The organism is Nocardia nova NBRC 15556, from assembly GCF_001613005.1.
GTDB classification, from domain to species: domain Bacteria; phylum Actinomycetota; class Actinomycetes; order Mycobacteriales; family Mycobacteriaceae; genus Nocardia; species Nocardia nova.
In genome coordinates, this window is the sequence record NZ_BDBN01000030.1 from 55,628 (window position 1) to 113,298 (window position 57,671).

46 protein-coding genes (1 of these 46 cut by a window edge) are annotated in these 57,671 nt (G+C 69.8%); 24 read left to right on the forward strand and 22 right to left on the reverse strand.

Annotation, left to right across the window (positions count from 1 at the left end):
• Positions 1 to 52: 52 nt before the first annotated feature.
• Complete coding sequence (locus NN2_RS13285) at positions 53 to 391, reverse strand: hypothetical protein (protein ID WP_063013515.1); 339 nt, start codon at positions 389 to 391, stop codon at positions 53 to 55.
• A gap of 199 nt (positions 392 to 590) precedes the next feature.
• Between NN2_RS13285 and NN2_RS13290 the strand changes: the two genes are divergently transcribed.
• The 4 genes from NN2_RS13290 (at position 591) to NN2_RS13305 (ending at position 3,311) form a co-directional block, all read left to right on the forward strand.
• Positions 591 to 1,094, forward strand: a complete 504-nt coding sequence (locus NN2_RS13290; protein WP_169812403.1) for a hypothetical protein — start codon at positions 591 to 593, stop codon at positions 1,092 to 1,094.
• Positions 1,095 to 1,482: 388 nt separating this feature from the next.
• Positions 1,483 to 1,632 (forward strand): hypothetical protein, encoded by a 150-nt coding sequence (locus NN2_RS37140; protein ID WP_156511329.1) that lies wholly within the window; start codon positions 1,483 to 1,485, stop codon positions 1,630 to 1,632.
• Positions 1,633 to 1,945: 313 nt separating this feature from the next.
• Positions 1,946 to 2,554, forward strand: a complete 609-nt coding sequence (locus NN2_RS13300) for a DUF8020 domain-containing protein (protein ID WP_063013521.1) — start codon at positions 1,946 to 1,948, stop codon at positions 2,552 to 2,554.
• A gap of 19 nt (positions 2,555 to 2,573) precedes the next feature.
• On the forward strand, positions 2,574 to 3,311 hold the full coding sequence (locus NN2_RS13305; protein WP_063013523.1) for a cobalt-precorrin-6A reductase: 738 nt from the start codon (positions 2,574 to 2,576) through the stop codon (positions 3,309 to 3,311).
• A 71-nt stretch (positions 3,312 to 3,382) separates the two neighbouring features.
• Here the strand turns inward: NN2_RS13305 and NN2_RS13310 are convergent, their stop codons facing one another.
• From NN2_RS13310 to NN2_RS13335, 6 genes are all read right to left on the reverse strand, one after another.
• Positions 3,383 to 4,975: a precorrin-2 C(20)-methyltransferase gene (locus tag NN2_RS13310; protein ID WP_063013525.1), complete on the reverse strand. Its 1,593-nt coding sequence runs from the start codon at positions 4,973 to 4,975 to the stop codon at positions 3,383 to 3,385.
• Positions 4,972 to 5,607 (reverse strand): precorrin-8X methylmutase, encoded by a 636-nt coding sequence (locus tag NN2_RS13315; protein WP_063013527.1) that lies wholly within the window; start codon positions 5,605 to 5,607, stop codon positions 4,972 to 4,974. Before NN2_RS13315 ends, NN2_RS13310 begins: the two co-directional genes overlap by 4 nt.
• Before the next feature lie 90 nt (positions 5,608 to 5,697).
• Complete coding sequence (locus NN2_RS13320) at positions 5,698 to 6,270, reverse strand: hypothetical protein (RefSeq protein ID WP_036525464.1); 573 nt, start codon at positions 6,268 to 6,270, stop codon at positions 5,698 to 5,700.
• A 149-nt stretch (positions 6,271 to 6,419) separates the two neighbouring features.
• On the reverse strand, positions 6,420 to 7,613 hold the full coding sequence (gene cobG / locus NN2_RS13325; RefSeq protein WP_063013529.1) for a precorrin-3B synthase: 1,194 nt from the start codon (positions 7,611 to 7,613) through the stop codon (positions 6,420 to 6,422).
• Between the two features lie 72 nt (positions 7,614 to 7,685).
• A complete protein-coding gene (locus tag NN2_RS13330) occupies positions 7,686 to 8,015 on the reverse strand; it encodes a hypothetical protein (protein WP_146098566.1) in 330 nt (109 codons plus the stop codon).
• Positions 8,016 to 8,019: 4 nt separating this feature from the next.
• On the reverse strand, positions 8,020 to 8,247 hold the full coding sequence (locus NN2_RS13335) for a hypothetical protein (RefSeq protein WP_063013533.1): 228 nt from the start codon (positions 8,245 to 8,247) through the stop codon (positions 8,020 to 8,022).
• Positions 8,248 to 8,518: 271 nt separating this feature from the next.
• Between NN2_RS13335 and cobN the strand changes: the two genes are divergently transcribed.
• Positions 8,519 to 12,142: a cobaltochelatase subunit CobN gene (gene cobN, locus NN2_RS13340; RefSeq protein ID WP_063013535.1), complete on the forward strand. Its 3,624-nt coding sequence runs from the start codon at positions 8,519 to 8,521 to the stop codon at positions 12,140 to 12,142.
• Between the two features lie 94 nt (positions 12,143 to 12,236).
• Complete coding sequence (locus NN2_RS13345) at positions 12,237 to 12,626, forward strand: PPOX class F420-dependent oxidoreductase (RefSeq protein ID WP_063013537.1); 390 nt, start codon at positions 12,237 to 12,239, stop codon at positions 12,624 to 12,626.
• 30 nt (positions 12,627 to 12,656) lie between these two features.
• Here the strand turns inward: NN2_RS13345 and NN2_RS13350 are convergent, their stop codons facing one another.
• Positions 12,657 to 13,043 carry a PPOX class F420-dependent oxidoreductase gene (locus tag NN2_RS13350; protein WP_063013539.1) on the reverse strand — a complete coding sequence of 129 codons (387 nt, stop codon included), beginning with the start codon at positions 13,041 to 13,043 and terminating at the stop codon, positions 12,657 to 12,659.
• 112 nt (positions 13,044 to 13,155) lie between these two features.
• The gene (gene map / locus NN2_RS13355; protein WP_063013541.1) at positions 13,156 to 13,923 is read right to left on the reverse strand and encodes a type I methionyl aminopeptidase; all 768 of its coding nucleotides are present in this window, start codon (positions 13,921 to 13,923) and stop codon (positions 13,156 to 13,158) included.
• A 77-nt stretch (positions 13,924 to 14,000) separates the two neighbouring features.
• Here map and NN2_RS13360 point away from each other — a divergent pair, with 77 nt between their 5' ends.
• On the forward strand, positions 14,001 to 14,264 hold the full coding sequence (locus NN2_RS13360) for a helix-turn-helix domain-containing protein (protein WP_039778318.1): 264 nt from the start codon (positions 14,001 to 14,003) through the stop codon (positions 14,262 to 14,264).
• Between the two features lie 6 nt (positions 14,265 to 14,270).
• Here the strand turns inward: NN2_RS13360 and NN2_RS13365 are convergent, their stop codons facing one another.
• Positions 14,271 to 14,918 (reverse strand): TetR/AcrR family transcriptional regulator, encoded by a 648-nt coding sequence (locus NN2_RS13365; RefSeq protein ID WP_063013543.1) that lies wholly within the window; start codon positions 14,916 to 14,918, stop codon positions 14,271 to 14,273.
• Positions 14,919 to 15,015: 97 nt separating this feature from the next.
• Between NN2_RS13365 and NN2_RS37730 the strand changes: the two genes are divergently transcribed.
• Positions 15,016 to 15,519: a nitroreductase/quinone reductase family protein gene (locus NN2_RS37730; RefSeq protein WP_169812404.1), complete on the forward strand. Its 504-nt coding sequence runs from the start codon at positions 15,016 to 15,018 to the stop codon at positions 15,517 to 15,519.
• Positions 15,520 to 15,535: 16 nt separating this feature from the next.
• Here NN2_RS37730 and NN2_RS13375 read toward each other — a convergent pair whose 3' ends face one another.
• Both NN2_RS13375 and NN2_RS13380 read right to left on the reverse strand, forming a co-directional pair.
• Entirely contained in the window at positions 15,536 to 16,924 is a 1,389-nt protein-coding gene (locus NN2_RS13375; RefSeq protein WP_063013547.1) for a metallopeptidase TldD-related protein, read from the reverse strand.
• A 121-nt stretch (positions 16,925 to 17,045) separates the two neighbouring features.
• Complete coding sequence (locus tag NN2_RS13380) at positions 17,046 to 18,569, reverse strand: TldD/PmbA family protein (protein ID WP_082856967.1); 1,524 nt, start codon at positions 18,567 to 18,569, stop codon at positions 17,046 to 17,048.
• Positions 18,570 to 18,775: 206 nt separating this feature from the next.
• Between NN2_RS13380 and NN2_RS13385 the strand changes: the two genes are divergently transcribed.
• The gene (locus NN2_RS13385) at positions 18,776 to 19,429 is read left to right on the forward strand and encodes a TetR/AcrR family transcriptional regulator (RefSeq protein WP_081879689.1); all 654 of its coding nucleotides are present in this window, start codon (positions 18,776 to 18,778) and stop codon (positions 19,427 to 19,429) included.
• Positions 19,430 to 19,436: 7 nt separating this feature from the next.
• Here NN2_RS13385 and NN2_RS13390 read toward each other — a convergent pair whose 3' ends face one another.
• Positions 19,437 to 20,198 carry a sulfite exporter TauE/SafE family protein gene (locus tag NN2_RS13390; RefSeq protein ID WP_228816858.1) on the reverse strand — a complete coding sequence of 254 codons (762 nt, stop codon included), beginning with the start codon at positions 20,196 to 20,198 and terminating at the stop codon, positions 19,437 to 19,439.
• Between the two features lie 87 nt (positions 20,199 to 20,285).
• On the opposite strand from NN2_RS13390, the gene NN2_RS13395 reads away from it, so the two are divergent.
• The 8 genes from NN2_RS13395 to NN2_RS13430 all read left to right on the forward strand — a co-directional run bounded on the left by NN2_RS13395 (position 20,286) and on the right by NN2_RS13430 (position 42,009).
• A complete protein-coding gene (locus tag NN2_RS13395) occupies positions 20,286 to 21,506 on the forward strand; it encodes a sensor histidine kinase (protein WP_063013549.1) in 1,221 nt (406 codons plus the stop codon).
• Positions 21,507 to 21,537: 31 nt separating this feature from the next.
• Complete coding sequence (locus NN2_RS13400) at positions 21,538 to 22,197, forward strand: response regulator (RefSeq protein ID WP_036501594.1); 660 nt, start codon at positions 21,538 to 21,540, stop codon at positions 22,195 to 22,197.
• Positions 22,198 to 22,281: 84 nt separating this feature from the next.
• Positions 22,282 to 22,764, forward strand: a complete 483-nt coding sequence (locus NN2_RS13405; RefSeq protein ID WP_063013551.1) for an FxsA family protein — start codon at positions 22,282 to 22,284, stop codon at positions 22,762 to 22,764.
• Between the two features lie 50 nt (positions 22,765 to 22,814).
• Positions 22,815 to 24,410, forward strand: coding sequence for an amidohydrolase (locus NN2_RS13410; RefSeq protein ID WP_063013553.1), 1,596 nt, complete (start codon positions 22,815 to 22,817; stop codon positions 24,408 to 24,410).
• 107 nt (positions 24,411 to 24,517) lie between these two features.
• Positions 24,518 to 26,107, forward strand: a complete 1,590-nt coding sequence (gene lnt / locus NN2_RS13415) for an apolipoprotein N-acyltransferase (RefSeq protein WP_082856972.1) — start codon at positions 24,518 to 24,520, stop codon at positions 26,105 to 26,107.
• 370 nt (positions 26,108 to 26,477) lie between these two features.
• A complete protein-coding gene (locus NN2_RS13420) occupies positions 26,478 to 40,121 on the forward strand; it encodes a non-ribosomal peptide synthetase (RefSeq protein ID WP_082856968.1) in 13,644 nt (4,547 codons plus the stop codon).
• Positions 40,118 to 41,107, forward strand: a complete 990-nt coding sequence (locus NN2_RS13425; protein WP_063013557.1) for an ATP-binding cassette domain-containing protein — start codon at positions 40,118 to 40,120, stop codon at positions 41,105 to 41,107. The genes NN2_RS13420 and NN2_RS13425 overlap by 4 nt, the downstream gene beginning before the upstream one ends.
• A gap of 119 nt (positions 41,108 to 41,226) precedes the next feature.
• A complete protein-coding gene (locus NN2_RS13430; RefSeq protein ID WP_063013596.1) occupies positions 41,227 to 42,009 on the forward strand; it encodes an ABC transporter permease in 783 nt (260 codons plus the stop codon).
• A gap of 66 nt (positions 42,010 to 42,075) precedes the next feature.
• Here NN2_RS13430 and NN2_RS13435 read toward each other — a convergent pair whose 3' ends face one another.
• Positions 42,076 to 42,411 carry an RNA polymerase-binding protein RbpA gene (locus NN2_RS13435; RefSeq protein WP_030517018.1) on the reverse strand — a complete coding sequence of 112 codons (336 nt, stop codon included), beginning with the start codon at positions 42,409 to 42,411 and terminating at the stop codon, positions 42,076 to 42,078.
• Positions 42,412 to 42,616: 205 nt separating this feature from the next.
• Here NN2_RS13435 and NN2_RS38550 point away from each other — a divergent pair, with 205 nt between their 5' ends.
• The 3 genes from NN2_RS38550 (at position 42,617) to NN2_RS13450 (ending at position 46,522) form a co-directional block, all read left to right on the forward strand.
• On the forward strand, positions 42,617 to 42,943 hold the full coding sequence (locus tag NN2_RS38550) for a hypothetical protein (RefSeq protein WP_082856969.1): 327 nt from the start codon (positions 42,617 to 42,619) through the stop codon (positions 42,941 to 42,943).
• Between the two features lie 1,403 nt (positions 42,944 to 44,346).
• A complete protein-coding gene (locus tag NN2_RS13445; RefSeq protein WP_063013561.1) occupies positions 44,347 to 45,660 on the forward strand; it encodes a prenyltransferase/squalene oxidase repeat-containing protein in 1,314 nt (437 codons plus the stop codon).
• A gap of 4 nt (positions 45,661 to 45,664) precedes the next feature.
• Positions 45,665 to 46,522: a DMT family transporter gene (locus NN2_RS13450; RefSeq protein ID WP_063013563.1), complete on the forward strand. Its 858-nt coding sequence runs from the start codon at positions 45,665 to 45,667 to the stop codon at positions 46,520 to 46,522.
• Here NN2_RS13450 and NN2_RS13455 read toward each other — a convergent pair.
• Together NN2_RS13455 and NN2_RS13460 are read right to left on the reverse strand one after the other, a co-directional pair.
• Positions 46,461 to 47,159 (reverse strand): phosphoribosylanthranilate isomerase, encoded by a 699-nt coding sequence (locus NN2_RS13455; RefSeq protein WP_063013565.1) that lies wholly within the window; start codon positions 47,157 to 47,159, stop codon positions 46,461 to 46,463. The genes NN2_RS13450 and NN2_RS13455 overlap by 62 nt on opposite strands.
• A gap of 80 nt (positions 47,160 to 47,239) precedes the next feature.
• Positions 47,240 to 48,220, reverse strand: coding sequence for a glycosyltransferase family 9 protein (locus NN2_RS13460; protein WP_063013567.1), 981 nt, complete (start codon positions 48,218 to 48,220; stop codon positions 47,240 to 47,242).
• A 221-nt stretch (positions 48,221 to 48,441) separates the two neighbouring features.
• Here NN2_RS13460 and NN2_RS13465 point away from each other — a divergent pair, with 221 nt between their 5' ends.
• Positions 48,442 to 48,732 (forward strand): hypothetical protein, encoded by a 291-nt coding sequence (locus NN2_RS13465; protein WP_030517012.1) that lies wholly within the window; start codon positions 48,442 to 48,444, stop codon positions 48,730 to 48,732.
• Positions 48,733 to 48,924: 192 nt separating this feature from the next.
• Positions 48,925 to 49,275 carry a hypothetical protein gene (locus NN2_RS13470; RefSeq protein WP_030517011.1) on the forward strand — a complete coding sequence of 117 codons (351 nt, stop codon included), beginning with the start codon at positions 48,925 to 48,927 and terminating at the stop codon, positions 49,273 to 49,275.
• A 58-nt stretch (positions 49,276 to 49,333) separates the two neighbouring features.
• Here NN2_RS13470 and NN2_RS13475 read toward each other — a convergent pair whose 3' ends face one another.
• From NN2_RS13475 to NN2_RS13490, 4 genes are all read right to left on the reverse strand, one after another.
• Positions 49,334 to 50,554, reverse strand: a complete 1,221-nt coding sequence (locus tag NN2_RS13475) for a Dyp-type peroxidase (RefSeq protein ID WP_501193550.1) — start codon at positions 50,552 to 50,554, stop codon at positions 49,334 to 49,336.
• Positions 50,520 to 51,158 (reverse strand): copper chaperone PCu(A)C, encoded by a 639-nt coding sequence (locus NN2_RS13480; protein WP_082856970.1) that lies wholly within the window; start codon positions 51,156 to 51,158, stop codon positions 50,520 to 50,522. The genes NN2_RS13475 and NN2_RS13480 overlap by 35 nt, the downstream gene beginning before the upstream one ends.
• 673 nt (positions 51,159 to 51,831) lie before the next feature.
• On the reverse strand, positions 51,832 to 52,389 hold the full coding sequence (locus NN2_RS13485) for a hypothetical protein (protein WP_063910749.1): 558 nt from the start codon (positions 52,387 to 52,389) through the stop codon (positions 51,832 to 51,834).
• A gap of 111 nt (positions 52,390 to 52,500) precedes the next feature.
• Positions 52,501 to 53,010, reverse strand: a complete 510-nt coding sequence (locus tag NN2_RS13490) for a GtrA family protein (RefSeq protein ID WP_030517007.1) — start codon at positions 53,008 to 53,010, stop codon at positions 52,501 to 52,503.
• 101 nt (positions 53,011 to 53,111) lie between these two features.
• On the opposite strand from NN2_RS13490, the gene NN2_RS13495 reads away from it, so the two are divergent.
• Positions 53,112 to 53,912, forward strand: coding sequence for a helix-turn-helix domain-containing protein (locus tag NN2_RS13495; RefSeq protein ID WP_030517006.1), 801 nt, complete (start codon positions 53,112 to 53,114; stop codon positions 53,910 to 53,912).
• On the opposite strand, the gene NN2_RS13500 is transcribed toward NN2_RS13495, so the two are convergent.
• Both NN2_RS13500 and NN2_RS13505 read right to left on the reverse strand, forming a co-directional pair.
• The gene (locus tag NN2_RS13500) at positions 53,898 to 55,670 is read right to left on the reverse strand and encodes a hydroxysqualene dehydroxylase (protein WP_063013600.1); all 1,773 of its coding nucleotides are present in this window, start codon (positions 55,668 to 55,670) and stop codon (positions 53,898 to 53,900) included. The genes NN2_RS13495 and NN2_RS13500 overlap by 15 nt on opposite strands.
• Positions 55,671 to 55,794: 124 nt before the next feature.
• Positions 55,795 to 57,255: an NAD(P)/FAD-dependent oxidoreductase gene (locus NN2_RS13505; protein WP_082856974.1), complete on the reverse strand. Its 1,461-nt coding sequence runs from the start codon at positions 57,253 to 57,255 to the stop codon at positions 55,795 to 55,797.
• A gap of 235 nt (positions 57,256 to 57,490) precedes the next feature.
• On the opposite strand from NN2_RS13505, the gene NN2_RS13510 reads away from it, so the two are divergent.
• A protein-coding gene (locus NN2_RS13510) for a WS/DGAT/MGAT family O-acyltransferase (RefSeq protein WP_063013573.1) crosses the window boundary here: on the forward strand, positions 57,491 to 57,671 show its beginning. 1,172 nt of this gene lie beyond the right edge of the window; the window shows 181 of its 1,353 coding nt (coding positions 1–181); it begins with the start codon at positions 57,491 to 57,493; the stop codon falls past the right edge of the window.

The window sequence follows — 57,671 nt, forward strand, 5'->3', positions numbered from 1 at the left end:
CACTCTTCTGATCCGCAGTCAGCCGGGATTTACACCTTATCTCCGGCAGCGATCAGCCGTGCATGACCACCTCGAGGCGGGAAGCGTCGGGGAAGTGGGTACCGAGCGTGGTCAACTCGATCGCGATCCGCCCCGGGCCGGGGGCGAAGGATATCGAGTTGGTCTCGTTGTGGAACATGTGCCGGGACACGCTACCCGCCCCACCGCTGTCCAAATTGCGCCAGTTGACGACCGCGACCAGCGACGACCCGCATCCCGCGCTGCCGGTGCCGGCGATGTCGTCGGTTTGGTAGCCGATGGAGACCTGGTTGCTGTCATCGAAGATGTTGGCCTTGGCGTCGATGGTCGTCGCGCACGGGCCGCCATCGAACTGTGCAGTCAATGTCGGCATACCGGTGTGCGACTCGGCTGAGGCCGGCGTGGCCTGAAACAGAAGCGCGCTACCGACGGCAGCGAGGATGGAAACAAGGGAAGAAGCGTGCATGGTGTCCTCTCGCAGTTCAGGCCCTACACGCTATCGACACACGGGTTCAGGTTCCATCGACCGCACCATCCCGAGTCCACTTTGGCCGGTAGGCGCCGGCGCATCCGTGCAACTTGCGGGTCAGCCCGAAGATGCCCTCGGTGGGTGCGTCGGATTGGGTTACATCCCGAACCGACACTGTATGAATGGGTTTCAGCCAACTCCATACCCGACGGATCCGCGTAGTCCTCAGGTTGCAGGAGTTCTCGCGTGCATTCGAATCGAAGGCGGTCGTGTCCGCTACCTCGAAGCCGACCTCATCGACTGGCTGCGGCACCTGGAACAGCACGGCGGTAGCTACACCCGCACGTCGGCGCAGGTCCGCACGATCGATGAATGCCTGCAGGCGTTCGAGCGACAGTGGGCGGTGAACCGACGCAAGGGCACCGTGCGTCGCAACAGCAAGCACCGGGAGAAGGTGAAGCTGAAGCTCACCGACAAGATGAGCGCGACCTTCGAAATGTTCGCCTGCCAGGATGCGATCAAGCTGGAGACCGAACTTCCTACATCACCGATATCGAGTATCTGTCGCCGTCGGTGGCGTATCGCCATCACGTCATCCTCGGCATGATCTTCCGGGAGCAACCCTGCAAGGGCTGTTCGACGTGTGCCCGATGACCGGGGTGCCCGCGCGGACACCACCGCCGCGAACGGGCAGCGAGCGTTGACCGCGGACGAGTGCGCGGAACTGCCGATCATTCTCGGAGACGCCGGATCTCAGCCCCGCGGGCACGACCACGTTCTGCCCATCTCTCTGCTGCTGCTGGGTACCGGTGTGCGTTTTGGCGAGGGGCTGGCCGCACGGCGGTGCGATATGCCCGAGCTCGACGACCCCGCAGTGGAACGCGCGCGGTCTTTCATGTCTGTTGGACGATCGTGAAGCGGGACAACATGCCGCCGTTCCGGCAGGACGGCCGTAAGTGTGGTGCGCGCAGTGATTACTGCATTGTCATGCCGATATGGCTCAGGCGGAGATGAGAGTGCGGAAACGGGTGTGCAATCCGGCGAGCGAGGACGAGCATCTGTTCATGAGCGGCGACCGCATTGTCTACACCGCTCTCGCCCACTACGCGCTGGCTGTGATGCGGGAGGGCACCGCGCTGGATTGATTCTGCTGGGCCCCCTGCGTGACGCCGCGGCCACCGAGGTCGCCGGACGCAGCGGGGACAAGGCGAGGGCCTGTGCACAATTGGGCCATTCGGAAAGGTCGTCGACCGCAACGCATCACTACATCGACAAGCGCGGGTTCGAGCGCAAGGCCGTCGACAACTCCCAGTGGTTGGAGTACCTGAATCCCAAAAGTGACGGTAAAGTAACGAATCTGGCTCGATTCCCACAGTCGGCAGCCGCCTGACCTGCGGAAATGTTTCGAGTCAGCGCAATCCGATCGTTATGTCGGGTGATCGATCCGATGGGAAATAGATGAGATTCACCAATATTGTCGGTACCTCGCTGATCGCTATCGCGGCGACGAGCATCGCCTACGGTACCGCTTACGCCGAGCCCGGCGCGCCCGCGCCGGCTCCGAGCCAGGTGCAGACCCAGCAGAGCCCGGCCGTGCAAGGCACGGACCAGGGTGTCGGCTACACCACCGAACTCGCCGATATGGGCAACAAGATCGTCACCACGGTGACGGGTGGCAAGTTCGCCCTCACCTCGGACAAGTCGGCGGTCACCCTGACCAACGACAAGGGTGCCGTGGTGATGAGCTATCCGCTTTCGGCCAAGGGCCCCAACGGCACCTCCGTCGCCGCCGCGGTGAACGAGGACGGCACCAGCCTGACGCTGACCCCCCAGGGGCAGCCGATCTCGTCGGTGAAGAACATCTCCGGTCAGGACTGGTTCTTCTCCGAGTTGCAGCACGCCTCGCTGGGTGCCGCGGTGGGCGCGGTGATCGGCTTCCTGGTCGGCCTGCTGTTCATCGGCATCGGCTCGATCCCGGGTGCGGTGCTGGGTGGTGTGATCGGCCTGCTGGTCGCGGGTGGTCAGCCGCTGATCGACTCCGCCTTCGCCTACTTCAGCGGCAACTGACACCGGAAGTGCTGCGACACTGAAGGTTCTGATTCTCGGCGGCACCCGGGAAGCCCGGCAGCTGGCCGAAATCGTCTCCGGCGAGCGAGGATTCGACATCGTCTCCTCGCTCGCCGGACGTGTGCGTGAACCGGTCCTGCCCGCCGGTGCGGTGCGCATCGGCGGCTTCGGTGGCGTCGAGGGGCTGCGGAACTGGCTGGCGGACAACGCGATCGAGGCGGTCGTCGATGCCACTCATCCCTTCGCGGGCACCATCTCCGCGCATGCGGCCGCCGCCGCACGAGCGGGTGGGGTGCCGATCGTGCACCTGCGCCGGCCGGGCTGGTCCGAACAACCCGGTGACCGGTGGTCGCGGGTGCCGGATCTGGCGGGCGCCGCCCGCGCCGCGGCCGACTTCGACCGCGTCTTCCTCACCATCGGCCGCCAGGGCGTGGCCGCATTCGCCGAGCTCGATGAGCCGTGGTTTCTCATCCGCGCCATCGACCCGCCCACCGGACCCGTTCCGCCGCATCATCTTCTGCTTCTCGCCCGCGGCCCGTTCACCGTGGCGGAGGAAATCGATCTGCTGCGCGAGCACCGCATCTCCGCGATGGTGACCAAGGACAGCGGCGGCGACCTCACCGCCGCCAAGCTGACTGCCGCACGAACGTGCGGCATTCCGGTCGTAGTCGTCGACCGGCCGCCCGTGCCCGCCGGTGTCGAGTGCGCGGAATCCGTTGCGGCGGCCTGGGACTGGTTGAACGCGCTGCGAGGCTGAGGCTCGCGCCACCACGCGCTGTCCGGCCCGCGCCGTACCGTAGCAGCGAGACCACGCCGACCCGTGTGGCCTTACCGGTCGGCCGCGACCCTCGCCGTGTTGTCCTGCGCGGCCTGCCCGTACCGCCTCGAGGTGAATACCCGCGTTCCGTGCGGGGTTTCGACCGTGGCGGTGGTGGACGCGCCGATGATGAGCAGCGTGCGCATATCGACCTCGTCCGGATTCAGCTCGGCGAGGGTCGTCACATGCACCGATTCGGCCGGCCCGCCCACATCGCGCCCCAGAACCACCGGGGTGTCCGGGCCGCGATGCTCGAGGACGAGTTCACGCAGGACGCCCACCTGCCATCGCCGCTGAGTGGAGGCAGGGTTGTAGATCGCGATCGCCATATCGGCCGCGGCGACCGCCGAAATCCGTTGTGCCACGGTCTCCCACGGCTTGAGACGGTCCGAGAGCGAGATCATCGCGAAGTCGTGGCCGAGCGGCGCGCCGATGCGGGCGGCCACGGCGCTGGCCGCGGTGACCCCGGGCAGCACCCGAACCGGCACATCGCGCCACTGCGGATCGGCCGATTCCTCGACCACCGCCGCGGCCATCGCGAACACCCCGGGATCGCCGGAGGACACCACCACCACGCGCGCCCCGGATTTCGCGAGATCCAATGCCATGGCCGCGCGTTCGGATTCGACCCGGTTGTCGCTGAGATGGCGGCGCTGCCCGGGGCGGACCGGCACCCGATTCACGTAGGTGGTGTAGCCGACGATATCGGTCGCCGCCGCGAGGGCGCGGGTGACCTCGGGCGTGGTCCATTGCGCGGAGCCGGGGCCCAGTCCCACGACGACGACCTCGCCGACCTCGTGAACGTCCGATCCGTCCGAATCACCGTGAGCCGCAGCGGGTTCGGTCGTGGTGAACGGTATCTCGGTGGTCGGTGCGGGCCCGGGCACCACGGTGATCGCGAAGTACGGCACATCGGCGTCGGAGACGTCGGCGGCGCGCAGGATCCGCTGCCGTCCGGTGCTGGCTCGTTCCACGTAGTAGGCGTCATCGAGCCGCCCGGCCTTCGACAGCGCTTGCCGCACAGCGGGATAGGTGCGGCCGAGCTTCATGATCGCCGCGGCGTCGGCGTCGGCGAGGCGTTCGGCCAGCTGATCCGGCGGCATGGTCCCGGGCAGCACCGTCAGCACCTGCTCACCCTCAACCAGGGGTGTGCCGAGCGCGGCCGAGGCGGCACTGACCGAGGTGATGCCCGGGATGATCTCCGCGGGGAACCGGTCGGCCAGGCGCCGGTGCATATGCATGTACGAGCTGTAGAACAGCGGATCGCCGGCCGCCAGGAGCGCCACGGTGCGGCCCGCGGCGAGATGTCCGGCCAGCAGCTCGGCGGCACGTTCGTAGAACTCGTCGATCGCGCCCTGATAGCCGCCCGGATGGTCGGTGGTCTCGGTGGTCACCGGATAGATTAGATGTTCCTCCAGTTGTCCCGGCCGCATGTACGGCGCCGCGATCGAGCGGGAGATGCTGCGACCGTGGCGGGCGCTGTGGAAGGCGATGACGTCGGCGGATTCGATGACGCGAGCCGCCTTCACCGTCACCAGCTCCGGATCCCCGGGTCCGAGCCCCACGCCCCACAACTTCCCGGGAGCCACGTCCTGAGCACTCATTCCTGCTCGCTCGCGATCGCGTTCAGGGCGGCGGCGGTGATGGCGCTGCCGCCGCGCCGGCCGTGCACGGTGAGGTATTCGATGTCGCCGTATTCGGCCAGGGCCTGTTTGGATTCGGCGGCGCCGACGAAGCCCACCGGAATGCCGAGCACCGCCGCGGGGCGGGGTGCGCCGGCGTCGAGCATGTCCAGCAGATGGAACAGCGCGGTCGGGGCATTGCCGATCGCGACCACGGCGCCGTCGAGGCGATCACGCCACAATTCCAGTGCCGCAGCCGATCTCGTATTGCCCATCTCCCGAGCCAGCTGCGGTACCCGCGGATCGGCGAGCAGGCACAGCACCTCGTTGTCGGCCGGCAGCCGTTTGCGGGTGACGCCGGAGGCGACCATGGTGGCATCGCACAGGATCGGCGCGCCGCGGCGCAGCGCGGCGCGGGCCGCCGCCACGACCTGCGGGGTGTGCGAGATATCGGTGGTCAGATCGACCTGTCCGCACGCGTGGATCATGCGCACCACCACCTGCGCGACATCGGCCGGGAACCGCGCCAGATCGGCTTCGGCCCGGATCGTCGCGAACGAGCGCCGATAGATCTCGGCCCCGTCGGTGAGGTAGCTGGTACGCACATCGGACATGGGCATCACCCTAGCGGTGAGAATCCGCGCCCCGAGCGGCAGCGTGGGCGAGGAGCCGCCCGGCCCGCGACATCGAGCCGCCCCGCGACATCAGAACGGCAACCGCGCCCGCCACGGCGATTCGGCCGGATCGTGCAGGGGATTGGCGAAGACGAGATAGCGGAACAGGGCCAGCGCCCCGGTGAGCAGCAGCACCGCGAGCGGGACCTCGGCGAGCACGGCCGTCGCGATCGACACCCGGATGTCGTCGGGACCGGCGGTGGTCGTGTCGAACCAGGCGTCGGCGAGCAGCAGCACCCCGGTGCCGGAGGCCGGCAGGATCACCAGCGCCCGCCGCCGCCAGCCGAGGTAGGCGGTGGTCGCCATCATCACGACCAGCAGGATGTCGAAGCCGATCCACACCAGCGCCCAATGATTCGCGTCGTAGTCCTGCGGCAGTGTGAACCCGAGGTAGACCAGCCACGGGATCATCGCGACCGAACCGCCGACCATCAGCGACAGCCGTAGTCCGCGGGCCACGCGCACCCGGCGCGGATGCGGCCGCACCCGGTCGGGCCGCAGCCGCGCGACCAGTTCGAGCCGCTGGGGGAGCGAGAGCTGTGCGATCTGCGCATCGGAGAGCAGGCCGGCGGTGGACGGCGACTGATCCGCGGACGAGTCCATCGATCCAGTGTGCGCGAAGTACGGCGTTGTCGGGACGTGCCGGCAGGAGCCGTCGGCCACGACCATCCGATCGGCGGCGCTACGGAATGGGAGAGCGTCGCGGCGAGGTGCCTCAGCGAGTCGCGCCCGGCGGTGAGATGGTAGCGAAGTCAGTCGTCCGCGCGAGGTCCGATGATGCGATAGCCGCCGGATTCGGCGACCACCTCGGTCACCGGCCCGGCCGGACGCCCGCATTGCCGATCGCAGCCGGACCAATGCTGCCGGCCGGCGACGACCACCTGATCGGCCGCGACGCCCGACAGGTCCGGCGCCGGGGCGCCGACCGGGAGCACGCGGCCGGACATGACGGCCTCGGCCGCGTCGGCCCGCACGTCCGTCAGTGATTTCGCGCAGCCAGGTCGCCCGGCGCACGCCGTCACCGCGAGCCACGGTGAGTTCGCGTCGAAGATCAGGCCCATCGGCGCGAGCACCCGCACCACCTGTTCGGCCGTCCACTCGTCCATATCGGCCAGGACGAGGCTGCGCCAGGGGGTGATCAGAATCGGATGTTCCACCGCCGCAACGAATTCCGCGGTCCGGGCGGGCAGGGCGCCCAGCGGCACCCCCGCCCCGAGCGCGACCCGGTCGTCGGCCTGGGTGAGCCATCCGATCGGAATATCCTGGCGGGCAACGAGATCCATCGGTTCAGCGGTCGGTTCCAGAGCCAATTCGGCCAGGATCCGGGCCGGGCCGTCGGCGACCTCGCGTAGCCGCCACTGCTCGCCGCGCATCCGCTGGAAACCGTGGGCCGCCGCCAGCATCGTGTCCACCGCCCGGTCGGCGCCGATCCGCGCGCCCGAATCGCGCCCGGCCAGGACCAGCGCGAACTCGGCCTCGTCGGTGGCGTGCACGCCGATATCGCCGCCGAGACCGCTGATGTCGCCGCGGCCGTCGTCGAGGGTGAACAGCACGCGCCCGGGCAGTGCGGCCAATTCCGGCGCCTGCCGCAGCTCCGCATCGAGTCGCGCGGCCAGCGGATGCACATCGCTCCAGCCGCCCACCCGGCCCGACAGCGGCGAGGCCACGATGTTGCGCACCCGCTCGTGGGTGGGCGCGGGCAGCAGCTCGGCCTGTTCGAGCCGCTCGGCCAGGGCCGCCGCATCGTGCATCTGCCGCAATTGCACATTGCCGCGGGAGGTTAGTTCGATACTGCCGTTGCCGAGCTCGTCGGCCGCCGCGGCCAGCACCCGCAGTTGATCGGGGGTGATCGCGCCGCCGGGCAGCCGGATCCGGGCCAGCGGACCGTCGGCGGCCTGATGCAGGCGCAGGACACCGGGGCAGGAGTCGGGGGCGGAGCGCGTCATGATGCCACCAGCCTACGAGCCGGGCGCGCGGCGAACGCGGGCGAGGCCGGGGCGCGTCCGCGGTTCACGGTGTCAGTGACCGCGCCTCAGGTGCAGGCGGCGTCGCGGATCGTGCGACGTGCGGGACGGTTCGAGCGGGGCGGCCGGCCAGGAGGGATCGAAGAGCAGGCTGGGGCCTGCGTGGTGGGCGACCCGGTCGTGGTGGGCGGTCGCGCCGAACAGGCTCATCCCGCCGAGGAAGGCGGCGGCGCAGATCGCGCCGGAGACGAGAGCCCAGCCGCGATGGCCGCTCGCGGCCGCGGTGAGTCCCATCGCCAGGCTGCCGAATCCGATCAGAACGCAGAAGTAGCTGGTCCAGGCGACCATACGGTTGCGCCGCACCCAAGGCGGGGTGGCGGGCATCGGCTCACCGGTCCTTCGGGCTGCTCTCGTCCCGGGCGCGGATCACGGCCTGCCACAGCTGGTCGTCGACGTAACTGTCCGACAACAGATGTGGTGTGTCGTGGCGTTCGACGTGGTCGCGGCGGACCGTGGACTCGAAGACCAGCAGCCCGAAGATCGCGACCGCCGCACAGGCGCCCGCGGCGACGAGCAACAGCCCGCCGTGACCCCCGGCCGCAGCGGCCAAAGCCATTGCCAGCAATGCAACAGCAACCATCATGCATGTAATTCCCGACCAGGCGGCAAAGCGGTTCCGCCTGCTCCATCCCGGTGAGTTCGGCATATTCACAGCGTACGCCGCGGGATCGGATCGGGAAATACCGGTCACAGCAGTGCGATAGCATCCGGGGGCTCGCCGATACGAGGAAAGCCGGTGCAATTCCGGTGCGGTCGCGCCACTGTGACAGTCAGACCCTCCGGGCGGGCGGCCGTATCCGCTATGGGCGCGTCACCCGAGGAGAACCGTGATTCTGCTGCTGTCCACGTCCGACACCGATCTGCTGTCCGCGCGCGCGAGCGGCGCCGACTATCGGCTCGCCAACCCGGCCCGGCTGCTGGTCGAGGATCTGCCGGGACTGCTCGAGGGCGCCGATCTGGTCGTGGTGCGCATCCTGGGCGGTCGCCGCGCCTGGGAGGAAGGGCTGGACGCGGTCCGCGCCGCGGGGATCCCGCTGGTGGCCCTGGGCGGCGAAATGGCGCCCGATGCCGAACTGATGGAGTGCTCGACGGTCCCGGGTGGCGTGGCCGCGGACGCGCACAACTATCTGGCCGCGGGCGGGCCCGGCAATTTGCGGCAGCTGCACAACTTCCTGTCCGACACCGTGCTCCTGACCGGTCACGGATTCGAGCCGCCGGTCCAGCTGCCCTCCTGGGGTGAGCTCGACCGCGCGCCGAAGGAGTTGTCCGGCAACGATTCCCGGCTCGCCGACGCGCCGACGGTGGCTGTGTTGTACTACCGCGCCCAGCACCTGGCCGGCAATACCGCCTACGTGGAGGCGCTGTGCCGAGCGCTGGAACAGGCCGGCGCCCGCCCGCTGCCGCTGTACTGCGCGTCGCTGCGCAACGCCGAACCGGATCTGCTCGACACGCTGCGCCGCGCGGACGCGCTGGTGGTGACCGTGCTGGCCGCGGGCGGCACCAAACCCGCGACCGCGGCCGCCGGCGGTGACGACGAGGCCTGGGATATCGGCGCGCTCGCCGACCTGGATGTGCCGATCCTGCAGGGGCTGTGCCTGACCAGCGGCCGGGACCAGTGGGCGGACAACGACGACGGACTCTCGCCGCTGGATGTCGCCACCCAGGTCGCGGTGCCGGAATTCGACGGTCGGATCATCACGGTGCCGTTCTCGTTCAAGGAGTTCGACGCCGACGGTCTGTCGACCTATGTGCCCGATGCGGAGCGGGCGGCGCGGGTCGCGGGCATCGCGGTGCGCCACGCGCGGCTGCGGCATCTGCCCGTGGCGCAGCGCCGGATCGCGCTGATGCTGTCGGCGTATCCGACCAAGCACGCCCGCATCGGCAATGCCGTCGGGCTGGACACCCCCGCCAGCGCGATCCGGCTGCTGACCGAGATGCGCACGGCCGGTTACGATCTCGGCGCGCCGGGCGAGGTTCCGGGGCTCGAGGAGCGCGACGGCGATGCGCTCATCCACGCGTTGATCGCCGCCGGTGGTCAGGATCCGGACTGGTTGAGCGCGGAACAGTTGGAGGGCAATCCGATTCGCATCGGCGCCCGGCAGTACTCGGCCTGGTTCGCCACCCTGCCCGAGAGATTGCGCACCGCGGTCGTCGAGGCCTGGGGGCCGCCGCCGGGCGAACTGTTCGTCGACCGCTCCGCCGATCCGGACGGCGAAATCGTCATCGCCGCACTGCGTTTCGGCAATATCGTGCTGCTGGTGCAGCCGCCGCGCGGCTTCGGCGAGAATCCGGTCGCGATCTACCACGATCCGGATCTGCCGCCCAGCCACCACTATCTGGCGGTGTACCGGTGGTTGTCCGCGGCGGCCGGCGAGGGCGGATTCGGCGCCGACGCGATGGTGCATCTGGGCAAACACGGCAATCTGGAATGGCTGCCCGGCAAGACACTGGGGATGTCGGCGGCCTGCGGCACCGACGCCGCCCTCGGCGATCTGCCGCTGATCTATCCGTTCCTGGTAAACGATCCCGGTGAGGGCACCCAGGCCAAGCGCCGCGCCCACGCCACGCTGGTCGACCACCTCATTCCCCCTATGGCCCGCGCGGAGACCTACGGCGATATCGCTCGCCTGGAACAGTTGCTCGACGAGCACGCCAACATCTCGGCGCTGGATCCGGCCAAGCTGCCCGCGATTCGCCAGCAGATCTGGACCCTGATGCGGGCCGCGAAGATGGACCACGACCTGGGGCTCGAGGAGCGACCGGACGAGGACACCTTCGACGACATGCTGCTGCACGTCGACGGCTGGCTGTGCGAGATCAAGGATGTGCAGATTCGCGACGGCCTGCACATCCTTGGGCAGGCCCCGGCCGGCGAGGGCGAACTGGATCTGGTGCTGGCCATGTTGCGCGCCCGCCAGCTCTGGGGTGGGGAAGTCGCGGTGCCGGGGCTGCGCGAGGCGCTGGGGCTCGACGAATCCGGGGAAGAATCGCGCGAGCGCGTCGATGTCGTCGAGCAGCGCGCACGGACGCTGCTGGCCGCACTGCAGGCCGCGGAGTGGTCGCCGGCGGCGGTGGAGGAGCTGGTGGCTCGCCACGAACCCGCCGCTCCGGACACCCTTGCGGCCGTATTGCGCTTCGCCGCAACCGAAGTCGTGCCCCGATTGCGGCAGACCGGAGTCGAGATCGAGCGGATCCTGCACGCCCTGGACGGTGGATTCATCCCGGCCGGGCCGAGTGGTTCGCCGCTGCGCGGTCTGATCAACGTGCTGCCGACCGGGCGGAACTTCTATTCCGTGGATCCGAAGGCGGTGCCGTCGCGGCTGGCCTGGGAGACCGGCCAGGCGATGGCGGATTCGCTGCTCGAGCGCTACCGCTCCGATCACGGCGACTACCCGCGATCGGTCGGGCTCTCGGTGTGGGGCACCTCGGCCATGCGGACCGCCGGTGACGATATCGCCGAGGTGTTCGCGCTGCTGGGGGTGCGGCCGGTGTGGGACGAGGCGAGCCGCCGGGTCACTCGCCTGGAGGTGGTCGACCTGGCCGAGCTGGGCCGCCCGCGCATCGACGTCACCGTGCGAATCTCCGGATTCTTCCGCGACGCGTTCCCGCACGTGCTGGCGCTGCTCGACGACGCGGTCCGGCTGGTCGCCGAGCTGGACGAACCGGCGGAATCGAATTACGTTCGCGCGCACACCGATTCTGATCTGGCCGAGCACGGTGACCGGCGCCGTGCCACCACCCGGATCTTCGGATCCAAACCCGGTACCTACGGCGCGGGTCTGCTGCAGTTGATCGACTCCAAGAGCTGGCGCACCGACGACGATCTGGCCCAGGTGTACACCACCTGGGGCGGCTACGCCTACGGCCGTGGCCTGGACGGCGCGCCGGCCGCCGACGATATGCGCGCGGCCTACCGGCGCATCGCGGTCGCGGCCAAGAACACCGACACCCGTGAGCACGACATCGCCGATTCCGACGACTACTTCCAGTACCACGGGGGCATGGTCGCCGCCGTCCGGGCGCTGACCGGCAAGAATCCCGAGGCCTACATCGGCGATTCGACGCGTCCCGACGCGGTGCGCACCCGCACCCTCTCCGAGGAGACCACCCGGGTGTTCCGCTCCCGCGTGGTCAATCCTCGCTGGCTCGAGGCGATGCGCCGGCACGGCTACAAGGGTGCGTTCGAGATGGCCGCGACGGTCGACTACCTGTTCGGTTACGACGCCACCACCAATGTCGTCGCCGACTGGATGTACGAAAAGCTCTCGGAGAGCTACGTTTTCGACGATGTGAACCGCAAGTTCATGACCGAGTCCAATCCGTGGGCACTGCACGGCATCGCCGAACGCCTGCTCGAGGCGGCCGAACGCAAACTGTGGGAGGCCCCGCAGCCGGAAACACTGGACCGGCTGCGGCAGATCTACCTCGAAACCGAGGGCGAACTCGAGTAGTGCGACCCGGTGCGGCCGCTACGTCGGCGGGCGCACCGGATCCTGCGCCGCGCGGCGGATGTGCGGGCGCGGGTTCGGCCCCTACCGTGGGGATATGACCTGGAACGAACTCGCACAGCAGAAGTACGTCCTGCTCACCACCTACAAGAAGGACGGCACGCCGGTCGGGGCCCCGGTCTGGGTGGCTCCCGACGGCGACCGGCTGGTGGTCTGGACCAATCCGAAGAGCTGGAAGGTGAAACGGCTGCACCGCAACGCCGCGGTGACGGTCCAGGCCTGCGACGCCCGCGGCCGCACGTCCGGATCGCCGGTGAGCGCCGGGACGGCGCGCGTCCTCGATGGCGACGGGACCGAACGGGTCCGCGATCTCATCGCCCACAAATACGGCGTGATCGGCACCCTGCTGATCCGCGGCCACAAGTTGATCTTCGGCAAGGATCGCTCGGTCGGGCTGGCGATCACCGCCCAACCGGCGGGGCAGTGACCACCGCCGATCGAGTGAGATCGTCTCGGATCAGGCTGGGGCAGCGGCGATTTCGATGCCGATCGTGCCCTTGCGGCCGCGCCGCAGCACGCTGCCGGTGACGATCAGCCAACCCATGAGCGAATACTTGCGCTTGATCAGCTGCCGGGTCCGGTCGCTGCCCTCCTCGTCGAGCACCCGGGCGGTGCCGCGCACGATCTCCCCGTGCGGCTTACCCGACACGCTGCAGGGCTGCAAGGTGACGTCCGGATTGCGCCGCACCCGCTTGACCTTCCAGGCCGCGGTCTCGGTCCAGACGTACAACTTCGCATCGTCGAGCGCCGCCCACACCGGGGTCGCGACCGGTGTGCCGTCCTTCTTGTAGGTGGTGAGCAGAACGTAGTTCGCGGTACCGGCGGGGCCGAAAGGATTGTCCACGACTGCCGAGCCTAATCGGTCGAGCCCGGAGGCGGCGGCGGAGCGTCACCGACCTTCGTTCCCCGATCCTGCTCCGAACGACATTGCCTGATCGGCATGGCCCAGGGGTGAATCATGCCGTGTGGGTGAGGATTCGGGGGCCCGCGTCGGTGATGGCGACGGTGTGTTCGGAATGTGCGGTGCGCGAGCCGTCGGCGGAACGGATCGTCCATCCGTCCGGATCGGTGATGATGCGATCGGTGGTGCGGGCGAACCAGGGCTCGATCGCGATGGTGAGGCCGGGGACGAGCCGCATGCCGCGCCCGGCGCGACCGGCGTTGGGAACGTGCGGATCCTCGTGCATGGTGCGGCCGAGTCCGTGGCCGCCGAATTCGGTGTTGACGGGGTAGCCGTGCCGCCGCGCGACGCCCGCGATGGCCGCGGAGATGTCGCCGAGCCGCCCTCCCGGCCGGGCGACCTCGACGGCGGCGGCCAAGGCCTCCTCGGTCGCGGCCACCAGCCGGGCGTCCTCGGGATCGGCGGTGCCGACGATGGTGCTGACCGCGGCGTCGGCGACCCAGCCGTCGACCGAGACCGCCAGATCCATGGTCAGCACATCACCGTCGCGCAACCGGTAGTCGTAGGGCAGTCCGTGCAGAACCGCGTCGTTGACCGACAGGCAGACGGTGTTGCGGAACGGGCCGCGCCCGAACGAAGGCGCGTAGTCCCAATAGCACGACACCGCCCCTCGTTCCCGGATGCGCTGCCGCACATACTTTTCCAGATCGAGCAGATTCATCCCGACCTCGGCTTTTTCCCGCAGCTCCGCGAGCACCTCGGCGACGAAGCGTCCGGCCACGCCCATCCGCTCGATCTCGGCGGCTGTCTTCAGTTCGACCACGAAACCTCCCTGGTATCGGTATTTATATACCGACTCTAACCGTAGCGGTATTTGAATACCAGCTCTATGCTGGGGGCATGGTTCGACTTCCGCTGACCCCGGCCCAGGTAGAGGCCGGTCGCCGCCTGGGCGCGCATCTGCGTGCGGTCCGGGGCGATCGGGACCCCGCGGAGATCGCCCGCGCGGCCGGCATCTCACCGGAAACGCTGCGCAAGATCGAATCCGGCCGGCTGCCCAGCCCGGCATTCGGCACCGTCGTCGGACTCTCCGGGGCGCTCGGAATTCCGCTGCAGGAGTTGGCCGAGGTGTGGCAGTCCGCCCGCCTCAGCGCCTCGGCCTGACCGTAACTAGGAGTTTTCCGCGCGGAACAGGGGAAGGGGCGCGTCGGCTATCGCCTCCGGGGAGGGGAGTGTGGCCCGTGCCTCCGGCGGGCTCATTCGCGACTGGAGTGCTCGCTGGTGGGCTGCGCCCACGAGCAGTAATGCGGCGGTGCGTGGTTCGGTGACGATGTGGTGGCGGGCCGACAGGTGTCCGATCACCACGTCCAGGGCGCGGTGCGGGCCCAGATCGAAGTCGCGGCTGCGTTCCGAGTACACCGCGCGCAATTCGGCGTCGGAGTCGATCGCCGCCATGACCGGTAGCGCGGCACGGAAGAAGTCCTCCAGCACGGTCACCAGGTGCACGAGATCGCTTCGCAGATCGGCGGATTCGGCCGTGTCCGCGGAATGGGACGAATCGGCGAGCATATCCTTCAGCGGCCGCAGGTGATGCTGGATCACAGCTTGGAGCAGGCCGGTGCGATCGCCGAAGTGATAGAAAATGCTCGACTCGGCGACGCCCGCGCGAGTGGCGACTTCCTTGGTGGTGAGCCGGGCGACCCCGGAACCGGTGAGGACGTCCTGTGCGGCCACGATGACAGCCTCCCGCACTCCGCTGCGCGGCCGCCCGCGGGTGCGTGCGGGCGGTTCGGTGTTCTGGGCGTGCTGGCGCGGCACCGCGTGTTCCTTCCGATCGGTTCGTGCCCTTGCAGTATGCCGCAACCCGTCGTATTTTCTGAGTAGGCACTCGAAAATACTGATCGGAGCTGTCGACATGTCCACTCCCAGCACACCCCCATCAGCCGGAACCGCCCGCGAATCGGCGGGCCGGGGCCGGTTGCGCATGCAGACGGCGGTCGACGCCGGCATGCGCGCCCTGTTGCGGTCGCCGCTGCATCGCCTGCTCAGCGCGAAATTGATGATCGTCACCGTGGTCGGGCGCAAAACCGGCCGCGTCTACGCGAATCCGGTCGGCTACGCCGAATCCGACGGCGCACTGCTGGTCGGCACCGCGGCGGGCTGGCGGCGCAATCTGCGGCCGGGCGAACCGGTGCGGATCACCTGGCGCGGCCGGGAGCGGCTCGCGGACTGGGAGGTGATCTCCGGTGAAGAGGAGATCGCCGAGCCCTACCGCATCATCCTCACCCAGAATCCGACGCACGGCCGCTTCGCCGGTATCAGCCTCGATGCCGACGGCAACGTCGACCGGGAACAGCTGCGCGCCGCCCTCGGCCGCGGCACGGTCGTCGTGCGGCTGCGGCCGCGATCGATGCGCTGAGTGCGGGTGACCGCGCTCAGGTGGCCTGGCTGACCGAGGACATGTGGAAGTCGGGGATCCGCATCGGCGGCATGGCCGTGCGGGTGAACCAGTCCTTCCATTCGCGCGGCAGCGTGATCTCGGTGGCGCCGACCTCGGTAGCGCGGCGCAGCAGATCCAGCGGGCTCTCGTTGAAGCGGAAGTTGTTGACCGCGGCGGTGACCGCGCCGTCCTCCACCAGGTACACGCCGTCGCGAGTCAGGCCGGTCTGCAACAGCGTGGCCGGATCGACCTCGCGGATGTACCACAGACAGGTCAGCAACAGGCCACGCTCGGTGGTGGCGATCATCTGCTCGAGAGTGGTGTCCGTCCCGCCGCTCAGCAGCAGATTCTCACCGGCCACCGTGACCGGAGCGTTGTACTGCGCGGCCACTGCGCGCGGATAGATCAGCGACTCGATCACTCCCTCGCGCAGCCAGTCCACGCGACCGGCCGAGAGACCGTTGTCGAAGATCGAGGAGGTCTCCGATGAGGCGGCGGTCGCGACGAACGGCCGGTACTCCAAACCCGCGGCAGTCGGATCCGAGTACAACGTCAGCGGCAGGTCGGTGAGCCGCTCCCCGATGCGGGTGCCGCCGGCCCGGGCGAATGCGGTGTGCCCCTCGTGGGCGCCGCGTCCGTCCATCGACCACAGCATCGGAATCAGCAGGTCGGCGACCGCCGAGGGCGGCAGCAGGGTGGGATAGCGACCGGCCGGCAGCTCGACCCGGCGGGCACACCAGTCCAGGCGCCGGCTCAGCTCGGCCAGCAGTGCGGTGACGCCGATATCGGTGAAGTCGGCGGTCGGCGCGCCCACCCAGGCGCTCGCGGGATCGCCGTCCCCGCCGCGTTTGCCGTTGATCTCGATGGATCCGGTGGGCTCGGTCCACCGGCGGCGGATGCCGGTGGAGGTGCCCAGCCAGGTGGTGTGCAGCTGATGATGGGCGAAACCGTAGAGCCGGTCGGCGCCGGCGAACCCGACCGCGAGCTCACCGGCGAGTCCGGTGAATACCTCGATGCCGGTCTCGCGCACGGGGCCCGCCCACTCCGAATCCAGGTGTGCGCCCGCGGTTTCCGGGTCCAGCAGCGGCATGGCGTCCGCAGCGGGCTCGGCCGTGCGAGCCGCCTCTTCGGCGCTGCGCACCACGGCCTCGATCTCGGCCGGATCCACGCTCGTGGAACCGGCACTGCCCACCCGCGCCGAGCGTGGGCCCTCGCGCAGGACCGACACCACCGCCCAGGATCGTGACACCGACGACCCGTTGGTGGTCATGGAATTGCCGGCCCAGCGCAGCGAGGCCTCGGACGCGTCGGTGACGATGACGATCGTCTCGTCCGCGCGCGCGACGGCCAGCGCCCGCTCCACGACCTCCGCGCCGTGCATCATCGTCACCGACCGGCCTCCCGCGTTGTGTGCCAATTCCGAATCGTGGCCATTACCCCGCCTCCTGTGTGGCGGGACACCCGCACCCGGTCGGCGCGGCGAGTGGCTGCTGCGCGAGGGTTACTCACCCCGCCTCCTGGCGGGTGTTGAGGATGTTCACCCCGCGCACCAGCACCGACGGACATCCGTGCGATACCGCCGCGACCTGGCCGGGCTGGGCCTTACCGCAGTTGAACGCCCCGCCGAGGACCCAGGTCGACGGGCCGCCGACGGCTTCCATCGCGCCCCAGAAGTCGGTGGTGGTGGCCTGGTAGGCGACGTCGCGCAGCTGACCGGCCAACTCCCCGTTGCGAATCCGGAAGAAGCGCTGCCCGGTGAACTGGAAGTTGTAGCGCTGCATGTCGATCGACCAGGACCGGTCGCCGACGATGTAGATCCCGTCCTCGACCCGCGAGATCAGCTCGGCGGTGCTGGTATCGGACTCCGGATCGGGCTGCAGGGACACGTTGGCCATGCGCTGGATGGGCACATGATGGGCGGAATCGGCGTAGGAGCACCCGTTGGACCGGGGCACCCCGAGACGAGGCGCGAAGACCCGGTCGAGCTGATAGCCGACCAGGATGCCGTCGCGCACCAGATCCCAGCGCTGCCCGGCCACCCCCTCGTCGTCGTAGCCGACCGTCGCGAGGCCGTACTCCTGAGTCCGATCGCCGGTGACGTGCATGATCGGGGTGCCGTAGCGCAGCGTCCCGAGCTTGTCGGGAGTGGCGAAGGAGGTTCCGGCGTAGGCCGATTCGTAGCCGATCGCGCGATCGTATTCGGTGGCGTGGCCGATGGATTCGTGAATCGTCAGCCACAGATTGGTCGGGTCGATCACCAGGTCGGTGGGGCCCGGCGTCACCGACGGCGCGGCGACCTTCTCGGCCAGCCACTGCGGCATCCGTGCCAGTTCCTCGTTCCAGTCCCAGACGCCGTCGGCGCCGGTGACGTACTCCCAGCCGCGCCCGGCCGGGGCGGCGAGGGTCCGCATGGTCTCGAAACCACCCGTCGCGGCGTCGACGGTGATCGCCTCGAGTTGCGGATGCAGTCGCACCCGCTGCTGGGTGATCGTGGAACCCGCGGTGTCGGCGTAGTAGGTCTGCTCCTTGACCTGCAGCACCGATGCCGTCACGTGATCGATGCCCGCGGCCGAGGACAGGCGCTGCGAATAGTCCTGCAGCAGCGCGACCTTCTCCGGCGTGGGCACGGTGAACGGGTCCACCTGGTAGGGCGAGACCCAGGTCGCGTCGCGATAGACCGGTTCGCCGGCGAGTTCGACCCGCTCGCGGTTGAGCGCCCGCAGCGTCGCCGCGACGGTGACCGCGCGCTGGGCCACCGCCACGGCGGTCGCGGGTGTCAGTTCGCAGTGCGAGGCGAAACCCCAGGTGCCGTCGACGATCACGCGGACCGCGAAGCCCAGGTCGTCGGCATTGTCGATGGATTCGACGCGGCCGTCGCGCAACCGGATCGATTGCGTCAGCAGCCGATGCACCCGCAGATCGGCGTACTCGGCGCCGGCCGCGCGCGCCGCCGTCAACGCCGCATCGGTCAGGGCGGCCAGCGGCAGCGCGCGGAACTGGTCGTCCACGGCCGCAGATGCGATGCTCACCCGGCCTACGCTAATTGCTGAACGCCGGCTGGGCCACCGGATCGGCCGACGGGTGCGGCGAAACACTCTGGGACCCAACGCGACACGCCGTGCATGATTGCAGGCGATGCAAACATGCACGAAATGCGGTGTGGCACGGACTGAAACGCGCGCGAAACGCGCAGCCTGCCGCAGGTTGCGGCGCCGATGGCGTACTGTCTGCCCGCGTGCCGCCATCCGCACTCCGTGACCGTAAGCGGGAACGCACCCGCCGCGCCCTCCTCGAGGCTGCCGCCGATCTGTTCGAATCCCGCGGCTACGAGGCGACCACCGTCGCCGATATCGCCGCGACCGCCGAGGTGGGTACGAGGACGTTCTTCAACTACTTCGAGAGCAAAGAGGAACTGCTCTTCCCCGAGCCCGATGAACGCGTCACCGCGGCGGTGGCCGCGATCGCGAGCCGTCGTGCCGACGAACGACCCGTCGAGGTGCTGCTGCGCGCGCTGCGGGCCGCCGGGGACAATCCCGGTGATCACCTCGGCGACGATCTGGCGGCCCGCATCGCCGTGTTGCGGGCCCAGGTCTCGCGCACCGTGCCCGCCGTCAGCGGCCGGGCCGCGCACGCCCAGCTGGCCGCGCAGCAGGAGATCGCGCGGCGGCTGCGCGACGCCTTCCCCGACGAATTGGACGAGGTCGGCGCGGCCGCGCTGGTCGGCGCCGTCGTCGGGGCGGTGTCGGGTGCGCTGACCGTGCTGTTCTCCGGCCGCCACGCGATCGAGGACGGGGAACGGCTGCATCGCACCATCCGCGAGACCACCTCGCGGGTGCTGGCGCCCTGGCTCTCGGCCGGCCGGCATCTGACCGCGGAGGCGCGCTGCTGAGCGCCGCTCAGCCGAACTGCTGCCAGCCCAGGCGCACCACCATCGCGGTCACCACGATCAGCAGCACCGCGCGCACGAACCCGGCCCCGCGCGCGATCGCCATCCGCGAACCCACCACGGAGCCCGCGATATTCGCCACCGCCATGCCCAGGCCCACCGACCAGATGATGTGCCCGGTGGCGGCGAGCAGGATCAGCGCGCCGAGATTGGATCCGCAGTTGATCACCTTCGCCATGGCCGCGGCGCGCACGAACTCGGTACCGAGCAGGGTGGCGAAGGAGATGATCAGGAAGGTGCCGGTACCGGGGCCGACCAGCCCGTCGTAGCCGCCGATCAGCCCGGCCGACAGGCCCACCACCAGGATCGTGCGGCGCCGGGTCGGCGGGTGGGTCGCCATCGTCACCCCGATCGAGGGCCGCGTCGCCACCACGATCGCGACACCGATCAGCACCGTCATCACGATCGGGATGAAATAGCGCCGGTCGATCAGGGCCACCGCGGCCGAACCGGCGGCCGCCGCGCACGCCGCGATCGCCGCACCCGACAGCATGAGCGGCCATCGCATCGGCACCCGGCGCGCGAAAGTCAGCGCTGCGGCACTGGTTCCGGCGAATGCGGCGATCTTGTTCGTGCCCAGCGCGGTCTGCGGGGGCAGCGTCGGCGCCACCAGTAGCAGTGTCGGCAGAATGATCAATCCGCCACCGCCCACCACCGCGTCCACCCATCCTGCGGCCGTGGCCGCGGGCAGCAGCACCGCCCACTCGGCCATACCCACGGCGGCGACCCAATCAGAGTCGGCGACGTGCGGCAAATCGTGGCGCGCGGTGTCGAGGTGGCGGCCACCTAGGCTGAGCGAGTGCGCCGATTCAGTCTGTGGCTCCGTGGCAAACCCATGGTCGCCGATTCCATCCTCGCGGCCGCACTGGTGCTGTTGGATCTGCTCACGCTCGGCGGCAAGGATCATGCGATCGTCTATCTGATCCTCGGGCTGCTGGTTCCGGTGCCGGTGATCTGGCGGCGCAGCTATCCGCGGGCCAGTGCGGTCGCCCTGCTGGTGCTGTCGATCACCACCAGCGCGGTGAGCGTGGTCCTGCACGAGGATCTGCAGCCGCCGGCGCTGCTGGCGGTCGGCGTCGCGCTCTACACCCTCGTCGCGTACGTGGGCCGGCGCGAGGGTTTGCTGTATCTGGTCGGCCTCGCCGTGGACGGAGCGTTCTCGCTGGCCGTGGTCGACCAGTCGGTGCCGATCGTCATCGGCTTCCTGATCATGTTCTACGCGCTGTGCTGGACCCTCGCGGAATTCCTCGGCGCCCGCCACGCCTACGACGCCGAGGTCGCGGCCCGCCTCGCCGTCGCCGACTACGACCGTGAACGCAGCGCCCACGACGCGGTCTCGGCCGAACGCACCCGCATCGCCCGCGAACTCCACGATGTGGTCGCCCACGCGGTCAGCGTCATCATCGTGCAGGCCGACGGGGCGAAATACGCGCTGCGCCGCGACCCCGAGGTCGCCGAACAGGCGCTGGCCACCATCGCCGGCACAGGCCGCGAGGCGCTGCGGGAACTGCGCCGCACGGTGGAACTGCTGCGCACCGAGCACGCCCCGGAGCAGCTGCCGCAACACGGCACCGCCGGACTGGCGAAGGTGGTGGAGATGATGCGCAGCGCCGGGCTGGCCGTGGAACTGGAACTCACCGGGGAACTCGACGATGTCGCCCCCGAGGTGAGCCTCGGCATGCACCGCATCGTGCAGGAATCGCTGACCAACACCTTCCGCCACGCCGGCCCCGACCCGCAGGCCTGGGTGCGGGTGCGGCGGCGCGACGCGGACGTGCTGGTCGAGGTGCTCGACCGCGGCGACGCCGGGCCGTCCGCGACCGGGTTCACCGTGGCCACGCAGGCTCCCGTCGTGGACGACACCGCGCTGCGCAACGGCATCGCCGGCAGCGGACTGGGACTGGTCGGGATGCGGGAGCGGATCGCGGTACTCGGCGGCACCCTCGCGGTGGGACGACGTCCCGAGGGCGGCTGGCGCGTCTGCGCCACCATTCCCCTGCAGCGTGAACTACCCGACTGACCGGGCGAGGAGTCCCGGTTAGATTGGTGCGGTGCCGATCACCGTACTCGTCGTCGACGATCAGGAACTCATGCGTGCCGGACTCAAGATGGTGCTGGGCGCGCACCCGGACGTCGACGTCGTCGCCGAGGCCGACAACGGCGCGACCGCCGTGCGCCTGGCCGGTGAACTGGCCCCCGACGTGGTGCTGATGGATGTGCGGATGCCGGTGGTCGACGGCGTCGCCGCCACCGCTCAGATCCTCGAATCCGGGTGTGGCAGCCGGGTTCTGGTGATGACCACCTTCGATCTCGACGAACACGCACTCGGCGCCCTGCGGGCCGGCGCCAGTGGTTTCCTGCTCAAGGACACCCCGCCCGAGGATCTGATCTCCGCCATCCGCAGCGTCGCGGCCGGTGACGCCGTGGTCTCGCCGAAGGTGACCAAACGGCTGCTGAACCGGCTGATCGCCGCCGACCCCGCCCGCGTGCGCGACCCATCGGTGCTCGACGTGCTCACCGCGCGCGAACGCGAGGTGCTCGAACAGATCGCCGCCGGGCGCTCCAACGCCGAGATCGCCGCCGAGCTGTATCTCTCGGAAGCCACGGTCAAGACTCACGTCGGCCGGGTGCTGACCAAACTGGGACTGCGCGACCGGGTGCAGGCGGTCGTGCTGGCCTATGAAACCGGGCTGGTCACGCCCGGTACCTGACCGGGTGAGCGACGATATGCCCGAATCGGGAGAAAAACGGGGTCGTCGCGCGTTGGGCAGGGTAGATCGTGGAAAGGATCGCCGATGCCCGCCCTGTTGTTCGCCCTCTATCTCGTCGTCGAGATCGCGGCGCTGGTCGTGGTCGGCCACCTCATCGGTGCCGTGCCGACCATTCTGCTGCTCATCGCCGGGTCCGCGCTCGGGCTGATCCTGGTGCGTTCCCAGGGCCGCCGGGTCTTCCAGCAGTTCCGTCGTGCCCGCCGCGGCGAGATCGCCCCGGGAACCGCCGTCGCCGACGGCGCGCTGGTCGGGGTGGGCGCGCTGCTGATGTTCGTTCCCGGCCTGGTCACCTCGGTATTCGGACTGCTACTGCTTCTTCCCACCCGCGCGCTGCTGCGACCGCTGGTCTCGGCCGCGGCGCTGCGGCGCATCGACCGGCTGACCATGGCCACCGGCTATCGCGGCGTGGTGGTGGAACCCTCTGGAGAGGTCGTGGACGGTGTGGTCGTCGAGCAGTACTACGACGACGGTCAGGGTCACGCGCGGCGCATGATCGACCCCCGCTGACCGGCCCGCACTGATCGCGGGCCGCCGGCCGTGCGGCACACTGGTCACCCGTGAGTACCCAGTTGCTGGTCGGCGGCCGAATCTACAGTTCCAGTTCCCCCGATGCCACCACGATGGCAATCACCGACGGCACCGTGGTCTGGCTGGGCGCCGAACGCCCCGGCCGCGCTTTGCACCCCGACGCCGAAATCGTCGATCTGGACGGCGCTTTCGTCGCCCCGGCCTTCGTCGATCCGCACGTGCACGTCACCGCGCTCGGCCTGCAACTGACGGGTTTGGACCTGTCCCAGGCGAATTCGCTGGCACAGTGCCTGGATCTGGTACGCGAGTACGCTGCCACCCATACCGGAACGATCATCGGCGACGGCTGGGACGAAACCCGCTGGCCCGAGGGCCGCCCGCCCACCGTCGATGAGATCGATGCCGCCGCCGGGCCCGGCCGTCCGGCCTATCTGGCCCGCGTGGACGCCCATTCCGCGGTCGCCTCGACCGCGCTGCTCGACACGGTGAGCGGCGTTCGCGCGGCCGCGGGTTACACCGCCGGCGCACCGCTTCGCGCCGACGCGCATCACCTCGTTCGCGAGGCCGCACTCGACGGTCTCGACCGCGCTCAGCGCGACCGGGCTCGGGCCGCCGCACTCGATTACGCGGCCGCGCACGGTGTGGTCGCCGTCCACGAATGTGCGGGCCCCCAGATCGCAGGACGCACCGACGTGCGCGAGTTGCTGGAATTCGAGCACGGTGTGCAGGTGCGCGCGTACTGGGGTGAGGCCGTCACCTCGGCCGACGAGGCGCGGGCGCTGCTCGGCGAACTCGGTGTACACGGGCTGGCCGGCGACCTGTTCGTCGACGGCTCGTTCGGTTCCCACACCGCCTGGCTGCGCGAACCCTATGCCGACCGCGACACCACCGGTGTCTCCTACCTCGACGCCGCGGCGATCGCCGCCCATGTCCGGGCCTGCACCGAGGCCGGGATTCAAGCCGGATTCCACGCCATCGGCGACGCCGCCATCGATGCGGTGGTCGAGGGCTTCGCCCGGGTCGCCGGCGAACTCGGCGCACCGGCGGTGGCCACCCGCGGCCACCGGCTCGAACATGCCGAACTGCTCGATGCCGGCCAGATCGCGAAACTGGCCGAATTCGGCGTGATCGCCAGCGTGCAACCGGGATTCGACGCCGCGTGGGGTGGCGCCGAGGGGATGTACGCCACCCGGCTGGGCGCCGAACGCGCCGCGGCCACCAACCCGTTCGCGGCGATGGCCGCCGCCGGTATCTCGCTGGCGATCAGCTCCGATGCCCCGGTGACGGCGCTGAACCCGTGGGAGGCCATCCGCGCGGCCGCGAACCACCGCACCCCGGGGCACCACATCTCCCCGCGCGCCGCCTTCGCCGCCGCCACCCGCGGCGCATGGCGGGCCGGCGGTGTGCGCGACGGTGTCGCCGGAACCCTGGTTCCGGGCGCTCCCGCCAACTATGCGGTGTGGGACGCCGCGGAACTCGTCGTCGCCGCGGCATCGGACACGGTCCAGCGCTGGTCCACCGATCCGCGCTCCCGCGTCCCCGGCCTTCCGTCCTTGGAAGAGGGCGCCGAACTCCCGCGCTGCCTGCGGACCGTCCGCGACGGAGTGACGATCTATACAGCCTGAGGAAACAACGCGACGGAGACCGACCGCGCTTTCCGCGAAAGTGTCGCCGCCGCCGCGGAGCCCCGGCCGGCGGGAACCGCGCGCTATCCCAGTAGGCTGGCGCGGTGCTGGGCGTGACGTGGCGGGTATGGGGGAAGATCGGGGCCGCTGTCGTCGCCGGGCTGTTGGTGTTCGCGAGCTTTCCGCCGCGTACCTGCTGGTATCTCGCGCCGATCGGGATCGCGATCCTCACCCTGACGGTGCGGGACGCGGCGAGGTTGCGCGGCGGCTTCGGCTACGGACTGCTGGCGGGGCTCGCGTTCTTCCTGCCGTTGCTGCCGTGGACCGGCATCTACGTCGGCCCGATGCCGTGGCTGGCGCTCTCGACAGCATGCGCGGTGTATGTCGGCTTGTTCGGGCTGCTGTCGCGGCTGGTGTGCCCCCTGCCGGGCTGGCCGGTATGGGTCGCGCTGATGTGGACTCTCACCGAATGGGGACGCTCCAGCTTTCCGTTCGGCGGATTTCCGTGGGGCCGACTCGCTTTCGGGCAGGCCGACGGCTGGTACCTGCCGCTGGCCTGGCTCGGTGGCGCGCCGGTGGTGAGCTTCGCGGTGGCCCTGACCGGAAGCGTTCTGGCGGCGCTTCTGCTTCGGTTGCGCCCGCAGGCACACCAACCGCGTGCGGTCGTAATTATCACTCTCGCAACGGTTGTGGCTATTATCCCGATTACCGGAGTGATCCTCCGGACCGCGCTGCCCGCCCCGGACGACGGAGACCGGTCGATCACGGTCGCCGCTATCCAGGGCAGCGTGCCGCGGCTGGGCCTGGACTTCAACGCCCAGCGCCGGGCCGTGCTGGACAATCACATTCGCCGTACCGAGGAGCTGGCCCGCGCGGTCGCCGCCGGGACCGCCGCCCAGCCGGACGTGGTGATCTGGCCGGAGAATTCCTCCGATATCGACCCGCTGCGCAATTCCGACGCCTACGACGAGATCACCGCCGCCTCCCGCGACATCCACGCCCCGATCCTGGTGGGCGCCGTACTCGTCAACGACGACCGCACCACCACCAATTCGGTGATCGTGTGGGACGCCGACGGGCCGGGGGAGCGCCACGACAAGAAGATCATCCAGCCTTTCGGCGAATACCTGCCCTATCGCGGCTTCTTCCGACACTTCTCCGACTACGCCGACCGCGCCGGCTACTTCGTCCCGGGCCACGGCGACGGGGTCGTGCACGCCCGCCCGGCCGGCGGTGGGCCGATGGTCGCGATCGGCGTGGCGACCTGCTACGAGGTCGCCTTCGACCGGGCGTTCGAGGATTCACTGCGCGCCGGCGCGCAGTTGCTCACCGTGCCGACGAACAACGCCACCTTCGGCGACAGCGATATGACCTATCAGCAGTTGGCCATGTCGCGGGTGCGGGCCGTCGAACACGGCCGGGCGCTCGTGGTCGCCGCGACCACCGGTGTCAGCGCGGTCGTCACCGCCGACGGCGTGGTGCGCCAGCACACCGAGAAATTCGTGCCCGCCGCACTCGAGGCGACGTTGCCGTTGCGCAGCGCAACGACACCCGCGACCGCGATGGGACCCCTTCCGGAGCGGATGTTGTGTATCCTTGCTGCGGCCGTCGCACTGGTCGCGGCTACTCGGTGGCGAACGACGCGTTCGACTCGTCGTGCCGATGAGGACGTCACCGGCGATCCGGCATTCGATTGACGGCCGCCGCAGCTGTTGCGGACAATCACACATCGCGGGTACCCGCGAATCGGCATTTCTCACAACCTCGATTCCGTGGGCCGTCCGATCGCATTCGCCGGCTGGTTGCGTCACCGGAAACGGCGCGCCGTCGCTCCTGCCGTTGACGGGCACGCTGAGCTGCTAGGCCGTTGTTTGCGGTGAAATAGCTGTCCAATTGCTTTATCTGCCTGTGGTGTTCGCGGCCGAAGATCACGACATCGTTACCAGTCCGGCCGCAATAGGGCTCCGAATCATAGGGCGTGGATCACGTCCTCCCGCTGGCGCGCGCTTTTCCGCTCGCGGACGGGGACCGGGGAGTTGCGTATACAGCGGCAGAACGGAGTGATTGATGGGTTCATTGGCCACCGATCGTGTCGACCAATGTGCTTCCGGCGAATTTTCAGCACAACCCTTCGCTCTGTCACCGGCGCAAACCGCCCTGTGGTACGCGCAGCGGATTCGACCCGATGTGCCACTGACCATCGCGCAATACGTGGAAATTCACGGTGATCTCGACGTGGGCCGGCTGCTCTACTCCATCGAGCGGTTCGGCGCGGAATCCCAGGTGGGCCAGCTGCGCGTCGTGGAAATCGACGGCGTGCCGCAGCAGGTGGTGGATTCGGCGCATCGGCCCGGGTGGGCCCGGATAGACCTGCGCCAGGAACCCGATCCGCGCGCGGCGGCGCTGCGGTGGATGAACGAGCACGCCAGCAGCCCGATCGATATCGAACACGAGCCGTTGACCATCAACGTCGTCCTGCGCCTCGGTGACCAGGACTACATCTGGTACTGCCGCGCTCACCACATCGTCATCGACGGCTACGGCGCCATGAACGCGCTCACCCGTACCGCCGAGATCTACACCGCACTGGAGAAACACACCGAGCCGTCGGTCTCGCGGGCCGCTTCGCTGGCCGAGATCTACGCCGGGGAGTCGCAGTACCGGGAGTCGAGCCGCTACCGCGCCGACCGGGAGTACTGGCGGGAGCAGCTCGCAGGGGTGGGCGAGCCGCTGACCCTGTCGTCATCGGGGATCGCCTCGTCCACGCCGGATCCCGGCCGGCGCATCGCCGCGGCGGTGCTCGACGCCGAGACCGAAGCCGAACTCGATACCGCCGCAACCACTTTCGCTACGCAGAACTCCGCGCTGGTGGTCGCGGCGCTGGCCGGGTACGTGCGCGCGGTGACCGGCACCTCCGATGTGGTGCTGAGCCTGCCGATGTCGGCGCGGACCACGGTCGCGCTGCGCCGCTCCGCGGGTGTCGTGTCGAACGTGGTGCCCATCCGGGTGCGATTCGATGCCGGCACCACGGTTTCCGACGTGGTCAAGGCCACCGAACTGCAGATCACCGGCGCCCTGCGGCACCAGCGTTACCGCCACGACGACATCAGACGCGACTGCGGTTATTCACGCGATGCCCGCGGCTTCTTCGGGCCGATGGTCAACATCATGCTGTTCCACAGCGAACTGAACTTCGGCAGCTTCGTCGGCTCGTTGAACGTGCTGTCGACCGGACCGGTCGAGGATCTGTCGATCAACCTCTACAACGGCGAGGGCGGGCGCATCCACGTCGATTTCGAGGCCAACCCGCAGCTCTACGGCACGGCCGAACTGGCGCGCCACCACGAGCGGTTCCTCGGCTACCTGAACCGCTTTGTGACCGCCGATCCGGCCGATCCGGTCGCGGCGGTACCGGTGATCACCGACGCCGAACGCGACGAGGTGCTGCGGCAGTGGAACGCGACCGCGGTACCGGAGCGGCCGGGCACGCTCGCCGACCTGTTCGGCACGCAGGCGCGGGCGACGCCGGATGCGATCGCAGTCGAATTCGACGGCGACACACTGACTTACGAACAGCTACGGCAGCGTGCGGACCGGCTGGCCCGCATGCTGATCGCCCGCGGTGCCGGACCCGACACGGTTGTGGGCCTGGCCATGCGACGCAGCCTCGACCTGGTGGTCGGCATGTACGCGATCGTGCGTGCGGGGGCGGCCTATCTGCCGATCGATCCCGATCATCCGGCCGAGCGCACCGCGCACATCCTCGAACAGGCCGCGCCGCTGTGCGTGCTGACCGCGGCCCGGGACGAGGTGGACTTCCCCGCATCGGTCGCGGTGATCGACGTTCAGGAACTCGGCACCGACGAGTCCGGCGCCGAACCGCCGATCACCGACGCCGACCGGCGCGCACCGCTGCGCCGCGACCACCTGGCCTACGTGATCTTCACCTCCGGCTCGACCGGTAAACCCAAGGGCGTCGGCATCACCCACGCCGCCATCGTGAACCGCCTGGCGTGGATGCAGCACCGGTATCCACTCGACGACAGCGACACCGTCCTGCAGAAGACTCCCGCGACCTTCGATGTGTCGGTGTGGGAGTTCTTCTGGCCGTTGCAGATCGGCGCGCGGCTGGTGATCGCCGCGCCGGACGGCCACCGCGATCCCGCCTATCTCGCGCGGATCATCGCCGAAAAGAACGTGACCACAGCCCATTTCGTGCCGTCGATGTTGTCGGTCTTCGTCACCGATACCGATGTGCGCGGCTGCGGCGGACTGCGCCGGGTGTTCTGCAGCGGTGAGGCATTGCCGGCCGCGACCGTCCGCGATTTCCACGCCGCGGTTCCCGGTGCGCGACGGTCCGGATCGGCGGCATCGGCCGGTGGGGCGCAGCTGCACAACCTGTACGGGCCCACCGAGGCGGCCGTCGACGTCACCTACTGGGCGTGCGCGCCGGAGAACGACGTCATCCCGATCGGCGCGCCGGTGTGGAACACCCAGGTCTACGTCCTCGACGAGACCTTGCGGCCGGTCGCGCCCGGCGTGGTCGGCGAACTGTACCTGGCCGGCGTGCAGCTGGCCCGCGGCTATCTGGGCCGCCCCGGCCTGACCGCGGATCGCTTCGTGGCCAATCCATTCACCCCCGGCACGCGCATGTATCGCACCGGCGACCTGGTGCGCTGGCGGATGGATCCGATCCCGCCCGCCGCCGGTGCCGACCGGTTGCCCGCGGCCCTGGAATATCTGGGACGCAGTGACTTTCAGGTGAAGATCCGCGGGCAGCGGATCGAGCTGGGCGAGGTCGAGGCGGCGCTGCTGGCCGATGAGCGGATCGCCCGCGCGGTCTGCGTCGCCCACACCACCCCGGCCGGTGACGAACTGGTCGGCTACGTGGTGGCCGCACCGGGACACACCGTCGACAGCACCGCGCTGATCGCCGACCTGCGCGGCGTCCTGCCCGGGTACATGGTGCCGACGGTGGTCGTCGTGCTGGACGAATTGCCGTTGAGCGCCAACGGAAAGATCGACCGCAAGGCGCTGCCCGCACCGGAGGCGCCCGCGCGCCGCGGTGGCGACGGCATCGTCGAACCGCGCACGGCCACCGAACGTCAACTGGCCGCCCTCGTCACCGAGGTCCTCGGCGGTGCGAGCCTCGGCGTCGAGGACAGCTTCTTCGACCTCGGCGGCAATTCGCTGTCGGCCGCCCGGGCCGTGGCCCGGATCAACGCCGCCTTCGGTTCCGGACTGACCATCCGGGATCTGTTCGAGTCGCCGACGGTCGCCCAGCTCGCCGAACGGATCGGCGCGCACGGCGTCGACCGGTCCTCCCCGAAACTGGTGGCCGGCCCACGGCCGCAACGCATTCCGCTCTCGCTCGCTCAGCAGCGGCTGTGGATCCTCAACCGCTTCGCCGAACACGCCGGCGCCTACAACATGCCGCTGGCCGTCGAGCTGAGCGGACCGCTCGAGGTCGAGGTGCTGCGCGCCGCGTTGCTCGATGTGCTCGACCGGCACGAGAGCCTGCGCACCACCTTCCCCGATTCGCCGACCGGCCCGGTCCAGGTGATCCACCCGGCCGCCGAGATCCCGCTGAACCTCGAGCCTATCGACACCACCGGTGCCGACGCGCTGGCCCTGGCCACCGAATACGCCGGATACGGCTTCGATCTGCGCAGTCAGGCGCCGATCCGGGTGGCGCTGTATGCGACCGGGCCCGACGAACACATCTTCCTGGTGGTCCTGCACCACATCTGCGGTGACGGCTGGTCGGTGGCGCCGCTGGCCCGCGATCTGATGGGTGCGGTCGCCGCGCGGACCACGGGGCAGGCACCGCAGTGGGCGCCGCTGCCGGTGCAGTACGCCGATTTCGCCCTGTGGCAGCGCGAACTGCTGGGGGACGAGACCGACCCCACCAGCGCGCTGGCGCGGCAGTTGGCCTACTGGCGCACCGCCCTGGCCGACCTCCCCGATCAGCTGGACCTTCCGCTCGATCGCCCGCGCCCGCGTCAGCGCGACACCGCCGGTGGCCGAGTCGAATTCACGATTCCGGCCGAAACCCGCCGCGCGGTGGCCGCGGTGGCGGCCGAGCGCGGCGTCAGCACGTTCATGATCATGCATGCCGCCCTGGCGAGCCTGCTCTCACGCCTGTGCGGCACCGCCGATATCGCCATCGGCACTCCGATCGCGGGCCGCTCCGATCCGGCGCTCGACGACCTGGTCGGCATGTTCGTCAACACCCTGGTGCTGCGCACCGAGGTGGACCCCGCCACCGGATTCGATCGCATGCTCGACCGCGTCCGTGAAACCGACCTCGACGCCTTCGCCAACGCCGATGTGCCGTTCGAGCGGCTGGTCGAGGTCGTCAACCCGTCTCGCGACGCGGGCAGGCATCCGCTGTTCCAGGTGATGCTCTCCTACGAGAACAACCCCGAACTGCGGGTCGACCTGCCCGGTCTCAGCGCGCGGGTGCTGCCGATGGATGTCGGCGTCGCGAAATTCGATCTGCAACTGATCGTCCACGACAGCGATGCCGCCGACGCCGAGGACGGCCCGCTGACCGCCGAATTCGGTTATGCCGCTGACGTTTTCGACCACTCCACGGTCGAGTCGGTGGCGCGGCGTTTCGTCCGGCTGCTCGATGCCGCGGTCGGCGCGCCGGAGACCCCGGTCGGTGATCTGCCGATTCTCGACGCGCGGGAGGTCGGCAAACTGGTGCCGATCGCGGGCGCGCCCGGTGTGCCGCCGCTGAGCCTGGCGCGGCTGCTGCACGAAACCGCGGAACGGGTCCCGGAGCTGGTGGCGGTCCGATACCGGGGCCGCGACACCACCTACCGGGAGCTCGACGAGGCCTCCAACCGGCTGGCCCGGGTGCTGATCGAACACGGTGCCGGCCCCGAGGTGGTGGTCGCGATCGCGCTGCCGCGCAGCCTGGCCTCGATCACCGCGATCTGGGCGGTCGCCAAGACCGGTGCCGCCTATGTGCCGGTCGACCCCGGCTACCCCGCCGAACGCATCGAGCACATGCTCGCCGATTCCGGTGCGATGCTCGGCGTGACCGACGCCCGCAGCCACGCCGCCATGCCGAAGCGGCCGATGCACCGCGGGCGCCACCGCAAACAGGGCGCCGACTGGCTGCTGATGGATTCGGGCGTCCTCACCGACGCCCTCGCGCGGGTCTCGTCCGCGCCGATCACCAACCGGGATCGTCCACTGCCGCTGCGTATTTCGCATCCGGCGTATCTGATCTACACCTCCGGCTCGACCGGCCGGCCCAAGGCGGTCGTGGTCACCCACGGTGGTATCGCCTCGCTGGCGCACGAGCAGATGCACCTGTTCCGGGTCAGCGACACGGCGCGCACGCTGCACTTCTCCTCGCCCTCGTTCGACGCCTCGGTGCTCGAACTGCTGCTGGGCTTCGCCGCGGGCGCCACCATCGTGGTCGCGCCGGCCGGACTCTACGGTGGCGCCGAGCTCGCGCGGCTGCTGCGCGACGAGCGGATCACCCACGCGTTCATCACCCCGGCCGCGCTGGCGACCGTATCCCCGGACGGCCTCGACGATCTCGAGGCCGTCATCGTCGGCGGTGACGCATGCCCCGAGGATCTGGTCCGCACCTGGACCGCCGGGCGGCGCATGCACAACATGTACGGCCCCTCCGAGGCCACCGTCGCCGCCACCGCCAGCGATCCGATGGTCGCGGGCCGTCCGGTCCCCATCGGCAAGCCGGTGCGTGGGATGCGATTGTTCATCCTGGACAACCGGTTGCGTCCGGTTCCGCCCGGCGTCGCGGGGGAGTTGTACATCTCCGGGCCCGGCCTGGCGCGCGGCTATCTGGGCCGCCACGGCCTGACCGCCGCCCGGTTCCCGGCGAATCCGCACGGTCGCCGCGGCGAGCGCATGTATCGCACCGGCGATCTGGTGACGACCGACGGCAACGGTGTGCTGCGCTTCCTGGGCCGCGCCGACGATCAGGTGAAGATCCGCGGCTTCCGCATCGAACTACGCGAAATCGACCATGTGCTGCGCGCGCATCCGGGTGTGCGGTTCGCGATGACCGTCGTGCACACCGGTGAGCACGGTGCCGCCCGGCTGGCCTCCTATCTGGCCGCCGACACCGAGATCGATCCGGCCGAGGTGCTCGAGACCGCGCGCCGCCACCTGCCCGCCTATATGGTTCCCGCGGCGATCACGGTGCTGGACCGGGTGCCGGTGACTCCGGCGGGCAAGGTCGACCGTAAGGCGCTGCCCGCGCCGGTCTTCACCTCCGCCGGACCGTCCCGTGCGCCGGAGTCGGAACTGGAACAGCGGGTCGCGCAGGTCTTCGCCACGGTGCTCGGCCACGCCGTACCGGGCGCCGAGGACAGCTTCTTCGACGCCGGCGGCAACTCGCTGCTGGCCACGCGGCTCACCGCCGCACTGCACACCGAATTCGGCGTCGAACTGCCGGTGCGGGCCGTTTTCGAAACGCCCACCGTGGCCGGTGTCGCGGCGCACCTGGAACACGCGCCGCGCACGAACCGGGTCGCGCTGACGCGGTACGACCCGCGCCCCGGCCGGATTCCGCTGTCGCTGCCGCAGCAGCGGATGTGGTTCCTGAACCGCTACGCGCCCGAATCCAGCGCCTACAACATCGCTTTCGCGTTGCGCATCGACGGCGATCCGGATCTGCCCGCCCTGCGTGCCGCGGTGGCCGATCTGGTCGACCGGCACGAGGTGCTGCGCACGATCTTCCCCGAGGATCAGGCGGGTCCGTACCAGTTGGTCCTCGACTCCGACCGCTGTCTGCCGGTGCTGGAACCCGTCGTGACCGACGATCACGGCGCCCGGGTGGCGCTGCGCGGCCTCGCCCAGCGCGGATTCGATCTCACCCGGGAGATTCCGTTGCGAATGACGGTGCTGCGCACCGGGATTCGCACCTATCAGCTGGGCATCGTGGTCCATCACATCGCCGCGGACGGCTGGTCGCTGGGACCGCTCACCACCGATCTGATGGTCGCCTACACCGCGCGCCGCGGCGGGGCGGCTCCCGCCTGGGCGCCGCTGCCGGTGCAGTACGCCGATTTCAGTCTGTGGCAACGCGAATGCCTCGGCGACGAATCCGATGCGGCCAGCGCCGCGGCCGTGCAGCTGCGGTTCTGGCGCGAAACCCTCGAGGGCCTGCCCGAGGAGCTGCCGCTGCCCTACGACCGGCCGCGCCCGGCCGAGCCGACCAATAGCGCCGGCACCGTGCGGATCCGGATGCCGGAAGAGCTGCGGGAGCGGCTCGAGGAGCTGGCCCGCGCGCAGGGCGTGAGCCTGTTCATGGTGTTGCGCTCGGCGCTGGCGGTGGTGCTGCGCGCCGTCACCGGCGGCCGCGACATCGTCATCGGCACGCCGGTGGCCGGGCGGGGCGACACCCGCCTCGACGACCTGGTCGGCATGTTCGTCAACACCCTGATGCTGCGTTCGGATGTCGACCCCGACCACACCTTCGCCGATCAGCTGCGCGCCGACCGCGACGGTGAACTCTCCGCCATGTCGCACGCGGAACTGCCGTTCGAGCGCATCGTCGAGGAACTCGGCCGCGGCAACGGCGGACGGCGGCCGCTGCTGCAGGTCGCGCTCACCGTGCAGGACACCACGCCGCCGGCCCTGGAATTGCCCGGCCTGCGGTTGCGCGCGGAGGAACTCGACATCGCGGTGGCCAAGTTCGATCTGGAACTGCGGGTGCCCGCCGATACCCGGGACCTCGAAATGGTCTACGCCGCGGAACTTTTCGACGAGGACACGGTGCGCACGCTGGCCGAGCGGCTGCTGCTGGTGCTGGAGTCGGTCAGCGCCGATGCGCGGATTCCGGTGCGCGACATCGACGCCCGCACCGACGTCGAACGCATGGAGTTCACCCCGCGCCGCGGCCCGGCCGCCACCCCGCAGTGCAGCCTGGCGAACTACTTCACCGCCACCGCGCACCTGCATCCGCACCGCACCGCGATCCGCAGCGGCGACGACGAGCTCAGCTACGCCGAGTTGGAGCGCTGTTCGAATCGGCTCGCCCGCGCCCTCATCGCTCGCGGCGTCGGCAGCGGCGACCGGGTGGCCATCGGGCTGACCCGCTCGATCGAATCGGTGGCCGCCGCCTTGGCCGTCACCAAATCGGGTGCCGCGTTCGTCCCCGTCGATCCGAATTATCCGGCCGACCGCGTCCGGCACATGCTCACCGATTCCGGATGTGCGATCGGACTGTCGGTGACCGCCCACCGGGATCGGCTGACCCGCGCCACCGCGGGCAACGGCTCGGGGCCGGCCACCGAGTGGTTGCTGCTCGACGACCCGGTGCTGTGCGCCGAACTCGACGCCCAGGACGAGCGCACGATCACCGGCGGCGAACGGCTGCGCACGGCGTGGACGACCGATCTGGCCTACCTGATCTACACCTCCGGTTCGACCGGAAAGCCCAAGGGCGTGGCCGTCACCCACGCCGGACTGTCGAATTTCGCCGACGAGATCCGCGAACGGATGCGCGTCGACCGTGACGCCCGCACCCTGCACTTCGCGAGCCCGAGTTTCGATGCGGCGATGCTGGATCTGCTTCTGACGATCGGCGCGGGCGCCACCATGGTGATCTGCCCGCCCGATATCTACGGCGGCGACGAGCTGGCCGCCCTGATGGATCGCGAACGCATCAGCCACACCTTCATGACCACCTCCGCACTGGCCACCATCGACCACCGGCGCTGGCCGCTGCCACATCTGCGCTCGATCATGGTCGGCGGCGAGGCGCTCGGCACGGATCTGATCGAGCGGTGGGCGCCGGGCCGGATGCTGTTCAACGGGTACGGGCCGACCGAGACGACCATCGTGGTCACGATCGCGGGTCCGCTCGCGATCGGTGACCAGGTGACCATCGGCTCGCTGGTGCGCGGGGTGCACGCGGTCGTGCTCGACGAGCGGCTGCGGCCTGTCCCGGTCGGCGTCCCGGGCGAGTTGTATCTCGGTGGCCAATCGGTCGCGCGCGGCTACTTCGAGCGCCCCGACCTCAGCGCGGCGCGATTCGTCGCCGACCCGTACGGACCCGACGGCGCGCGCATGTACCGCACCGGCGATGTGGTGCGGTGGCGCGCCGACGGCGAGATCGTCTACCTCGGCCGCAGCGATCACCAGGTGAAACTGCGTGGTTTCCGCATCGAACTCGGCGAGATCACCGAGGTGCTGGCCGCGCACCCGGCGCTGCGCTTCGCCCACACCGAGGTGCGCACGATCGCCGGCACACCGCGGATCGTGTCCTATGTGCTGCCCGCCGAGCCCGGCGCCGAACTCGATGTGGAGGCGTTGCGAGACCATGTGGCCGCGCATCTGCCGGCGCATATGGTGCCCAGCAGCGTCACCGTGCTGGAGCGGATTCCGCTGACCCCGGTCGGCAAACTCGACCGGGACGCGCTGCCGGAACCGCAGCAGATCACCACCACGGCGCGGGAACCGCGCACCGATACCGAACGTCTGGTCGCGCACGTGATGGCCGAGCTGATCGGCGCCGAATCCGTCGGCGCCGACGACAACTTCTTCGAGATCGGCGGAAACTCGCTGCTGGCAACGCAATTGGTGGCCCGGCTCAGCGATGCCACCGGGGTGCGGGTGCAGGTGCGTTCGGTCTTCGGCGCCCCGACCGTCGCCGAACTCGCCGCCCTGCTCGACGGCGGCGCCCGCGACGGCGGCCACGGCCCCGCTCTGACGCGGCGCGAGCGCCCCGCCCGGGTGCCGCTCTCGGCGGCGCAGCGGAGGCTGTGGTTCCTCAACCGGTTCAACGCCTCCTCGGCCGAGGATCTGTCCGGCGTCTACAACGTGCCGGTCGCTTTGCGCATGCACGGCGCGTTGGATGTGGCGGCGTTGCACGCGGCCCTGCATGCGGTGCAGCGGCGTCACGAAACGCTGCGCACGGTCTTCCCGGAGGTCGACGGCGAGCCCTACCAGCGGGTGCTCGCCCCCGGCGAGGCCGCCGTGGCGCTACCGGTGGTCGACGTCGACGAGGGCGAAATCACCGGCGCCGTACGGACTTTCGCGGCGGCCGGATTCGATCTCGCCTCCACCGCACCGCTGCGCGCGCAGCTGCTGCGGATCGCCGCCGACGATCACGTACTGGTGCTGGTGGTCCACCACATCGCGATGGACGGCTGGTCGCTGGAGCCGCTGGCCGCCGATATCGCCGGTGCGTACCGGTCGTATGCGTCCGGGTCGGCGCCGGAATGGGCCGAGTTGCCCGTCCAGTACGCCGATTACACGCTGTGGCTGCAGGACACCCTGGGCGCCGAGGACGATCCGGAATCGCCGATCAGCCGCCAGCTCGACTACTGGCGCGAGGCACTGAGCGGCATTCCCGAACTGCTGCCGCTGCCCACCGACCGGCGTCGCCCGGCGACGCCGAGCTATCGCGGGGGCACGGTGGACTGCGTCCTCGATGCCGTCACCCATCGCGAACTGCAGGCCGTCGCCGCCCGCCACGGCGTCACCATGTTCATGGTCCTGCACGCCGCGCTGGCCTCGCTCCTGCACCGGATCAGCGCCGAGCACGACATCACCGTCGGCACCCCGATCGCCGGCCGCGGGCAGCAGGCCCTCGACGCGATGGTCGGCATGTTCGTCGGCACGCTGGTGCTGCGCACGCCGGTCAGCGGCGCACAGACCTTCGCGGATCTGCTGCGCGCGGTCCGCGACACCGACCTCGAGGCGTTCGCGCATGCGGATGTGCCGTTCGAGCGGCTGGTCGAGGTGCTCAATCCGGCGCGCTCACAGGCGCATCACCCGATGTTCCAGGTGATGCTGTCGGTGCGCAATCAGCCGGTGCGCAGCCTGGAGCTGCCCGAGCTGACGATCGAGGCGTGCGACGCCGATCCGGGGATCGCGAAATTCGATCTGCAATTCACCCTCACCGAATCGTGGACCGAGCAGCGGGAACCGGCCGGGATCACCGTCTCGGTGAATTTCGCCCGCGACCTGTTCGACGACACCAGCGCTGCTCGCCTCGGCGCCCGCTTCGCCCGGCTGCTGCAGGCGGCGGCCGCGAACCCGGAACTGCCGGTGGGCGATCTGGAGCTGCTCGACCCCACCGAATGGTCGACGCTGGCGCCCGTGCGAGGTGCGCTCGCCGGCCGTCCGGGGACGCTGCCCGAGGTCTTCGCCGCCGCGGTCGCCGCCGATCCGCGGGCGATCGCCCTGCGCACCGAAGACGCCGAGATCAGCTACGGTGCCCTGGACCGGTGGACCAACCGCCTGGCCCGGGTGCTGATCTCCCTCGGGGTCGGACCGGAAATGCTTGTCGCCGTGGGTATTCCGCGGTCGATGGAGTCGGTGGCGACGACCCTGGCGGTGGCCAAGACCGGTGCGGCGTTCGTGCCGGTGGACCCGAACTATCCCGAACACCGCATCGCCCACATGCTCACCGATTCCGGTGCCACCCTGGGCATTACGCTCGCCGCGCACCGCGAGCGGATGCCCGCGGGCGCCGAATGGATGGAGCTGGACGGACCGGACCTGCAGGAGCACGTGCTGCGCGCCTCCGAGGCGCCGATCACCCCGGCGGAGCGGCGGGGCCGGTTGCGGATCGAGAACCCGGCCTACGTCATCTACACCTCCGGTTCGACCGGCACCCCCAAGGGAGTGGTGGTCACCCACGGCGGTCTGTCGAACTTCGCCGCCGAAACCGCCGAGCGGTTCGACGTGCGGCCCGACAGCCGGGTGCTGCACTTCGCCACCCCGAGCTTCGACGCGGCGATGCTCGATCTGCTGTTCGCCCTGGGCGGGGCGGCGACGCTGGTCATCGCCCCGACCGGGATCTACGGCGGTGCGGAGCTCGCCCGGCTGCTGGCCGAAGAGGACATCACCCACGCGTTCATCACCACCGCCGCGCTCGGCACGGTGGACCCGGCCGGACTCGACTCGTTCCGGCACGTGCTCGTCGGTGGCGAGGCGCTGCCGCCGGAGCTGGTGGCGCGGTGGGCGCCCGGCCGGAACCTGCACAACGTGTACGGCCCGACCGAGACGACCATCGTGACGCTGATGGCCCCGCCGATCGCGCCGGGTGCGCCGATCACCATCGGCGAACCGATTCGCGGTGTGCACGCGGCGGTCCTGGACCCGCGGCTGCATCCGACCCCGGCCGGCGTCGTCGGCGAGCTGTACCTGTCGGGGCCGGCGCTGGCGCGCGGGTACCACAACCGCACCGGGCTCAGCGCCGGGCGGTTCGTGGCCAACCCGTTCGGCAAGCCCGGCGAACGCATGTACCGCACCGGCGATCTGGTGCGCTGGGTGCAGCGCGGTGGCCGCTTCGAACTCGAGTACGTGGGCCGCACCGACCACCAGGTCAAGATTCGCGGCTTCCGCATCGAACTCGGCGAGATCGACGCCGCACTGCACCGCCACGCCCAGGTCGAGTGGTCCACCACGATCGGTCACCGGACCGCCGCGGGCGCCACCGCGCTGGTGTCGTATGTGAAGCCGCGCACCGGCACCGATCCGACACCGGCGCAGTTGCGCGCCCATGTGGCCGGCCTGGTGCCGAGTTATATGGTGCCGCAATCGATCATGCTGCTGGAGTCGGTGCCGCTGAACCCGGTGGGCAAGCTGGATCGCAAGGCGCTGCCCGAACCGGTCTTCGCCACCGAGCACGGCTACCGCGCGCCGTCGGGACCGATGGAAACGGCGGTCTGCGACGCGTTCGCCGAGGTGCTGGGAGTCGACAAGGTCGGCGCCGACGACGGGTTCTTCGATCTGGGCGGCAACTCGCTGCTGGCGACGAAGGTGGTGGCGCACCTGCGTTCCGCGGGGGTCGAGATGCCGGTGCAGCTGATGTTCGCCGAATCCACCCCGGCCGGCATCGCCCGGCAGCTGGCGGCTTCCGGCGAGGATGTGCTGGCGGTCGCGATGCAGCCGTTGCTGCCGATCCGCCCCGCCGCCGAGGCCACGTTGCCGCCGCTGTTCTGCGTGCATCCGGCGATCGGCCTGTCGTGGTGCTACGCGGGCCTGCTGGCGCATCTGCCCGGCGACCGCCCGGTCTACGGGTTGCAGGCGCCGCACATCACCGGCGAGCAGGAGCACGACTCGATCCGGGCGGCCGCGAAAGACTATGTCGCGCATATGCGTTCGGTGCAGCCGGAGGGCCCGTACCATCTGCTCGGCTGGTCGCTGGGTGGTTTGATCGCCCATGAGATCGCGGTGCAGCTGCAGGAGGCGGGCCAGCAGGTGGCGCTGCTGGCGATGATGGACAGCTACCAGCTCGGCGACCGCTGGCTCGACCGGGCGATGCCGGGCGTGGCCGACATCATCGGCGAATTCGGCAGCGATCTGCTCGGCGGCGACAACGGCGTGGATCCGGGCCTGACCCTGGAGGAGGCGGCCGAGTTGCTGCGCGGCCGGCCCGGCCCGTTCGCGGCGCTGACGATGGACCACCTGCAGCGGCTCTACACCGGATACGCCAACGGCACGGTGCAGGCCAACGGATTCCGGCCGCGCGTCTTCGACGGTGATCTGCTGTTCTTCACCGCCGCCGACGACGAGGTCAACCTCGCCGATCCGGAGCGCTGCGCCGCGGCCTGGGAACCGTTCGTGACGGGCGTGATCGAGGACCGCAAACTGCGCTGCCGGCATTCCGGCATGACGACACCGGAAGCGCTGGCCGTCATCGGTCCGGTGCTGCGGCAACAACTCGAGGCCGCCGCCGGCGGCGACACGGAGGAGACGCTGTGAGTTTGGCAGTGGAAGTCACCGATCTGGTCAAGACCTACGGTAAGGCGCGGGTACTCGACGGCATCGACCTGGAGATCCCGTCGGGGACCGTGATGGGTCTGCTGGGACCCAACGGCGCCGGTAAGACGACGACGGTCCGAATAGTCACCACCCTGTTGAAACCGACCTCCGGCAATGTCCGGGTCGCCGGGGTCGACGTGGTGCATCATCCGGCGCGGGTGCGCACCCGGATCGGGCTTTCGGGGCAGTACGCCGCGGTCGACGAGAATCTGTCCGGATTCGAGAACCTGCGGATGGTGGCCCGGCTGTACGGCATGGACCACAAGAAGTCCGCCGAGCGCGCGACCGAACTGCTCTCGGCGCTGGGGTTGGAACATGCGGCCGGGCGGCGCGCGGGCACCTACTCCGGCGGTATGGCCCGCCGCCTGGACCTCGCGGGGGCGCTGGTGGCCCGGCCCACGGTGGTGGTGCTCGACGAGCCGACCACCGGCCTGGACCCGCGCGGCCGCCTCGACATGTGGAAGGTGATCGGCGATCTGGTCGACGACGGCACCACCGTGCTGCTGACCACCCAGTATCTGGAGGAGGCCGATCAGCTGGCCGACCGGATCACGGTGATCGACAAGGGCCGCGTGATCGCGCGCGGCTCCGCCGACGAACTGAAGACCTCGATCGGCGGCGACCGGCTCACCGTGACTCTGGCCGAGGGGCAGGATCCGGGCCCGGCCAAATCCGTGCTGAGCGAGGTCGGCCTCGGCGAGCCGATCCACGAGCCGGGAGCCGATCACGTCTCGATCGTGGTCGGCGACGGCACCCGGACCATGGTCGAAGCCCTGCGCCGGCTCGACGACGCGGGGGTGTGTGTGGTGGATGCGGAGGTGACCCGGCCGAGCCTCGACGATGTGTTCCTGTCGCTGACCGGCACGCCCGCAGAGCCGATCGAGGAATCCGAAACCGAAGACGTAGCAGAGGAGATCATGTCGTGAGTACCGTCGAAGCGGCGGTCGCCGAATCGGAGACGGCGGCAGAACCCACGCAGACCGACGCGGCGGTGACGCGGCCCGACACCGACAGCGACGTCCATACGATCGCGGCGCCGGTCCGGGTGTTCCGCGACAGCGCGATCATCGCCTACCGCAACCTGCTGACCATCCTGCGGGTGCCGACCCTGCTGGTGACCGCGACGGTCCAGCCGTTGATGTTCGTCTTCCTGTTCGCCTACATCTTCGGGGCCTCGCTGGGCGGCGGCCAGTATCGCGAATTCCTGCTGGCCGGCATCTTCACCCAGACGGTCGCGTTCAACGCGGCGTTCACGACGGTGGGCCTGGCCAACGACCTGCAGAAGGGCATCATCGACCGGATGCGCACGCTCCCGATGTCGCGGATGGCGGTGCTGATGGGGCGCACCCTGTCCGACACGGTGGTCAACGTGGTGGCGCTGGCCGTCATGGTGGCCTGCGGCTATCTGGTCGGATGGCGGATCAACGGGTCGGTGGCCGATGCGGCGCTGGGGTTCGCGATCATTCTGCTGTTCGCGTTCGCGATGTCGTGGGTGGGCGCGCTGACCGGGCTGATCGCGCCGAATGTCGAGGTCGCGCAGAGCGCGGGACTGATCTGGCTGTTCCCGGTCACGTTCATCTCCTCGGCCTTCATCTCCGCTGAAACACTGCCCGGCCCGCTGCGCTCGATCGCGGAGTGGAATCCGATCACCGCGGTCTCGGCGTCCGGGCGGAAACTGTTCGCCAACAGCTCACCGCCGACCTTCGCCGCCCCGCACGGCTGGCCGGTCGACCACTGCGTGGAATACGCGGTGGCGTGTTCGGTGGCGATTCTGGCCGTCGCGGTGCCGCTGGCGTTGCTGCAGTACCGCAAGGTGGCCAGTCACTGACGGTCCCGATAAGCGAAAGTCCCCTCGCACCGACCGTTGCGAGGGGACTTTCGCTGTGTACTCGATCTACCGGCCGCGCCGGGTCTTGAGCAGTTCGAGGCGCTCCTGCAGCAGTTCCTCGAGTTCCTCCTTCGAGCGGCGTTCCAGCAGCATGTCCCAGTGGGTGCGCGGGGGCTTGACCTTCTTGGGCTCCTGGGTGGTGCCCTCGATCAGGATGCCCTCCTGGCCGTTACGGCACAGCCAGGTCGGCGGGATTTCGGCGTCGTCGGCGAACGGGACGTCGAACTCCTCGCCGTTGTCGGTCCGGTACCGCGCCACTCGACGTGGTGCCAGGTCGTGGTCGCGGTCCGTCTCGTAGCTCACCGCTCCGAGCCGGCTACCTCGGAGTACGCGATCTGCCATGGTGTGCGGTCCTCTCTGGCCTGTCGGCAACGTTCTACTTGACTATCAACGCGCCGGCGGCCCGATCGGTTCCCGCGACGGTCAACCGGGGTATTTTACGGTCTCGGCCGGGCCCGGCCGAGACCGGCCCGGGCGGTAGCGGCGATTCGCCGGTTGCGGCGTGGCCCGGGCGCGAGTGCCGGGCGGACGGCTAAGGTGTCGGGTCATGTCGCGCCGTGTGCTGTCGTCGTGTCTGTGGTGCGGTCGGGAAATCGCCGATTCCGAAATCGGCCGTCGCCGCCGATACTGCCGGCAATCCTGCCGCCAGCGCGCCTACGAACATCGCAAGGGTTTGGAGGGCACCGGCATTCCGGAGGATTCGGTGGTGCTGAGCGCTCAGGAGGCCGCCGATCTCGCCGACCGCTGGTTCGCCGCCCGCTGCGCGGCCGAGGATGTCGCGACCGCCGTCGCCGAGGGCGCCGACCCGTCGGAGCTGGCCGCTTTGACCGCCAATCTCGTCGAACTCGCCAAGGACGCCGAGCGGCTGCGCTGAGCGTGCCGCACGACGGCCGCGCCCGCGCCCAGTGTCACCACGCTCAGTGCGAGGAATGCGAGCACGGCGGCGCGGTCGGGGTGGATCAACGGCTGCGCTCGCAGCGCCTGCCACAACAGCAGCGCCACCAGCCCGGCGTAGCCGAGGGCCAGGACACCGATCAACCGGGCGCGCGCCCGTTCGTCCAGCCAGGGCCGCCGCCGCGCGAGCCAGGCCGTGACCGCGACCGCCGCGAGCAGGAATTGGATGCCGTGCAGCCCCGCGAAATGCGGGATCCGCAGATCGCCGCCGATCGTGCTCCAGTGCGTGATCGGCATACCGCCCACGCCGTCGCGCACGGGCAGGGCGGTATCGGTCACCGTATGGCCGGCGGCCAGCCGCACCGGACGGCCGTGGGCGTCACGCACCGTCTGCTCGCCGGTGAAGCCCATCAGATATCCGAGCGCCATCCCGGCGACGGCGATGGCGAGCCCGGCGTGCACGGCCCGGCTCGTGGGACGGTCCAGGACGCGTTGCCGGCACAGGATCACCGCGACGACGAGGTTCGCGACGAACAGACCCGGTACGCCGGAGGCGAACACCATCTGGCCGATCGAATTGACCGCATCGGTTTCGGTGTCGAAGTGGCTGAAGGTGCCGCGCGCCGCCTGCACCACGATGAAACCCACGTCCACGACGCCGGTGAGGGCGAAAACGGTTCCCGCCCACCAGGTCACGCGGGCACCGCGGTGCGGCACCGACAGCAGCCACGCGAGGGTCAGCGTGTACAGGCAGAACGCGATGCCGAACTTGCCGGGTTTGAGCCATACCGACTCACCGAGGATGCGCCGGTCGTCGAACGGCGCGGCGCACAGACAGCACAGCGCGAGTGCCGCCATCGCCGCCGCGGTCCACAGCAACGGCCGGTGCCATCGACGGGCGGGGGAGCTGATCGTGGTCATGACGCGAAGTGTGCGGGCGCTGCTACCCGTCGCGCGTCCCCCGGCCGTACTGTTCGGCTCTCATACTCCGGTACCGGTTCGCCGTCGGCGGAAGGCGAGCTCTGTCACGGGATTTGCGCCGCGCGGGCCGGTAGCGCAGGGTACCGGCGCGTCGTGGGTTGCAATTCGGATTCGGGCCGGAAGCGTTCCGGCAACGGGTCGACTGCCCCCAGATAACGGGCCCCTGCAGGAGGGTGAACACCCGCAGCGCCGTCCCGCGAAACCTGCGCGCGGCCTTGGTCTTTCGTGACGCTGTCCCGCACACCGCCCGGCGGCGGGGCTCGAGATGGAACCGAAATATGTTCGCTACCAGGCAATTCGGGCGCCGAACGGCGGCGCTGCTTGTCGGACCATCCGAGTAACTTGGCGGTTATCAGCCCCAACGAAAATCTACGGGGCTTCGTATCAAGGGGGCGGAGGGCCATGTCGAACATCGACGAGCGAATCCGGATGGCAGTGGAATGGCTGCGCGGCAGTCAGTTACCGCATCTCGACGGGGGTGCGGGCTGGGGCTGGATCCCCGATGTGCCGCCCAATCCGCAGAACACCGCCGAGGTGGTCTGCATCCTGCATCGAGCCGGGTGCGAAATCCCGCGCGCCGCAAAGGTCGCCATGCTGGTGCGGGCAACGGTCGTGCAACGGCCGATCGGCGACGAATGGTACTTCCGCACGCCGATCGATGTCGCGTGGCGGATCCGGGCCCTGCGCTGCCTCGACATCGAGGAGTCCGACCCCGGCCTGGCCGGTGCCGTGCGAAATCTGCTGGACCAGCAGGATTCCGAAACCGGTGGCTGGCGGATGTCGGGTTTCCTTGGCCCGGTGTCGATTACCGCGACCTCTGCCGCGGTCGAGGCGCTGATCGGCGGCGGGGCCTTCGACGGTGAACGCCATCAGGCCATCTCGCGCGGCATCGCCTATCTGGTGTCCTCGATGTATCAAGAGCCCCGGACGTTGCCGATGTACGCGGCGGCGCATATCGCGGCCGTGCTCGCCCGGCCGGAGATCGTCCGGATCGGTGACAAGCGCGCCGAGCGCGCGTGCGAGCTGGCGGTCAAGCGCCTGCTGACCGGACTGCGCCGCGGTGAGTGCGATATCGAGACCGAGATCTTCCGCCGTGACGATCTCGTCGACACCTGGCGTCACCTCACCTTGCACCTGGCGGTCGGGGCCGTGATCGCCGCCGACAGCCGCACCATCTTCGACCCGGCCGTGCGGGCGGCGATCGTCGCGCTGCTGGATATGCAGGAGATGGACGCACTGGCCATCTACCGGGGCGGATTCCGCATCTCCGACGAGGGCCCGGTCACCTCCTATGCCACCACGCAGGCGCTGGAGGCGCTGTTGCAGGTGCGTCCGGCGATCAACGAGCGGGTGAATCCGGCCAAGGTGTACGACGAGATCTGCCGGGTCGACGGCGCCCATCGCACCGACCCGCAGGCGATCGCCACGCTGGGGCGTCATCGCATGTTGATGAATTCGACTGCCGGACAGGCGTTGCTGGTGCTGGCGGCCTCCGCCGGTGCGACGGTGTTCGCGCTGGCGGTGGGTTTCGACACCGTATTCGGCACGGTCGGCAGCCGCGCGCTGGTGGTCTGGGGAACGGCACTCGTCGCGGTGGGTACGTATTGCGGTCTGGCGACGCGCTTTCCGCGACTACCCAAGCGGCACGTGGCGAGCGCGGTCTTCGCCGCGTTCACCGCGCTGGTCATGCCGGTGGTCACCTATCTGCTCGCCTGAGCCGATGAACGGGCCGCTGGTCCTCATGGTCGCGGTGACCTGTCTGTGGGGTACCTCCAGTGCCCTGCTGGCAACGCTGGCCGCTCCCACCACCGCGGGCCTGGTGGCCCTCGGTGGAGCGGTGCCGCTGCTGATCTGGGCGCGGCTGCGCGGACAGCACCCGTGGGCGACGCTGACCGCTCATCCGGCGCTGTACTTCCGGCTGGGCGGGCTCGAGGCCGCCAATCTGGCGCTGTACGTGGCGGCGCTGCGGATGGGGCCGTTGCCGGTGGTGGTCGCCCTGCACCTGACCGCGCCGGTCCTCATCATCGCCGCCGCACTGGTCCGCGGCCGGCGGGCGCCCACGCTGCCGGTACTGGCCGAACTGCTGCTGGTCGGGGCGGCGATCTGGCTGGTCGCCTGGCGGCACCCGGGCGGCGACGCGCAGATCGCGGCCCTGACCGGATGCGCCCTGGCACTGGGCAGTGCGGCCTGTGTGGCGATGCTGGTCAGCGTGGTCGCCCGGCACTCGGGACCGGACCACACGGCCACCTCGGCGGCCTTGCAGTTGCTGTTCGGAGGCATCGCGAGCAGCCCGCTGCTGGTGCTCGATCCACCGTCCGGGCGGGTGGCGGCCGAGCTGGCCGCGATCGGCGCCACCCTCCTCGGACCCGGATTCGCGCTCTACTGGCTGGCGCTGCGGCGATTGAGCGCGGCCACGGCCAGCGTCATCGGGCTCAACGAGGCCGTCGTGGCCACGCTGGTGGGAGCGGTGGCCACCCGGAGCCTGCCCACCGCGGCGACCGCCGCGGCGGGGTTGCTCATTCTGATCGCGGCCGGGCTAGAGCAGCGATCGGCACCGCGACATCGCGTGCCGCCCTGACGAATTCGGTACAGGTCGCCGGGTCCTTGTCGCCCCGGCCGTCGTCGACGCCGGAGTTGACATCGACCCAGGCCGGCCGGACGGCGTCGATCGCGGCCGTGACGTTGTGCGGGTCGAGTCCACCGGCGAGCATCACCGGAAATGCCGAGTCGTCCAACAGTTCGACGATGCGAGCGCTGATCGACCAGTCATGGGTGCGCCCGGTGCCGCCCAGCCGGTCGGTGGAACGCGAATCCAGCACGAGCCCATCGCAATCGGGGGCCGCGCGCTCGGCGGCGGCGACCGCCTCCGGGCCGGTGACGTGGACCGCGCGGATCACCCGCCGCCCGCCCGCACCGCGCCGGACCGCGCGCGCGGTGTCGTGGGAGATCAGGCCGTGCAGTTGAATGCAGTCGACGCCGATCCGGTCGGCGAGGCGCAACACCTCGCCGGCGTCGGTGAGATGGGTGACCAGTACGCGTTCCATCGAGGAGGGCACCAGCCGTGACAACCGGTGGGCCGATTCCGGGTCGAGTTCGTCTTCGCTGAAATGCGTCGTGCCCGAAATGAATCCGGCCGCGTCCGCATCAGCGGCGACGACGGCCCGGAGATCGGACTCGCTACGGATACCGCAGATTTTCGTTCGGACGGTGATCATCGGCACACGATACTGCCCGAACGTGTCCGGTCAGGCGGTTCGTGTCGATTACCACGCTGCCCGCCGCCGCGGCGGGGCGCTCACCCGACCCGGCGATAGGCGGTTCCGCGTCGGTCGGCCTCGGCCCACCGGCGGCGGTCCAGTTGCGTGTCGACGGCCTCCACGACGTCCGGGACGGTGATCTGGAGCAGACCCGGATCGGGGGTGTCGCCGTCGCGCTCGCCGGTGTGGCCCGCCCACAGCGCGATGTGGCGGCCGGACAGATGCGGCGGCGGCCCGCTGCGGCCGGGGGCGGTGGGGCCGAACAGCGCGACGGTGCGGGTGCCGAATGCCGTCGCCAGATGTGCGACACCGGTATCGCCGCACACCACCAGCGCCGCCTCGGCGACGGTGGCCGACAGTTCGATGAGATTCTGCTGCCCGGCCAGTACCTGGTCGTGCGACAGCCCCGCGCGGGCGGCGATGCCGAGGGCGAGGTCGCGTTCGAATTCGTCACCGGTCACCACGACCTCGCGACCCTGCACGAGCAGATGCCGGATCACCGCGGCGAATCGTTCACCGGGCCAGCGGCGGGCGGGCGCTCCGGCGCCCACGTGCACCACTACGCAGTCGCGGTGACTGGTGGTGGCCACCGGCGGCACCAAGCCGAGATTGCGGCGGTCGGCGTTGATTCCGGCCGATTCCAGCAGATGACACCAGCGGTCGATGTCGTGCATATCCGCTTGCCATTCGGGGCCGTCGAGATCGGGAAAGGCGGCATTGCGGTAGCTGAGCAGCCGGGCGGGTTCGGTGCGGGAGAGTTCGACGATGCCGTCGGCGCCGGGGCCCTGCAGATTGACCGCCAGGGCGGGGGCCGCGCCGTCCCAGCGCATGGTGTGCGGGTCGGCGGCGGCGACCATCTCGTCGACCGAGGTGATCAGGTCGACGATGGGTTTGAGCCGGTGCGGTGCGGCCAGCACGATGTGATCGCGTGGCCTCGCCCGGCGTAGCGCGCGAAGAGCGGGGACCGCGGTGAGAAGATCACCCAGTCCACGTGCGCGCAGCACGAGTACAACCGCCACCCTCTTCTCCTAGCCATCACCAAGCGACCCAGCAGTCCCGACCCACTCGATTCCGCGCCGTTGCCGCGGCACGACCGAAGAGAGCCACCTGAGGATGACTACCCGACCCGATCCGGCGTGAAACGCGCGTATTTCCGCCGGGTCCGCGTCGGTGCTGTGGCCGGGGGCGGCGGAACCGGTAACCTGAGCGACGGTCGGGCCGAAACAAACTGGAGGATTTCATGATTCGCACCGCTGGACTCATCACCGCCGTCGCGGCGGCGGGCGCGTTCGCAGTGCTCGGCGCCGGTGCCGCGCAGGCCGCGCAGGGCACTGTCACCGTCAACGGGCAGATCTACAACAACCCGACCGGTTGCATCGAACCGCACGCCTACCAGCTCACCGTCGGCAACAGCACCGACAAGGTGATCGAGGTCCACGCCGGGCGGGGATGCACCGGGCCGGTGATCGGCAAGGTCGACCCCGCCGGCATCACCATGGTGCCGCGCGGCAGCCTGCTGATCGTCGAATAATTCTCCCCGTTCCGCCCCGCGTCCGAGGATCGGCGCGGGGCGGGGCCGTGCCTGCGCACGGCAGGACAACGGCACCGTGAAAGCGAGCCCGCGAGAATGCCTGCGGCGGTGCGGATATCCGGGGCCCGGCGGGGATGTAAGCCCTACTACGCCGTGTCGTTGAATTGGTGCCGATGATCTACGCTGTGAGCCATGACAGTGGTCTACAACCTGGTGGTCGTCACCCACCTGCTCGGACTCGCCGCGGTGATCGGCGGATACGCCGCCGGCCGGCCGGCGGTGTCGCAGGTGATGCTCTGGGGTGCGCGGGCGCAGATCGTCACGGGTCTGATTCTGGTCGGCATGGCCGACGGCATCGATTCGCTCGACAAGAATCTCGACATGGCCAAGATCGTGGTGAAACTGGTCATCGCGGTCGCCGTGGCCGGTCTGGCCGAGATCGCACACGCGGATGCCAAGCGTGGCAAGACCATTGCCTGGATGGTCGACGCCGCCGGACTGCTGGCCATCGCCAACGTGTTCGTGGCCGTGCTGTGGCACTGACATCCGATGCGGTTCGGCACCTGTTGCCGAACCGCATCGAGTGCGTGCGGTGCCCGGTTCAGCCCTCCAGCAGGGTCTGGCCGATATAGCCCTGCGCGTCGGTGATTCCCGGTGGAATCACGAACACCGCGGACCCGACGGGAGTGGTCCAGGTGTTCAGGGCGTCGAATTCGGCGAGACGACGCTGCACCGGCAGATACTGCGTCGTGATATCGCGCTGGTAGGCGGCGAACAACAGCCCTGAATTCGAGGTGGTCCCGGGCGCGGGGGCATCGTCGTAGTTGTAGCCGCGGCGCAGGAAACGCTCGCCGTCGCTGGTGCGATGCGCCCGCGCGATATGCGCCGAAGGCGGAATGACCGGGATGCCGTGGGCGTCCACAGCCGCGAAATCCGGATTGTCGCTTTCCCGGGTTCCGGTCAACGGCGCCCCGGTCGCGATGCGCCGGCCCACGGTCAGTTCTCGCCCCTCGGGGTCGAGTTCGTCCCAGGTGTCCAGATTCATCGCGATCCGGCGCAGCACCATCGACGTTCCACCCCGCAGCCACGGCAGGGTCGCGCCGTCGTCCCACACCAGCCGATCGAAATCGGCCCCGGGGGCGATGTTGACCGTGCCGTCGACCTGACCCATCAGATTGCGCATCGTCTGCCCGGCAGCGGCGTTGCGGAATCCGCGCTGGGTCCAGCGCACGGTCACCAGCGAGGTCACGCTGCGCGAGAGCGCCCGCACCGCATGCGCCACCGTCGTCGCCTCGTCCGCGCAGACCTGCAGCAGCAGATCCCCGTCACAGAATGCGGGGTCGAGCCGGTCGATGGTGAAGCCGGGCAGTTGCGTGAGCCAGTGCGGCCGCGCGGATTCCAGTCCCGCCACAGTGAACAGCCGCGGGCCGAATCCGATGGTCACGGTCAACCGTGCCGGCCGGTGAGCCAGCTCCGGCTCGGTATCGGCCAGCGTCGGCTCACCGGCCACGAGCCGCGCCGCGTCCCCGGACCAGATGCGCAGCAATCCCACGAGGTCGGCACGGGCGGTGCCGGGCCGCAGATCGAAGGCCACGAACGCCGCGTGCTGCTGCGGCGCGGTCGCGACCCCGCCCTGGTGTGGTCCGTAGAACGGTTCGCGTGCGGTGCCCGGATCGGCGGTCTCGGTGCGGCGGGTCCAGCGTTCGGCGCCGAGGGTGAGCCCCGCGACCCCCGCCGCACCCGCCGCGGCCGCACTGCCGCCGAGCAACCGGCGCCGCGACAGCCGCTCAGCCACCGTGGGCGGCCGTAGTCGGTGCGTAATTCTCCTGATTGCCCGCGAAGTCACGCACCTGCGCGGTGAAGGTGGTGCTGGTGCCGTCGGCGAACTTCACCGTGATCGGCGTCTGCGTTCCGGTGCGCAGCGGGGCCTTCAGGTCGATGAACATCAGATGGTCGCCACCCGGCGTCAGTTTCGCGCTGCCGTGGGCGGGGATCGCCAGCCCGCCGGCCTTGGGACGCATCATGGACGCGCCGTTCGACTGGACCACCTCGTGAATCTCCACGCGCGCCGACGCCGGGCTCGTCGCATCGACGATGCGGATCTCGTGGCCGCTGGTGTTGGTGAAATTCGCGAACGCCGCCGACATCCCCGCGTTGGCGGCCTTGATCCACTGATCACCCACGGTGACCGAATCGGCGTCCGCGGCAGTGGATGTGTTGCCGGACGAACAGCCGGCCAGCAGCAGTGGGATCGAGGCCGCGGCGGTGATCAGCAGGCTCGCCGACCGACGCCGGCGGGTGGAACCTGCCGTGTGGCGGGACGGCGGTGTCGCACTGTGGGGCCGGGCCTGGGTGGATGCCGCACGGCGAGGGCCGCGGGCGCTCGAGGCGAGGGGGGAACGCCCGGTGTGGGGGAGAGAGGACATTGGTGAACTCCATTGCATGAGAAGGGGTTTCATCGAGCAGGCGGCACGTCGTCGCGGATTCTCACCGCGCCCCGGCGCTCGTCACACCCTCGAACCACGCGTTGCGCGGCGTAGGGGTGAGTGCGCGGCGTATACCGCCACCGGTGTTCGTTCGTTGCTGCGTGCCCAGCGGCGAGCGGTGCGACCTCCGCGGTCACACGCGAATCAGCCACCCGCAAGCCTGTCCGGCGTATCCGATCGCCCAGGACGTCGTCGGAAACCGGCGAGGACCGACCGACCAGCACTGCGCCCGATCAGCGGTCAGGGCGTGACCGTCACACCGATGACCGTGACCGAGCATGCAGGCCCGCCGACGTCGACTGATACGCCGACAGCTCGAGCGACCGCCTCGGCGAAGCGTCGGTAGCTGTCCAGGTGCCGCGCGATAACGGTCGATTCGGGTAGCCGCAGTTGCCGCTTGCCGCTTGCCGCTTGCGGGTCGGCGGCTGCCGCTCGGCGGTGTGCCGTCACTGGCTCACGGACGTTGCCGCACGGGCGCGGCTGCACGTGCTGTGCGATCCGATGTGACGCTCTCGAGAGCTATCCGTACATCCGGTGGCTCAGCCGTTGGTCGTCATCCGTGGTCCGGCCGCGATCCGGCAAGCCAGTGGACACGTCCACCGATGTGCCGGTATCACGCCCACGCGGGTACGCGGTGCAAGGCAGCGAACGAACCGGTGAGCCTCGGCGGACCGCGCCGCCCGGTGCCGGAGGCCAGCACGAGCCACCGCGGCGCGGTCACCGTATCCGGTACCGAGACGACGACCGGAGCGCTGGAGACGCCGAGGTTGTGCGCGACCGCGCCGACCACGCGGCGGATCAGCGAAACGGCGCGTCGCAGTGTGATTTCCGCGCCGCGGACGAGGACCGCCCCGACCACCGTCGCCGTGATGTGCGCGACCAGCATGGGGGCGGTGATCAGCACCTCGTGGCAGTGCGGGGACGTCGACAACGCCAGATGGCCGATCGCCTGGCCGACCGCGAGCAGGCCCATCAGCCGGAACAATCCGGTGCGGGTGTGTGCGGCGAGGCAGCCGATCGCGGTGCTGGCGGCGATCAGCATCATGATCGCCGTGGAGCCGGGTGCCACCGCGCCACCACCGAGGGCGTGGGCGGCGATACTCACCGTGCCCGCGGCGGCGCCGACGCATCCACCACGCAGCTGCGTGGAAGGGTCGGCCGTTGCTCGCACGAGATCATGGTATCGGGGCTCGCCGGCGGGCCGGGCCGCCAGGTCCACCTGTAGGCACCGGCCGTGATGCCCGTCACCACCTGCGGTTTCGGCGCCTCGCGGTTGCGGCGGTCAGAGGATCTCCAGTTCGGCCTCGCGCAGATCCTGGGGGAAGACGAATCGCCGCAACGCCCAGAATCGGAAGGCCATCGCCAGCAGGACACCGAGAATCTGCCCGGTGATGAAGTTGGAGACCGCCTGGGTGAACGCGCTCACATGCGGCACCCGGATATCGAAGACGTACAGCGCGACCGCCTGCGGAATGACGGTCACGCCGACGGCGAGCGCGCTGACGGCGAAGAACAGCGCGGCCTCGTGACTGCGCTGGCGCCCGCCGCGGGTGTTGAACGACCATTCCCGGTTCAGGATGTAGGAGGCGATCGTCGCGATCAGCACGCCGAACGCGCGCGCGGTCAGCGGCTTGTCCGGCAATACGGTCAGCTTGAGGGCGTACACCACTCCGGTGTCCACGAACCACGTGATCGCGCCGACGACGGCGAATTTCATCAGCTCCCGATGGGCGAGCAACAGTGCGCGCCAGCGTTCGGGCAGCCGGTCCAGTCCAGCCTGCACCAACGACACGCAATCCACCCTAACCGTGAGCCGCGCACCGGGCATCCGGACAGCGATCATGACCCGCGAGGTAATCGTCACGCCCACCCGTGCCGCATACGATCGAGCAGGTGCCGACCCATACTGCCGGGGATCTGCTGCGCCACTGGCGTCGCACCCGCCGCCTCAGCCAGCTGGAACTGGCCGGGCGCGCCGAAACCTCGACCCGTCACCTCAGCTTCGTCGAAACCGGCCGGTCCACGCCGAGCCGCCAGCTGATCCTGCACCTCAGCGAGGAGCTCGACATCCCACTGCGCGAACGCAATCGGATGTTGCTGGCCGCCGGTTACGCCCCGGTCTACGCCGAACCCGGATTGGATACCCCCACCATGGCCCCCGTCCGCACCGCGATGCGGCAGATCCTCACCGGCTACGAGCCGTATCCGGCGTTGGCCGTGGACGCGCAGTGGAATATGGTCGACGCCAATTCGGGTGTCGCCCTGTTCCTCGACGGCGTTCGCGCCGATCTGCTGACTCCGCCGGTCAACGCGCTGCGGCTGAGCCTGCACCCGGAGGGTCTGGCGCCGCGGATCCTGAATCTCGCGCAGTGGCGCGGACATCTGTTCGAACGCGTCGATCGCCAGATCGAGGCCACCGGCTCGGCCGATCTGGCCGCGCTGCGCGCCGAACTGCTCGAATATCCCGGTGGCCGCGACGATCCCGGCCTGCCCGAACCGGATCAGGCCGTCGTCCCGCTGCGGCTGCGCCACCACGACGCCGAACGCGGGGATATCGACCTGGATTTCATCAGCACCATGACCATCTTCGGCAGTCCGATGAACGTCACGGTCGCCGAACTCGCGATCGAGTCGTTCCTGCCCGCGAGCCCGGCGACCGCCGAATTCCTGCGCAGCCGTTCACATATCGAGTAGATGCGGCAGCCCGGCCCGATAGCGGTCGGCGTCGATGCGTTTGAACGGTTCGAGCTCGGGCGGCGCGTACATCGGGAACACCGCCGCCCGCGGCGCCGCGTCACCGGCCGCGTCGAGCACCGCGTTGGCCGCCTTGCGTCCCGCTTCGCACGCACCCTCCATGGTCGCCAGGTCGATGCCGGTCCGCACGTGGTCGCCGCAGAAGAACACGTTGCCGATCGCCGAATGCGCCTCCGGCCGGTGGTCCCAGGAGCCGACGGTGTTCACCAGCAGCGGGGTGTCGTTGCGGTTGCCGCCCTCCTCGAAATGTACCCCGGGATCGACGAACCACGAGTGCAGGTCGTCGTCGCGCAGCCAGCCGGTGCCGGTGTTGAGCCAGCGTTTCAGCTGTGCCCAGACTTCCTGCACCACTTCGTCTTTCGAGCACTGTTTGGCCGGTTTGCCGAACAGGATGCCGGGGGTGTCCCAGTCCGACACGTCGGCGGACAGGCATTCCACCACCGTCCCGTCGCCGTAGCGGGCCGCGAAATCGCCGCGCCACATCGGCGCCTGCCGCAGTGCGGTGATCGCCCACGGCGAGCCGAGTGCCGCGATATGTCCTTCCGGCACGCCGGTGGGCCGGCGCAGATAGAACTGCACCCCGACCATCCAGTCCAGCACCAGCTCACGCATCCCGGCCAGCGCCGGGTCCGCGGCGAGAATGTCGTCGTCGAGGATCGCGGCCGCGCGGTCGGCCGGCATCGCGCATACGTACCAATCCGCCTGCACCGCACGTCCGCCCACGTTCGCACCGCTGATCCGGTCACCGGACAGGCGCAGGCTCGTCAGTCCCGCGCCGGTGACGAACCGGACTCCCTGTCCGGACAGGTGCGCCACCCACGGATCGATCCACGCCTCGTTGGTGGGGCCGTTCAGGATCCGGTCCACCCCGCCGCGATACTGCGGCGCGATGCCGGCGCCGGCGAAAACCAATGCCTCTCCGATGGTTCCGATGGTGCGCGCGGAGCTGGTCTCCGACTTGGCCGCCACCGTGATCCGGGTCAGGGCGCGCGCCAGATAGTCCCGATAGGCCTGCGACTTCCCGTTCGCCCCCACCGCGTCCACCCATGATCGGTACTCCCATTCGCCGAAGCGGCGTTCGGGCGAGCTGGTGAACCACATCATCATCCGATCGCCGAAGAACGCCAGCTCCTGCGGCGGCAGCTGCGGGACGAAGCCGAATCCGGCGACGAGCGAGTTGCGGATGCGCTCGGGGTTCAGCTCGCGCAGCCCCGCGATCTCGGTCGGCACCGTCACCGGCGGCAGATCCGGAAATCCGGCCACCGTCGATTCCACCCGGATCAGATTTCCGGCCACACCGTTCGCGTTGCCCGGGAACGGAATTCGCGCCATCGTGTCCGGCACGTGCTGGTAGCAGCCCGGGAAGAAGCGGAAGCCGTGTTCGCCCGGCAGATCGACGCGACCACCCGCCCCGGTGCCGGGCACGCTCATACTGCGCGCCTTCCCGCCCAGCGCGGTCGGCTCGTACACCGTGACCGCGTAGCCGCGTTCGGCCAGTTCGTGCGCCGCGGTCAATCCGGAGACCCCACCACCGAACACGGCCACCATGCGTCCCGGGCCGACCTGGCGGCGGCCCGGATTCGCCCGCGCTGCCGCCGTGGCCCAGGTGCCGTTCGCCGCCAGAGCCGCGCCCGCGACCGCCGCGCCTCGCAGCAACTGCCGCCTGCCGAATCCACCCGCATTGTCCCGACCGGTCATGTCCACTCCTCGAATCAGCGAGCGGGACCGGCCCTGCGTCGATCCCGAAGCCCGAATATCTGCGCCTGCGAAGCCTTTTCACCGAGGTCCGGCAGTATCGAGAGCCCGCCGGCCGGCCCGTCCCTCACTTCGGCGCCGCCGCGGGCCACCGCGACCACGCCGAACCCCACCGCGCCGCCTGACGTTCCCGCCAGTCCTGCGCGTTGTCGCACACCTCGCGAATCACGGTGTCCACCACCGCGGCCGCCGGCGCGTGCGCCAATGCCTGTATCGCGAACTTCGCCGCCCGCGCCGGGGTCAGCAGTTCGTCGGGGGTTCGCGCCCGGGTCATCACATCCAGCGCGAGGCCGGCCAGGTGCGGGTCGGCCGCGCCGGCGCGGTACAGCTGCACTTCGAGCGGTGTCATCTCGGTGCCGCGGGCGAGCCGGTTGGTCCACTGGTACATGGGCAGGCAGTCCTGTTCGCGCTGGTGCTCCCATAGGGTCACTGCCCGGTCCAACGCGGCCGCGTCGTCGAGCACCGGGGCCGCGTATTCGCCGAGCAGCCGCCCGTAGCGCATCGCATCGCGCATGCCTTGCGCGGTGACGGGATCCTTGAAGTGGCCGGCGTCGCCGGGCAGCGCCCAGCCCGGACCGCTGGAGCGGCGGAAGTAGGAGACGATGTCGGTGGCCGAGCGCACCCGCCCGAGCGGTTCGCAATCGACCAGTCGCGCAGCGAGTTCCGGGATCGCGGCCACCATGTCCCGGTAACGCTGCTCGGTCTGTCCGGGCGTGCGCGGCCCGTGCGTGACCGGCGGCTGGATCAGTGACAGCACCGCCCCGTCCTCGCACGGGAAGGCGGTTCCCAGCAGCTGCCCGGCCCGCCACTGCGCCGCCGTCGACCGCCATTCCGGGCGGTTGTCGCGCCAGTAGGCGAAGTAGCACGCCCGCCCACTGGGTTTGCTGCGGTACGGGTCCAGCGCTCCGGTCAGCCGCGCGACGGTGGAGCGCCGCCCGTCCGCGCCGACCACCAGGCGCGCCCGGATCTCGTGGGTGGCCCCCGCGCGATCGACCGCGCGCACGCCGGCGACCCGGCCGCCGTCGCGGATCAGCTCGGTGACCCGCATCGACTCGTGGATCGTGGCGCCGGCCGCGCGGGCGGTGGCGACCAGAGCGGCGTCGAATCCGGTGCGCCGCACGCACATCGCGTAGTCGATGCCGTTCACGGCGGTGAACGGTGCCCGCACCACCTGGCCCGCGCCGCCGGCGTAGGCGACCCGCAGTTGTGGCGCGCCGAGCGCCAGCACCTTCTCCAGCGCGCCCAGCGCCGCCACTTCGGCGATGCCGGCGGGCCAGAGCAGATGGGTCGAGAGCGTGTCGGACGGAAATCGGGCCGCGTCCACGACGACGACGCCCCGCCCCGCACGGGCGAAGGCGATCGCGGCGGCCGAACCCGCGCAGCGCGCTCCGACAACCACTACGTCCGCGAATTCGCCTTCCGGGCAATCGTTTTCGTCAAGCGCTCGATCGCGTACCGGAAGGTCTCGGACGGTCGCGGCGGTACCCGAATCGGTCGGCGAGGAGTCGGCAGGTTCGTCGGTAGGCATCGGCGCCGCCTTCCGGGTCACTATGTTCGGACACTGTGTCCTAATGAGAGAATGAAGTGACTCCTCTCACATTGTCAATATGTTTGATTCGATTGTTCCCGGCAATTACCGACGCCTGAGCCGCCCGGGCCCGGTGAGACTCCGGATCACGCACCTGATCCGACCGCATCCGCGATGATCACCGGAAGGTGTGGCCACCCGGCCCGATCGGAAACGACCGTGATGAGGTACCGCGATGGCGTTGATGTCACCCCTGGACTCGGCATTCCTGCTGCTGGAATCCCGCGAACATCCCATGCACGTCGGCGGGCTCTCCCTGTTCCGTCCCTCGGGCACCGAGCCGCGATCGGCGCGGCAATTGCACGAGGAATTGGTCTCGGGCACTGACAAACTCACGTCCCTGTTCCGGCGCCGGC

What these genes read in the sequence shown, in the direction of transcription:
- NN2_RS13285 (WP_063013515.1), bottom strand. Translation starts at nt 391, where the DNA reads ATGCCGACATTGACTGCACAGTTCGATGGCGGCCCGTGCGCGACGACC.
- NN2_RS37140 (WP_156511329.1), top strand. Translation starts at nt 1,483, where the DNA reads ATGGCTCAGGCGGAGATGAGAGTGCGGAAACGGGTGTGCAATCCGGCG.
- NN2_RS13300 (WP_063013521.1), top strand. Translation starts at nt 1,946, where the DNA reads ATGAGATTCACCAATATTGTCGGTACCTCGCTGATCGCTATCGCGGCG.
- NN2_RS13310 (WP_063013525.1), bottom strand. Translation starts at nt 4,975, where the DNA reads ATGAGTGCTCAGGACGTGGCTCCCGGGAAGTTGTGGGGCGTGGGGCTC.
- NN2_RS13315 (WP_063013527.1), bottom strand. Translation starts at nt 5,607, where the DNA reads ATGTCCGATGTGCGTACCAGCTACCTCACCGACGGGGCCGAGATCTAT.
- NN2_RS13320 (WP_036525464.1), bottom strand. Translation starts at nt 6,270, where the DNA reads ATGGACTCGTCCGCGGATCAGTCGCCGTCCACCGCCGGCCTGCTCTCC.
- cobG (WP_063013529.1), bottom strand. Translation starts at nt 7,613, where the DNA reads ATGACGCGCTCCGCCCCCGACTCCTGCCCCGGTGTCCTGCGCCTGCAT.
- NN2_RS13330 (WP_146098566.1), bottom strand. Translation starts at nt 8,015, where the DNA reads ATGCCCGCCACCCCGCCTTGGGTGCGGCGCAACCGTATGGTCGCCTGG.
- NN2_RS13335 (WP_063013533.1), bottom strand. Translation starts at nt 8,247, where the DNA reads ATGGCTTTGGCCGCTGCGGCCGGGGGTCACGGCGGGCTGTTGCTCGTC.
- NN2_RS13345 (WP_063013537.1), top strand. Translation starts at nt 12,237, where the DNA reads ATGACCTGGAACGAACTCGCACAGCAGAAGTACGTCCTGCTCACCACC.
- NN2_RS13360 (WP_039778318.1), top strand. Translation starts at nt 14,001, where the DNA reads ATGGTTCGACTTCCGCTGACCCCGGCCCAGGTAGAGGCCGGTCGCCGC.
- NN2_RS37730 (WP_169812404.1), top strand. Translation starts at nt 15,016, where the DNA reads ATGTCCACTCCCAGCACACCCCCATCAGCCGGAACCGCCCGCGAATCG.
- NN2_RS13375 (WP_063013547.1), bottom strand. Translation starts at nt 16,924, where the DNA reads ATGATGCACGGCGCGGAGGTCGTGGAGCGGGCGCTGGCCGTCGCGCGC.
- NN2_RS13390 (WP_228816858.1), bottom strand. Translation starts at nt 20,198, where the DNA reads ATGGCCGAGTGGGCGGTGCTGCTGCCCGCGGCCACGGCCGCAGGATGG.
- NN2_RS13405 (WP_063013551.1), top strand. Translation starts at nt 22,282, where the DNA reads ATGCCCGCCCTGTTGTTCGCCCTCTATCTCGTCGTCGAGATCGCGGCG.
- NN2_RS13420 (WP_082856968.1), top strand. Translation starts at nt 26,478, where the DNA reads ATGGGTTCATTGGCCACCGATCGTGTCGACCAATGTGCTTCCGGCGAA.
- NN2_RS13435 (WP_030517018.1), bottom strand. Translation starts at nt 42,411, where the DNA reads ATGGCAGATCGCGTACTCCGAGGTAGCCGGCTCGGAGCGGTGAGCTAC.
- NN2_RS38550 (WP_082856969.1), top strand. Translation starts at nt 42,617, where the DNA reads ATGTCGCGCCGTGTGCTGTCGTCGTGTCTGTGGTGCGGTCGGGAAATC.
- NN2_RS13445 (WP_063013561.1), top strand. Translation starts at nt 44,347, where the DNA reads ATGTCGAACATCGACGAGCGAATCCGGATGGCAGTGGAATGGCTGCGC.
- NN2_RS13450 (WP_063013563.1), top strand. Translation starts at nt 45,665, where the DNA reads ATGAACGGGCCGCTGGTCCTCATGGTCGCGGTGACCTGTCTGTGGGGT.
- NN2_RS13455 (WP_063013565.1), bottom strand. Translation starts at nt 47,159, where the DNA reads ATGATCACCGTCCGAACGAAAATCTGCGGTATCCGTAGCGAGTCCGAT.
- NN2_RS13465 (WP_030517012.1), top strand. Translation starts at nt 48,442, where the DNA reads ATGATTCGCACCGCTGGACTCATCACCGCCGTCGCGGCGGCGGGCGCG.
- NN2_RS13470 (WP_030517011.1), top strand. Translation starts at nt 48,925, where the DNA reads ATGACAGTGGTCTACAACCTGGTGGTCGTCACCCACCTGCTCGGACTC.
- NN2_RS13480 (WP_082856970.1), bottom strand. Translation starts at nt 51,158, where the DNA reads ATGTCCTCTCTCCCCCACACCGGGCGTTCCCCCCTCGCCTCGAGCGCC.
- NN2_RS13500 (WP_063013600.1), bottom strand. Translation starts at nt 55,670, where the DNA reads ATGACCGGTCGGGACAATGCGGGTGGATTCGGCAGGCGGCAGTTGCTG.
- NN2_RS13505 (WP_082856974.1), bottom strand. Translation starts at nt 57,255, where the DNA reads ATGCCTACCGACGAACCTGCCGACTCCTCGCCGACCGATTCGGGTACC.